The organism is Lamprobacter sp., assembly GCF_034860625.1.
Taxonomy (GTDB): domain Bacteria; phylum Pseudomonadota; class Gammaproteobacteria; order Chromatiales; family Chromatiaceae; genus Lamprobacter.
Genome location: NZ_JAYESN010000037.1, coordinates 1 through 42,712 on the forward strand (window position 1 = coordinate 1; position 42,712 = coordinate 42,712).

A 42,712-nucleotide genomic window follows, 5' to 3' on the forward strand; every position below is an offset into this window, starting at 1 on the left:
GGGTAGTCCCGGCGAGGTCAGTCGCAGCAGGGTTTGAGAGAGGCTGTTGAGCAGCCCGAGCTGGGCGACGCGCTGCTGGAATGGGATGAAATCCTCGAAGAAAGCACTGCTGCGCTCGCGATCGAGCACGGCATCGATAAAGGCTTCGAGCGTGGCCTCATAATCGGCGTCGGCATTGGTCCAGGCGGTGTGGACCTTGGCCTCCTTGACCGCCTTGCTCATATAAGCCTGGATGCGCTCGCGAAGCTGTTGCCAGCCTCGGTCGTCGGGTGTCTGCAAGGGCCAGACACCGAGCAAGGTCTGATAGAGCAGATACTCGGTGTTGGCATCGGGCCAGGTCACCGCATCCGCGCCGAGTGGGTCTCGGCCCTCGCCGCTGCGGCGAAAGCGTCGATTCAGTCGTGCCCAGCGCTCGACATGCTCTCGCCAGGCGAGCGGCAGCTCGGAGAGGACGTGCAGACGCGAGCGCAGATCCTCGGAGCGCTTGCTGTCGTGGGTCGATCCGGTCAACATCGCATGCGGCCATTGGGCCTGGCGTCGCTCGTTGGCGCGGTGGAAGCTTTCGAGCGAGAGCCCGAAGCGCTCAGGGTTGCCGCCGACCTCGTTCAGCGAGCTCAGACGGTGCCAGCGATAGAAGCTGGTGTCTTCGACGCCCTTGGCGGTGACCGGACTGCTGTACTGCTGGAGCTTCATCGCCAGGCGCAGCACGCGCTCCCGGTACGGCGCTGGCTTGCCGGCGGCGATGTCGGTCAGCAGCAGGTCGCGGACGAATTCAAACACCGACTGATCCGGCATCTGGCTGCGGCGCCGGGCCTCCGCGACCGCCTTCAGCACCTGATTGCGATCGGCGGTGGAGACGCCCTGATCGGTGATGTAGGTGCGATAGACCGGAAAGCAGGCGACGACCTCCATCAGTGCACTGCGCAGCGCATCGAGGGTGTAATCACGGGTATGTGGGTCCATCTCGGCGATGCGAGCGGCCTCGCTCGCGAGTACGTGCAGCTCGCTGGAGAGTAGGTTTTTCATCACTAGCCGCTTGGCCGCATAGGCCTCGTCGGCATACTGTTGTCTTCCTGAGTCTGATTCTGAGCCTGAGCCTGAGTCTGAGCTGGCACCGATGAAAGCTTGGTAGCAGCGATCAAGCTCGGTCTCGCCATCGCTGTCGACGAAGAGGGCATCGCAGAGCGTCGCGAAGTCGTAGCCGGTGGTGCCGTGCACGGGCCAGTCGTCGCGCAGCTGCTCGTCGCCGACCAGGATCTTCTCGGCCGCCAGATACAGCGGGCGATCGGCGTCTGAAGGCGGGCGCTGCGGCTGCAGGACCTCCGCCGCGCGCCGCTGCAGGCGGCGAAAGTAGGCGGCCGGATCAAACAGCCCGTCCGGATGGTCGATCCGCAGCCCCTGCACGCGGCCCTCGGCAATCAGCTGCAGCACCCGCTCATGGGAGGCCTCGAAGGCCTTTAGGTTCTCCATCCTCAGAGCGGCGAGATCGTTGATATCGAAGAAGCGCCGATAGTTGATCTCGTCGGCGGCGACGCGCCAGTGAGCGAGGCGGTAGGCTTGCGCCTCGAGCAGCGCATGCAGTCGCTCGCTGTCCGCCGGGTAGTTGTCGGCGCCGTTATAGACTTGCAGGCAGTCCTGGATGTAGCGCTGCAGGTCGGCGTTGTCCTGACACAGCTGGGCGAGGCGCTGTTTGTGCAGCTCCTTGTCGCGATAGCGCTCGCTGATCGCGGTTTCATCGCGCGCGCTACGCGGTGGCAGGTTGCCGAAGGCGGTGATGAGGCTCTCAAAGCTGGCCAGCTCTGGATCAACAGCTTCTTGATCAACAGTCCGATCAGCTGCCGGATCTCCCGGCTTGAGCCGCTCGCGTGCTGGATGATCTGGATTGAGCCGCTCGCGCAGTGATGCCAGACCCGGCGCGAGGATGCGCGGATACTCGCGCGGATCGATCGGAAAATGGTGCTCGTAGTACTCAACCCGGAAGGCACCGTCGGCGAAGACCAGCTTCAGCTCGCCTTGGTCGAGCAGGTCGCCGTAGTGATCGCCGAGCACCGGCACCAAGACCTTGTCGTGCAGCTCCTGCTTGAGCGGTCGCCAGTCGATGTCGAAGAAGCCGGCATGATCCGAGGCCGGGCCGTTCTCGAGCACGTCGAGCCACCAGGGATTCTCGCTGCCCATGATGCCGACATGATTGGGCACCAGGTCAAGGATCTGGCCCATGCCGTGCGCGGCCAAGGTCTCGCACAGGCGATCATAGTCCGCCTGGCTGCCAAGCTCGGGGTTGAGCTGGCTGTGGTCGACGACGTCATAGCCATGGGTGCTGCCGGGCCTGGCCTTGAGGTAGGGCGAGAAGTAGCAGTGGCTGATGCCGAGGTCAGCGAGGTAAGGCACGAGTTCGGTGGCGGCGGCGAAGCCAAAGTCCTTGTGCAGTTGTAGACGATAGGTGGCGCGAGGAATCGGCGCTTGCAGCGGTGTCTCGCTGTTCGATTTCGCGCCGGCTTGGTCGCTAGAAGGCTGCCCAGTGTTCGCCCGCCCATTCTGAGTCTGACCAACCTGAGTCTGAGCGGCATTGGTCTGCCCAGAGTGGGTCTGGTCAGCGTTGGGCTGCCCAGAGTGGATCTGGTCAGCGTTGTTCTGGTCAGCGTTGATCGGGCCAGATTGATTCTGGCAAGAGCGGGTCTGGCCATTGTCGGTCTGAGCGGAGCCTGATGCGGCGCCGGCTTGGGAATCGATCTCGGGCTGCTCCGAGGCGGTAAAACGGGTTGCTGAGCTGCCGCGCTCGGCGCGAACGGCCGCGAGCAGACCTTGGATCTCGGGTTGCTCCAGCCAGTGCTCGAGCTGCAGGGGTTGGCGACGGCGCCAGTTCGGATAGCGCTCGCCGCTGCCTGGCAGGTTGATCTGCTCGGTCTCGGCGAGCAGGTCCGCGGTTTGGATCAGTAACAGCCGCGAGGGCGTGCGTGCCAGATAGACATGGATCGCCCGCAAGTGCTCGGGGCCGAGACTGGGCACGTCCACCGGGTCCGCGCCCTCATGGTCGTTCAGCAGGCCCTGGTGCTTCAGCGCCAAAAACAGCCAGGTGCGGTCCTGGGTGCGCTGCAGCAGGCGCTTGTCATAGTCCTGCTGGCTTGGGAATAGCCCCAGCTCGCGCCTTTGCTCGAGATCGATGCCCTGCCAGAAGCCGGCCAGTGGCGGTAGATCATGGGTGCCGGCAGTGACCATGGCGTTCGGCTCGAAGGCCGGCGGCTCGAGAAAGCCACCGTCGTCGGCGCGCTCAAAGTAGAGCACGCGGGTGGAGAGGATGCCCCAGTCCGGGATCACCTTGCGGATACGCGCCGGCACCGTGCCCAGATCCTCGCCGATGATCAGGCAGCGGTTGCGCACACTCTCGAGCGCGAGCACGCCGAGCAGCTCATCCAGCCGGTAGCTGAGATAGGTCCCGGCGGTCGGCGGCGCACCGTCCGGGATCAGGAACAGCCGCATCAGGCCCATCACATGGTCGATGCGCAGGCCGCCCGCGGCGCGCATGTTGGCGCGCAGCTCGTCTGCGAACGGCGCGTAGCCGGCTGCGCGCAATGCCTTCGGATGCCAAGCTAAGACATTCCAGTTCTGACCTTTGGGGCTGAAATCATCCGGCGGTGCACCGACATGGGCGCCTTGGATATAGAGGCCCGGTAGGACCCAATGGTCGGCGCCATCTGGTGCGGCACCGACTGCAAGATCCAGCACCAGCCCCTGCGCCATGCCGAGCTCAGCGCAGCGGGCGCCGATTGACTCGAGCTGCATCTGCGCGAGCCATTGCAGCCAGGCGAAGAAGTCGACGCGCTCGGCGTGCTCGCGGGCGAACGCGGCGACCACATCGGAACCTGGGTCCTGGTAGGCTGCGGGCCACTGCTGATCGCGCAGCGGGCCTTGCTCCGCAGCCGCGAAATGCTCGCTCAGCGCTTGATAGATCGCGAAGCGCTGCAACGGCTCGCCCTGCTCATCGCGGAAGGCCTGGAATGCCGTCGCGCGGGGTCCTTTAGGGGCGGGTTGGTGTTGCCGAAACTGCTGGAATAGCAGTCTGAGCACCTTCAGCTTGGCGTCGGTGACTGCAGCCTGATCGACCATGGCCGCGCTGCGCAGCGCGCGCAGCAGCGCCTTGAACTCGTCGCCGTCGATCAGCTCCCGTGCCGCCGCACAGTCGCCCAGCTCGGCGACGGCTTCGACGTCGATGTGCAGTGGATTGAGAAACCGGCGGCTCGACGGGCCATAGGGATTACAGCGCTCGGGCTGGGTCAGGAAGAGCGCGTGCAGCGGGCTCAAGCCGACAGCACCAGCACCGGCTTCTGCCGCCGTCTCGACCAGTCGAGTGAGATCGGTGAAGTCACCGATGCCCCAGTTGTGCGCGGTGCGCAGCGCATGCAGCTGGGTGACGAGTCCCCAGTCACGATCCGCATCCCCTGCCTGGGCGCCTCGATCCTCTGCGTCAGGCTGCCAGCAGCGACGCGGGGCAACGATGACGCGCGTCTGCGCCAGAACCCGGTCGGCTGGCGAATCGATCCTCAGCTGGTGATAGCCGATCTCGGTTGGCGCCGGCACCGCGATGGTCCGGCGCTGCCAGCGGTGGCCATCGATCTCGCGCTGCTCGTCGATCGGCAGTCTGCTCAAAACGAGCTCAGCTTCGGCGGTGGCGCCTGATTCTCCCGTGAAGACAAGGCGCACCCTCGCCAGATCCGATTGCTCAGGCAGGCTCAGTGCGAGCATTGGCGCCTCATCGCCTTGTCGATGCACGATGACCGGCGCCACAACCTGTTGCCACTCCTGGTCGATCGTCCATGCGAGACTCCGCGCCTCTGTCGCCGGGTCGCCAACCTTGACGCCGAGCGCTTTTAACAGGGCGCGTCGAGTGCCGTCCTCGGCTTGATGCTGATGGCCTTCAACATCCTCATAGGTCGCGGCGATCCCGCACTGCGCGCAGAGACGCTCGAACTCCGGTGTTCTACTCATTGCTCAGCCCTCGGCGTCCTGGCTGTCTGCCCCGGCCTGTTGTCGATCGCGCGGACCCGGGTGCAGCGCCGGCTGCCCCGCTGCTGAGGTCAGGTGCCAAGCGACCGCCCAGGGCGGCAGCTGCTGTTGCGCGAGTGCGTCGCCGAGACCGGATGGCTCCAGGTACAGGGCGTCGCCCGCTGCCGGTAGCGGCAGCGCGTCATAGCGGCGCTCGGCGTCGCTGAGGTTCGCCGTCAGGGTCAAGACAGCGCCGTCATTGAGCCGCCATTGCACCTGGATGGCACGGCTGGCGAAGGTCTCAAAGCGGCGCTGCCCGAGATCGACTCCGGCCAGACGCGGCACGATCTCGTGCTGGCGCAGCCGCAGGAGCTGCTGATGGAAGAGCCACCACTCGCGGTGGCGGGAGTCACGCTCGAGCGCGTCCCAGTCGAGCCGGCAGCGCTCGAAGGTGGCCGGGTCGTTTGGGTCTGGGATGGCCTTGCGTGCCTGCGGATCAGCGAAGCGCTCGAAGCGCTGGAATTCGCGCCGCCGTCCCTCGGTGACGGAGTCGGCGAGGTCGTCGCCGAAGTCGCAGAAGAACAGGAACGGGATCTCGGTCATGAATTCCTGCCCCATGAACAGCAAGGGTGGCGACGGCGCCAGCAACATCACCGCGCTGAGCGCGCGCAGTGCCTCGGGAACGGCGAGCGTGGCGATGCGTTCGCCAAAGGCGCGATTGCCGATCTGATCATGATTCTGTAGCAGGTTGATGAAGGCGCTTGGTGGCAAGCCAGCGCTCGGCTCGCCGCGTCGGGCGCCGTCGCGGAATGGCGACGGATCGCCCTGATAGGCGAAGCCCTCGGCGAGACAGCGTGCCAGGTGACGCGCCGGCTCTTCGGCGAAGTCGACGTAGTAGCCATCTTGCTCGCCGGTGATCAGCACATGGGCGGCATGATGGAAATCGTCGTTCCATTGCGCCCGGTACCAGTAGGCCATGCCATTAGGGCGCCGGTTGAGATAGCGGGACTCGTTGCCGTCGTTCTCAAGCACCAGGTGCACCAGTCGTCGGTGCCCGAGCTGATCCTGAGCCGTCTCGGCCAGCTCGGTCAGGATATCTGGCTCGGAGTCGTCGGCGATCGCATGCACGGCATCCAGGCGTAGGCCGTCGAAACGATACTCCTCGAGCCAGTACAGCGCGTTGTGGATGAAGAAGTCACGCACATTGCGGTTGTCAGCGCCATCGAAGTTGATTGCCGCCCCCCAGGGGGTTTGGTGTCGCTCGTTGAAGAACTGTGGGGCGTAGAGGTGCAGGTAGTTGCCCTCGGGGCCGAAATGGTTGTAGACGACGTCGAGCAGGATCATCAGGCCTCGATCATGGGCGGCTTGCACCAGGGCCTTGAGGTTCTCGGGGCGGCCGTAGCTGGCGTCTGGCGCAAACGGCAGCACGCCGTCGTAGCCCCAGTTGCGCTGACCGGGAAATGCCGCCACCGGCATCAGCTCTACAACCGTGACGCCGAGATCAGCGAGCTGGTCCAGTCGCTTGGCCGCGCCAGCAAAGGTGCCCTCGGCCGAAAAGGTGCCGAGATGCAGTTCGTAGCAGACCGCTTCTTCCCACGGGCGTCCACGCCAGGGCTCGCCGTCCGGCCAGCGGAAATCATTGGGCTCGATGATCTCGCTCGGGCCGTGGACGTCGGCTGGCTGGAAGCGGGAGGCGGGGTCGGGCACGGTCTGCTGGCCTTCGACGCGCTCGCCGGCGATGCGGAAGGCGTAGCGCATCCCTGAGCGGGCATTCGCCGTCGTCAGCTCGAACCAGCCGTCGCCAGCGTTGTTCATGCCGAAGCTTTGCTTGTCATCACCATCGAAGAGTTGGAGCGCCACCTGATCGGCCGCCGGTGCCCAGAGGCGAAAGCAAACGCTGCCGTCGGACAGAGATTCCGCGCCGAAGGGCATCCGGTGTTTCGAGGTCGACATGGCGGGCTTCCTGTTTGGCTTTGAGGTATTGCTGAAGGTTCGCCTTAGCGCACTGCCGCCAAATGCATGCGCTATGCCAGTCCAATGGCATTCGCTTGACCCGGCGAATGTCGGTCGACTCCGATCACAGCTGACTCCAGCTACAGGGGCTTTTGATCCGCGCGCAGGTGTTGTTATCAGGTGCTGTTATCAGGTGCTGTTATCAGGCGCTGTGACTGGACTCAGTCTTGGTGCTACCGCCGAGGGGGTGGGCCGGGCACGCGTGCCATCCGACGATGCTCGGCATTGCTCCGCTGGCACTGATGCTGGTGGATTTGCCCCATAGTCTGGTTGCCATGAACCAGGCGAGACGGCTGCGATGGGCTGCCGTGACGATTCGGGTTGCGGTGGCTTTGGGCTCCACCGTGGGCGGGGTGCATCAATGGGTCTGCGGGCTGCAGCCGGATGCTGGCGGATGGATTAGTCCTGGTCAGATCTCGGCAACAGGGAGCAAGCGTTTGCTTGGCTGGTCCAACCATTGCAAAGGCTGTCGGTATGACCCTCAGCCGAGCCCATTGAGTCCTGCGTCAACGCCTGCGGCCAAAACGCAGGGTCAACGCAGAGGCCGACCCGCATCCTTATGCCTGACCTTCCCGATCTCGAGACCGTCGCCGCTGATCCGCTCTGGTACAAAGACGCGATCATCTACCAGACGCACGTCAAGGCCTTCTTCGATACCGATGGCGATGGCACCGGCGATTTCCGTGGTCTCACCGAAAAGCTCGATTACGTCCAGGCGCTCGGCGTCAACGCGATCTGGCTGCTGCCGTTCTATCCGTCGCCGATGCGCGATGATGGATATGACATCAGCGACTATCGCAATGTCCACCCGGCCTATGGCAGCAAACGCGACGTCCGTCGTTTCATCAGCGCCGCGCACCGCCGTGGCATTCGGGTGATCGTTGAGCTGATCATCAATCACACCTCCGATCAGCATCCCTGGTTCCAGGCCGCGCGCCGGGCACCGAAGGGCTCCAACAAGCGCAATTTCTACGTCTGGAGCGACGACGACAGCCGCTTCTCCGAGACCCGCATCATCTTCACCGACAGCGAGGCCTCGAACTGGACCTGGGACCCGGTGGCAGAACAGTACTACTGGCACCGGTTCTTCTCGCATCAACCCGATCTGAACCACAACAACCCGCAGGTGGTGAAGGCGATGATCCGGGTGATGCGGGCCTGGCTCGACCTGGGCGTCGACGGCCTGCGCCTCGATGCGATCCCGTACCTCTGCGTGCGCGATGGCACCAGCAACGAGAACCTGCCCGAGACCCATGCGGTCATCAAGCAGATGCGCGCGGTGGTCGACGCCCATTATGAGAACCGGATGTTCCTGGCCGAGGCCAATCAATGGCCCGAGGATGTGCGCGATTACTTCGGCGATAGCGACGAGTGCCACGTCGCCTACCACTTCCCATTGATGCCGCGCATGTACATGGCGCTGGCCCAGGAGGATCGGCATCCGATCGTCGAGATCATGGAGCAGACCCCCGACATCCCGGCCGATTGTCAGTGGGCGCTGTTCCTGCGCAATCACGACGAGCTGACCCTGGAGATGGTCAGCGACCGCGAGCGCGATTACATGTACCAGACCTATGCGACGGACCCGCGCATGCGCGTCAATGTCGGCATCCGTCGACGGCTTGCACCGCTGCTCGACAACAATCCGACCAAGATCCGGCTGATGTTCAGCCTGCTCTTGTCGATGCCGGGCTCGCCGATCCTCTACTATGGCGACGAGCTCGGCATGGGCGACAACATCTATCTCGGCGACCGCAACGCGGTGCGCACCCCCATGCAGTGGACGCCTGACCGCAACGCCGGCTTCTCCCGCGCTGATCCGGAGCGCCTCTATCTGCCGCCGATCATGGATGCGGTCTATGGCTATCAGTCGGTCAATGCCGAGGCCCAGTCCCGCTCAGCCTCATCATTGCTGAACTGGATGCGCCGCATCATCGAGGTGCGCAAGGCGCATCGGGTCTTCGGGCGCGGCAGTATCGAGTTCCTGCATCCGGGCAACCGTAAGGTGCTCGCCTATGTGCGTGAATCGACCGCTACCGACCCGATTCCGGACGACGCAAGAGACAAGCACGAGATCCTCCTCTGCGTCGTCAATCTGAGCCGCGGGGCCCAGCCAGTCGAGCTGGATCTGGCGCGGTTTCAAGGGCGCGTGCCGATCGAGCTGCTCGGTCGCACGCCGTTTCCGCCGATCGGCGAGCTGCCCTATCTGCTCACCCTCGCGGGCCACGGCTTCTATTGGTTTCTGCTCTCGGATGAGGCCGATGCCCCCTCATGGCATGACGAACGGTTGCCGGCGCCGCGGCTGGCGACGCTGGTGTTGCCGGAAGGGTGGAAGAGCCTGAGCCCGGAGCGGGCAAAACGGCCGGAACCGGCGCGGCGGGCGCTGCGCCTGCTGGAGGAGCGGGTGCTTCCTGGTTATCTCGACAACCGTTTTCAGATTGTGCTGGGGGACGAGTTGGGGAGTCTGCTGGGGGGTGCGCCACTATCTGCCGTGCAGCTCAGCGCCATTGAGATCTGGCGCGACTGGCTCCTGACCCTGATCAGCGTCGAGCTCGCCGATGGCACCCAAGCGCAGTTGCTCTTGCCACTCTGGCTGCCGTGGCAAGAAGATGGCGCCGAGCTCAATGCAGCGCCACCGGCAGCGACGACGCTTGCGCGAGCGCGCCGCCATGCGACCCCGGGTCAGCTCTGCGATGCGCTTGCGGACCCGCGCTTCGTGCACGCCATGATTGAGCTGATCGGCAGCGGCGCGCGGATGGTCTTGGGTGAGGGTCTGCTTTCGGCGCAGCCCACCGATGCCTTCCGGCGCTTGACCGCCGATTGTGCCGGGGCTGAGGTTCGCGTCCCGCCGGAGGATCGCGGTCACAGTGCCGCCCTCGGCGATCAATTGATGCTCAAGCTGTTGCCTTGTGCTCCTCGGACACCAACTAGCGCGTCCACCAGCGCATCAAGTGAAGCATCAACCGCAGCATCCGCCAGGATCTCAGCCGAGTCAGCAGGAAGCGCACCGACCGGCGAGGAGGCGACTGCGGTCGAACCTGCGCTTGACCCCAACATCCAGATTCGGCACTACCTGCAGGAGTTTGCCGGCTTCGCCAATACCCCAGCGCTGGCAGGCTGGCTCAGCTATGAGAGCGATCAGCAGCAAGGCCGCTGCACCTTGGCGGTTCTCGAAGAGTACATCCACAACCAGGGCAATCTGCGGACCTTCACCCTCGAGCTGCTGTCCCGGCTCTGCGATGCCTATGGCGAGCACATCGAAGGCTGGCAGGCCGATGCGGCCCACCTCAGCTACGAGACCCTGATCGACAACCTTGGACGCCGCCTTGCCGAGCTTCATCGGGCGCTGGCTCGAGAAGACGCCGGCGCTGCCTTCGCACCGGAGTGGATCGACGCAGAAGATCAGGCGACCTTGGTCGCTTCGCTCGCCGAAGACGTGGGGCGAACCCTGGCACAGCTCGAACGCTCACGCGATGCATTGCCCGAGGAAGCACGACCGTTGGCAACGGCACTGCTTGCGCAACGCGCTGATTTGCTGCGGTCGATGTCCGGTGCCGGTGGTTGCGATGCATTGCGCATCCGGGTTCATGGCGATCTAGCGCTAAGCCGGATGCTGGTGGTCGAGAACGACATCGTCTTCATCGATTTTGGTGGCGACTGGAAGCACGTCGCGAAAGCGAAGCCAGACAAGCAGAGCCCGCTGGCCGATGTGGCCCGGGTCCTGAGGTCGTTTCACGAAGTTGCCGACGAGGCGGTGCAGGCGGTCTGTATCGACCCGTCGAGCGCTGTCCAGCGCCGGCCTGTGGTCGATGCGATCGTCGATTGGCGTGGTCGGATCTGCCGTCGATTCCTGAGCGCATATCGGGAAGCGCTCGCGCCAACGGGCGGGGCACTGAGCTGCCCGGCATCCTCGCCGCAGGAGGCTGTGCTCACTCGAGTGTTAGCGTTGTATGGAGCCTCAACCCGGCTGCGGGATGTGCTGGCGCGCGCCCGGGAGCTGGAGCCGGAGGGCACAGTTGACCTGTCTGCCGAGCTGGGAGCGGCCATGCGCGTGCTCTCAAGCCTCGCGGAGCAGGAGGCGTGGTAGCAGCCGGCCTTATCTTTTTAAGACGTAATAATTTTGTTATTAGTCTTAGGTGGATAGTTGGGGTCAAGTCTGTTGAGACGAGCGCCGGCAAAGTGTTACTTCGGTTGCGTTCCAGAGGTCAGTCAGGGTCATTTGGATCTTGCAGGGTCGGCCTGGACGATCTAAAGTTCCAAGGATGTAGAACGTCCTACAAAGGTAATCCTGTGCAAGAAGTCGTCTCCATCCGTGAAGCCAATCAGCATCTTTCGCGTTATCTAGATCGTGTTGAGGAGGGCACCGAGATCATCATCACCCGGCGTGGCAAACCGATTGCCCGCATGATGCCCATCGAGGCTCAACGGCACCTTTCTGATGGCCAGCGCGCCGCCCGCGAGCGTCTGCGCGAACGGATGCATCATGGCTATGCGCTCGGCGGTCTTCGGGTCGAACGGGAAACGCTCCACGAGCGCGATCGAGGCGATCAGTCTGATCGATGAAGCTCCAACGCTTCAGTGTCGACACCAACATCCTGATCTACAGCATCGACAAGGAGGCCGGCACGCGGCATCAGCAGGCGTTGGAGATTATGGATCGACTGCCCGACACGGATTGCGTCCTCACCCTGCAAGCGCTCGCCGAGTTCTTCCACGCGGTGACGCGCAAGCACAAGATGCCGGCGGAAGAAGCCTCCGCTATGGTGCAGGACTGGATGGAGCTCTTCCCGGTCACCGTCGCTGATGCTCGTACCTTGACCGGAGCCATCCGCCTGAAAGAAGAGGAACGCTTTTCCTTCTGGGACGCCATGCTGGTCGAAGCGGCCAAGGCCTCAGGCGTAACCCGGCTTCTTTCGGAAGATATGCAAGATGGTCGCGTCGTCGGTGGGCTACGCTTGGAGAATCCATTCAAGGAAGACTTCGACCTGGGTCTTGACTGACCTGGGCTCTGGAATCAGGCGGAGGATCAGCATGAGAGACCTTGGACGCTTGATGCCGCCTCAGCTGGCGGTATTTTGCCACCCAGGGGGGACGTCGTCCCGAGCCTGGGTGTCCTCGGTCTCGCGTGCGCCGGGCTTGTTGACGATCTGAACACTGTTCGCCTGCGGGCCAGCATCGCCCATCTCGGGCTCGAAGCGCACCTCGGTGCCGACCGCGAGACGAGTGAAGTTGTCGTGGAGCACGCTGTTGCGATGGAAATAGTGCTCCTCACCGTATGGCGTGCGCAGAAAGCCGTAACTCTCATCAGGAAACAGGCGGACGATGAGCCCGCGCGGCTCATCGTTGGCCGGTCTGAGCGCATCGCGGCGCCGCGTCCCGCCGGCCGATTGGAGGCGTCGCTCCATGGCCGAGAAGGCGGCCTCGATGACGGTGCGGAGATTCGACTCCTGCTCGACGACCGCCGGCTCCTCATTGACCACCAAGCGCCGGTTGCGCGGCAGATGCACCTATCTTCTCCAAACGGTGATCGAATTCAGTCATTCGGTCCTTTACCTCGTCGAAGGTCAGCGGTGAGTGACGGTCGCCCAATCAAGCAGCAAGACCGATGCCAGAACGCTGGCGTGTCTGTTTTGTCTTTGCGTCTGACAGGGTGGTGCACCTGACCCTGGTTTGGTGGCAATCCACCACCGCTGCGGACATGCGGTGGGCCTGCCGGTGATCAAGCGATGGTTGGAGCAGCGGGCTCGGCAATGATCGCCCGGCAATGGCACTGGAACTGCTTGTTTCAGTTGGAAAGTCATGGCTGGAGGACACGATGCCGAGAACAGCGATCGATCTAGACTGCAAGGTTGAGTATCTGTCGGTCCTCGATGAGGATGGCAACCTCGATGAGGCGCTGGCGCCGGAGGTCTCCGACGAGCAGCTCGCGCGGATGCACCGGGTGATGCTCCTGGCGCGACGGTTCGACGAACGGATGCTAAACCTGCAGCGCCAGGGGCGGATTGGCACCTTCGCCCCGGTCTCCGGCCAAGAGGCGGCGCAAGTGGGGACGGTGGCAGCGCTGCGCGAGGACGATTGGGTCGTCCCGTCGTTTCGTGAATTCGCCGCATCGATCTGGCGCGGCACGCCACTGAAGGCGTTGCTGCTCTACAACGCCGGCTACAATGAGGGTGCGGCGATCGCCGAGGATGCCCACGACCTGCCGATCGCGATCCCAGTCGCCACGCAGATTCCGCATGCGGTCGGGCTCGGCTATGCCGCCCGTTACCGCGGCACCGACGCCGTCGCGCTGGTGTTCTTCGGCGATGGAGCGACCTCCGAAGGCGACTTCCACGAGGCGCTGAACTTCGCTAGCGTCCTCAAGACCCCGACCCTGTTCGTCTGCCAGAACAACCAGTGGGCCATCTCGATCCCGCGCGAGGACCAGACCCACTCCAAGACCCTGGCGCAAAAGGCGCTTGCCTATGGGATGCCCGGTCTCCAGGTCGACGGCAACGATCTGCTGGCGGTGCTGGCGGCGGCCCGGGAGGCTGTCGAGCGGGCGCGCAACGGCGGCGGGCCAACGTTGATCGAATGCGTCACCTACCGCCTCTCGCTGCACACCACCGCCGATGATCCGTCGCGCTACCGCAGCGAGGAGGAGGTCCAGGAGTGGGAACGGCGCGAGCCGTTGCCGCGCATCCAGCGCTATCTCAAGGAGCGCGGCATCCTCGACGAGGACGGACTGGAGGCACTGGAGAACGAGATTAGCGAGCAGATCGATGAGGCCTGGAGTGACACCGAGCAGGCAATGGAAGCGCTCGATGAGCCGCTCGACATCTTCGCGCACAACTACGCCGAGCTCCCTCCGATACTGCGCGAGCAGCGCGAGGAGATGGCGAGCCGACTCGGGGAGGGTTGACCGATGGCGAAGCTGACCATGGCGCAGGCGCTCAACCAGGCGTTGCGCGAGGCGATGGACGAGGATGACGCCGTGCTGGTGCTGGGTGAGGATGTCGGCGTCGACGGCGGCGTGTTTCGCATCACCGAGGGACTGCTCGATCGCTTCGGCGCCGAACGTGCGATCGATACCCCGCTGGCCGAATCGGCCATCGTTGGCGTCTCGATCGGGATGGCCGCCTATGGGCTGCGCCCGGTCTGCGAGATCCAATTCTCCGGCTTCAGCTATCTGGCCATGCAACAGCTCGAGGCGCATGCGGCGCGGTTGCGCTGGCGTTCGCGCGGTCGCTTCAGCGCGTCGCTGGTGCTGCGCATGCCCTATGGCGGCGGCGTGCGCGCCCTTGAGCATCACTCCGAGAGCAAGGAGGTCTACTACACCCATACGCCGGGATTAAAGGTGGTTGCGCCCTCAGGGCCGCGTAACGCCAGAGCGCTGCTGCGTGCTGCGATCCGCGACCCTGATCCGGTCGTGTTCCTTGAGCCCAAGCGCATCTATCGGGCGTTCCGCGAGGAGGTCCCCGATGACGACGAGCCGATGGCGCTCGGCGAATCACAAACGGTGCGTGATGGCGATGATCTAACGCTGATCAGCTGGGGCGCCATGCTGCAGCCGACGCTGAAGGCCGCCGAACAGCTTGCCGAGGAGGACATCGAGGCCGAGGTGATCGACCTGCTAACCCTATCGCCGCTTGACGATACGCGTCTCTCGGCCTCAGCGCGGCACACCGGCCGGGTGGTCATCGTCCACGAGGCACACCGCAGCTACGGCCCCGGCGCTGAGCTTGTGGCACGGCTGGTGGAGAAGGCCTTTTGGTATCTGGAGGCGCCGATCGCGCGGGTGACCGGCTATGACACCCAAGTGCCGTTCTTCGCGCGTGAGACCGACTATCTACCGGATGTCGCGCGCATCGTCGCGAGTGCACATCAGGTGCTCGAGGCTTGAGGGGTAGGGCTTGAGGGGTAGGGCATGAGTAGAGAATTGCGACTGCAGGACCCGGGTGAAGGCATCCACGAGGCGGAGATCGTCGAGATCAACGTCGCCGTGGGCGACCAGGTCGAGGAAGGCGAGACGGTGCTTGCCGCCGAGACCGATAAGGCGACCACCGAGATCCCCTCGCCCTACACCGGCACCGTCGAGCGTATCGCGGTCGAAACCGGCGATCAGGTTCGGGTCGGTGACCTGTTGATGATCATTTCCGGGGACGACGGCGACGGCGATAGCAACGGCGACCACGGCGATAGCGGTGATAGCGGCGATGACGGCGATGACGGCGACGCCGCGGCACCGAAAGGAGAGGCCGAGCACCCGGTCTCCGCCGAGCCCAGCGCCGATCAGTCAGAGACGAATAAGCCAGAGGCCAATAAGCCCAGTGCCAAGGAGCCCAGGACCGAGAAGCCCGGGGCCGATGAACAGACCGCTGAAACAGAGCAGCCTCAAGCAGAGGCCGGACGGTCTGCGACTGGCGGTGACGACGGGCAGCGGGACCAGGAGAGCCGCGACAGACCGGCGCCGGCCGCGCCATCCACCCGTAGGATCGCCCGCGAGCTCGACGTCGATCTTGCGGCGGTCGAAGGCAGTGGCCCCGGCGGTCGAGTGCTGGCTGAGGATGTGCGCGCGTTTGCCGAGCGCCCCGAGCCGCAGGCGGGTGGCGAAGCGGGGTCCACTAGCGAAAGCAAGCCGCAACGACAGCAAGAGGAACCGTCGGCGGAGGCGACGCGAGAGGAGTCGCGAGAGAACCCGTCAGCAGAGCCTCAAGACGGGCCGCAAGACGAGTCGCCAAAAGAGCCTAAGGCAGGTCGCAAGCCGGCTGGAGAGGGCGGATACGCGCTACCGGATTTTTCCCGCTGGGGCGAGACCGAGCGGATCGCGCTGCGCTCGATTCGCCGCACCACGGCACGCGAGATGGCGCGCTCCTGGGCGCAGATCCCGCATGTGATGCATTACGACACGGCCGACATCACGGCGCTGGAGCAGTTTCGCCAGGCCCACACCGCCGAGGTCGAAGACGCGGGCGGCAAACTGACGCTCACGGTGCTGGTATTGAAGGCCCTGGTCGGCGCGCTGAAGGCGTATCCGCTCTTCAATGCCAGCCTCGATGAAGACGATGGCAACATCGTCATCAAGCGCTACTACAACATCGGCGTCGCCGTCGACAGCGGACAGGGTCTGCTGGTGCCAGTGTTGCGCGATGTCGAGCGCAAAAGCGTCATCGAGCTCGCCGTCGAGCTGGTGCGCCTCAGCAAGCGCGCTCGTGAGGCCAAGGCCGAGCGCGACGAGCTGCAAGGCGGCAGCTTCACGCTGACCAATGTTGGCGGCATCGGCGGGACGCTGTTCACGCCGATCATCCGCCATCCGGAGGTCGCCATCCTCGGGCTCGGGCGGGCCTCGCTGCAACCGGTTGCCGAGGGTGATCCCGCCGAGCCGACGCTGAGTGCCCAGCTCCGCCTACCGCTGTGCCTCGGGTTCGATCATCGGGTCAACGACGGTGCCGACGCCGCTCGCTTCGTGAACGAGATCATTGCCGCACTGCAGGACCCCGAACGTCTGCTGCTGACGGCCTGAGCAATCGCAGGCTGGGTGTTGTGATGGAGCTGTTGTGATGGAGGTGTCGAGATGGTGATGGGCGATCTGCCGGTCGAGACCCAGGTGCTGGTGCTAGGCGCTGGGCCAGGCGGGTATGCGGCGGCATTCCGGGCCGCCGATCTCGGGCTGGAGGTCACGCTGGTGACCGATGAGCCGATGCTTGGCGGTGTCTGCCTGCAGCGGGGTTGTATCCCGTCCAAGGCGTTGTTGCAGGCCGCCGAGACCGCGCTGATCGCAGCCGAGGCCGAGGCGATGGGACTCAGCGTCGGCGAGCCGCAGTGGGATCTCGAGCGGTTGCGTGGCTGGAAGGATGGCATCGTCGAGCGTCTGACCAAGGGCCTTGCTGGCCTTTGCGAGGCGCGCGGCATCGAGCGCATCCAGGGCCGGGGGCGTTTCGCCGGGCCGCGGCGGCTGCTGCTCTCGGCGTCGGAGTACTCGAGCATCGATTTCGAGTATGCAATCATCGCCACCGGCTCGCAGCCACTGGCGCCTCCGGGACTGGAGACGAGCCAGGAAGGGCGGATGATGGACTCGAGCGGCGCCCTGGCGTTGGCCGACATCCCCGAGCGGCTGCTGGTGGTCGGCGGCGGCTACGTTGGGCTCGAGCTTGGCAGCGTCTACGCTGCGCTAGGTTCGCGGGTTAGTCTGGTCGAACAGACCGGTCAACTCCTGCCGGGCATCGATCCGGAACTGGTCGGGCCGTTACACAAGCAGCTCAAGGAGCGGTTTGAGTCCATCGCGCTGGAGACGCGTGTGCGGGCGGCCGAGGAGCGACAAGACCAGGTGGACGTCAGGCTCGAGGACGCCGACGGCTCGCGCGAGCAGTCGTTCGATCGCGTATTGGTCGCGATCGGGCGCCGCCCGAACACCGGCGACCTCGGACTCGATGAGGTCGGGGTCGAGACCGACGACCAAGGCTTTATCAAGGTCGACACCGAACGGCGCACCAACGCCGATCGGATCTTCGCCGTTGGCGATGCCGCGGGCGGCCAGCAGCTCGCGCATGAAGCCATGCACGAGGGCAGGGTGGCGGCCGAGGTGATCGGCGGGCGGCCGGCTGCCTTCGACGCCCGGGCCATCCCGGCGGTGATCTACACCGATCCGCAGATCGCCTGGTGCGGCCTGACCGAGGCTGAGGCCGAGGAGCAGGCGCGCAAGGTCAGCGTCACCCGCTTTCCCTGGCAGGGCTCGGGCCGGGCGCTGAGCCTGAGCGCCGAGTCCGGTCTGACCAAGCTCATCATCGATCCGAAGAGCGGCCTGGTGCTTGGCGCCGGCGTTGTTGGACGCGGCGCCGAGGGACTGATCGCCGAGGCCGCGCTAGCCATTGAGATGGGCGCGCTCGCCGAGGATCTGGCGCGCACCATCCATCCTCATCCAACGCTCTCGGAGACGCTCGGCGAGGCCGCCGAGCTGTTCTCCGGGAGCAGTCTTCATTGGTTGGCTGGCGGCAGCGGACGCTGAGGCCTCACTAGTCGCGTTGGCTCTGGACTTTAACCTGTGTGAAGCCTGGATGGCTCGAAATGACCCGGATTCCCTCGCCCGCGTAGCACAGCGCATCAGCGAATCTGATCACCGGGGCCGCTTTCAGTGATTCGATCTCTGCTGCAGGCGGGATAGGCGGCTTGGCGAGAGCGCTGGGGAGTCATTGAGCAGATGGCACGCTTTGTGCTTTGACTTTGACCGAAGGCGCCACAGCTCGAGCATCCTGTTAGATGTGCGTTTAGATATGCGTTCCTGGAAAACCGTTTCTCTTGTTGTTATCGGCCCCGTGCGGGCCGCCGCCCTCGGCGCGCTGCTGCTTGAGCTCGGCGCGGATGCGCGCGTATGGGTGAGAAGGCTGGAAATGGCTTGGCCACGCCAATTTGGCCGCCATGAAGCGTTAAACATCAAGAGACCAAGATGAGGAGACAGACCATGGCAGACATCCGAAAAGTCATCGACAACCCTGACACTTCAAGCCCACGGCAAATCGACCGCGAGATCGAACTCGAAGACTGGAGCCCTGATGAGGGGCGCCGTACCGCGGAGTCGCTCGGCATCGAGATGAGCGACGAGCATTGGCAGGTGATCGAGACGTTGCGCGCCTATTATCTCGAGCATGGCATGCCGGAGAGTGGACGAGATCTCTCCGATCGACTCGATGCTGAATTTACCGAGCAGGGCGGGCGCCGTCATCTACGCCGACTGTTTCCGGAGGGGCCTGTGCTGCAGGGGCTCAAGATCGCCGGTTTGCCCATCCCGCCATATACCGAGGATGGGGGCTTTGGCGTCGCCCGTTGACGGGTTGACTTTGCCACGGGCTGCGCTCCTCTGCGCGAGCCCGAGCCCAAGTTATGCCCAGCTTTACCGTCCCACAAGCGGAGATTCGCGTCGATCTCCTCAGGCCTCGGACCTGCTCAATCTGCAAGTGATGCCGAACTGAATCGTTGACGGCTGCGCTGGTCCGCAGCTTGCTATTCCAATCAACATCAGTCAACAGACGGACAGATGATGATGAATGCGATACAGCTTCCCTTTGCCGATCGTACCGAGGCCGGGCGTTAGCGAGCCGGGGCAGTGCCTTCCTCGCCCGCGGCAGCGCCTTGATGACAGGGGGCGAAGAAGCTGTCGCGGAGCGCTTCGCGGCACTTGAGTCCGGTGCCAGTGATCGCGTCAGGGTTTACCTGTTGCGCCCGCTGCTCAGCGGCCATGTCGACCAGTTGACGTGCGGCGCTGCATTTGGTGGCATCAGCGCAGGCGTTGTCGCGACCGCAAGCCTGTTCAACCAGGACCTGGCAGTGACGGCTGTCGCCGCCCTCCGGAAATGTTGCCGCGCCCTGCTCCTCAGCTGGCGGGGGCATCGGCGTCGCCTGGCGACGCTCAAGCATCTCGGTGGTCGGCACGACTCGGCCGTCGCGCACGTGCAGCTCAGTACCGTCGTTAAGACGATAGACGCCATCCCAAAGCTGGGTCCGGTAGCCGGGTCCTTGGGTCATCGGCCGGTTGGTCCGTGGGTCGACCCAAACTTCGGCGCCGCTCTGAAGGTTGCCGCGCCAGGGCTCACCACTTGGTGTTCGCATCGCTTCGCCGGGCTCGGCAGGATCAACCGGTGCCTGAGCTGCGACGTCGGTGGTTGCCACTGCGGCGATGAGGAGCAGCAGCAGGGCGTTGAGCTGTTCGCGTGGGCATCGGGACTTTACATCGGTTATCGCAGTGTTCATGGGTCTTAGCTCTAGGTTAAGGCTTTAGGGAGGGCTATGGCGACGGCGAGTGTCAGCTTTCGGCAGGGTCAATGTCATTGCGAAGCCCAGTACGAAGAAGACGACGATGACACCCATACCAACGCGCTGGCTGCCGGTCAGCCAGGTGACCCAACCGACCAGGAAGGGTCCGGCGAACGCGGTCGCTTTGCCCGATAGGGCGAACAAACCAAACAGCTCGGCGCGCAGCTCGGCCGGAGCGACGCGCCCGAGATAGGAACGGGCAGCGAAGGGTGAGTTTGGCGAGAATAATGCATGGATGATGCCAAACCCCCTCTAAATCTGTAAGTCCAGTCCTCAGGAGCGACGCCCTATGGATACCACTTCGATCGGGCCGGCATTGCTGTTGACACTGCTTGCCGGCCTCGCCACTGCGATTGGCAGTGCGATCGCCTTCTTTGCCCCTCGCGCGGACACCCGCTTCCTTGGGGTCGCGCTCGGCTTCTCGGCCGGAGTGATGATCTACGTCTCGTTCGTTGAGCTGCTGCCGTCGGGCGTGGATGCGCTCGAGACGATCAGCGGCGCGCCTCAAACCACTGCCGTTGTTGCCTTGTTCGTGGGCATGCTCCTGGTTGCCGTCATCGACCGCGCGGTTCCGGCCGGCTACAACCCGCATGAGATGCGCGCCCCTGACGGCGCGCCAAGCGAGGGGGCTTCCGGCAGTGCGGGAGCCGGCACCAAGGGGAACGAGGCGGTCGGCGCCGAGCCGCTGATGAACGTTGGTCTGCTCACCGCGGCGGTCATCACGCTGCACAACCTGCCCGAAGGGTTGGCGACCTTGCTGACCTCGATGCAGGATATCCATCTCGGGATACCGGTCGCGCTGGCGGTGGGTATCCACAATATCCCGGAAGGGATCGCGGTCTCAGTGCCGGTCTACTACGCAACCGGCAGCCGCTGGCAGGCGTTCGGCTGGTCCGCGCTCTCGGGGCTGTCTGAGCCGCTCGGCGCGCTGCTCGGTCTGCTGTTGCTGTCGGGGTTCTGGTCTCAGGCCCTGCTCGGTCTCTCGCTGGCGGCGGTTGCCGGAATCATGATCTTCATCTCCTTCGACGTCCTGCTGCCATCAGCCGAGACCTATGGTGAGCATCATCCAACGGTCTACGCGCTGGTCGCTGGCATGGGGTTGATGGCGCTCAGCCTGCTGCTACTCTAAGCGCTGCGCGCCGGCCTGAAGCTCCGTAGTCATCCGGATGCCGCGATTGACCAAGCCGCAGTAAAGTCTCCTGCGGGCGTCGCAGATTTGTCCCTGTGCTGGACGCCAGGGGCATGAGCAGACAGGGCTATTTGCACTTAGGGTCATGCAGCACTAACGATGCTTGGCCTCGGTCGAGCGGACAGCGGAGGACAGCGCATGAAGTCAGTACCAACGGCGCGCATTGCGATCGGCAACCTGCAAGCCGAGACCGGACTTGCCTTCCAGATGGTTTATCTGGCCGACTCTGGCCACAAGCAGGGTGAGATGCTGGACTCGCTTCGAGGTCAGGTGGCGATGAGCCAGGTGCTGGCTGACGACGAGGGCTATGCGTTGGCTGTTATCCCCCGCACCTGGACGATTGACCTAGCGGCGCTGCGCCAGGAGTTTGGCCGTCCGTTCCGCATCGTCGACGAACCCGTCCCAGGGGGCTCGCTCTTGCGTGGCATCTCTCTCTCCAATACATGCCAGGGCGAAATCGATGTGATTCTGGAGCAATCGCTGGCTTGCCTGCCCAGCGTCTACCTCGAGACTGGTCATCCACACATGTTGATCCACCTCGACGGCGAATCCTTCCGGCGACTGTTCTATGGCTCTTGGTGTGGCTGCATTAGCCATGCGACTGAGACTGTCCGTCCGAGATCTGGCAGCGGTGAACTGCTCACTGCCGGTGCGCCTCGGTATGCTCGGTCTTGAAGCAGGCGCGACTCGGCGCGAGTAAGCGCTATCAAGTGCGGCCAGCCGTGCGCATTCAAGGCGGCTTCGGTTGATTCAAGCTGGCCCCGCCGACCCTGAGCGCGCTTTCCGTTCAGTAGATTGCGCATCAGCAGATGGGCGATGGCATGCGCCCTGCTAAGAGCGAGGGTGCTGAGGCCTCCGTCAACGCCGCCTCGGCAGATCCCGCAACCTGTCACAACCAGATGAAGGAGCCAGCCATGTCTGTCGCCAAGATCATTGAGATCACCGCCGAGTCAACCGAAAGCTTCGAAAGAGCGATTAGCACTGGGATCGAAGAGGCGAGCAAGCGCCTCAAGAACATCGAAGTCACCACCCGCATCTGATTGATGCCGCTGACCGCGAGATGCAGCAGGACCGACGCCAGGAATAGAAGCGCCGCGGTGACCGCCGTGATGAGAATAATCGGCTGGCTCCAGTTCGGGTGCCAAGTGTGCAATACCCCAGCGGCGAGGGTGAAGCTGATCAAGATGAAGATGATCAGCAGACTCCAGTCGAGTGTGACCTCGATACCGGCAATTGAAGATTGAGTATCACCCTGACATGAAGCACCAAGCGCTCCGGCAAATGCTCCAAGCCCTGCGTGACGAACTGCTCGCCCTCGATGGTGATGCGGGCCGGCGCCGCGACGCGCCCTGGCTCTCCCTTTGGGAGCGTCTCCTGCGCCGTATCGACGGCCTCATGGGCCACCTTGAGCGGGAGGACGAACCCCTGCTTGTGGTCGTCGCCGGGGGCACGGGCGCCGGCAAGTCGACCCTGGCCAATACCTTGGCCGGCAGCGCCGTGGCCACGACCAGCGCGCGCCGGCCGACCACCGAGGTGCCGACGGTGATCGGCCGCCCGGCAGAGCTCGACAGCGTCCTGCGCCGGGGCGTGCTGGCCGCCGAGGCGCAACGTGCCAGCCTGCACACCGCGCCGCTGGAGAGCGTCCCGGCCGGTCTGGTGATCGTCGACGCCCTCGACGTCGACAGCGTCGAGACCGCCAACCGCGACATCACCGAGCGGCTGCTGGAGGTCGCCGATGTCTGGGTCTGGCTGGCTACCGCAAGGACCTACGCCGACGAAGCCGGCATGGCCTATCTGCGCCAGGCCGCGCGGCTGGATGTCTTTACCCTAGTCGTGCTCACTCAGGCCAGCGAGGCCGAGGCGGCGGAGATCTTGCCGGACCTGAACGAGAAGCTCGCAGCGCTCGCGCATCGGGCGGTGGAGACCGCGCATCTGCCAACCGCCGAGATCGACGACGAGCGCCTGCCCGACGCCGTCGCCGCGCCGGTGCTCGAGCGCATCCGCGCCCTGGCGCCGCCAGAGCAGCGTGCCGCGCACCGCGAGCGCACCGTCCTCGGCGCCTTGCGCTACCTGCCAACGGAGATCGATGCCCTGCTCGAGGCCATCGCGACCGAACAGACCGCGGTCCGGCGGCTCGCCAAGGCGGTCGATGCCGGCTATGCCGACCTCGACGGACAGCTACTGGGCGAGCTCCAAGCCGGCGAGCCCTTGCGTCATGAGATCCTGCGCCGTTGGAACGAGCTGGTGGGCAGCGGCTGGCTGCAGCGTCAGCTCAACGCCGCGGCGGACCAGCTGTCGCGGCGCTGGCTGCGCTGGCTACCCTGGTCCGGGCGCGGCGGCCAACGCGTTGCCGAGGAGGCGGAGGAGCACGCCCGCAAGCGCATTGCCACGGCCCTGCGCCGGGTGCTCGACAGTGCCGCAGCCGAGGTGGAGAGCGCGTGGCAGCAGGATCAGGCGGGACGCGCGCTGTTCGCCCGCCACGACCAGCCCCGCTCGGCCGGTCGTGTGGCCAGGCGCGAGGCTGCCGAGCGCTTGGTGGCGGACTGGGAGCGGCAGGTTGCGGAGCATGTGGACACCATCGGCCGCTCCCGGCTGCGGTGGGCCCGGCGTGCCGCCACCGGCGTCAACGCCACCCTGACCACGGCGGTGCTGATGCTGTTCACCCTTGGCGGCGGTTTTGGCTTGACCGGCACCGAGGTGGTGGTCACCGCGGCCGGCTCGACGACAACCCAGACCCTACTCGCGCGGCTCCTCGGCGAGCGCAACGTCGAGCAGCTGCTCAAGGACATCCGCGAGGATCTCCAGCACCGGGTGGAGGGCCTCGCCGAGGAGGATGCGCGGGCCTATCGGGACCTGCTTGCCGCCGCCGCTCCGCCACCGGACGCGGTGGCCGCGCTCCAGCACCGGCGCGCTGCGCTGGCGGAGCGCGACTGATGCCCTCGACGCAGCAGCAAGGCGCAACCAGGGCGCCAGCGCTCGGGCAGGAGACGTCCGCGGCCGTGCTCGAACCCTTGGAGACGCTGGAGGCCCTGGGCGCCGGACGGCTGCCGTCGGCGTTGATCGACGAGATGACCGCACTGCGCGAGCGCGCGCGGCAGCGCCTGGCCCACTCGCGCGACCATGTCGTGGTCGCCGTCGCGGGCGGCACCGGCAGCGGCAAATCCTCCCTGGTCAATGCCCTCGTCGGGCAGACACTGTCCACGACCGGGATGCGCCGGCCCACCACCGAGCGCGCGCAGGCGGTGCCGATCGGCGATGCCAGCGGCGCCGAGCCACTGCTCGACTGGCTGCAGGTCGAGGAGCGCCATCCGCTGCCCGCCGAGGGAATGCTGGCACCGCTGCGGGGCGCGGTGCTGCTGGATCTGCCCGACGTGGACTCCACGGTCCGGGAGCATGCGCAGGTGGCGGAGCGACTGATCGAGCGCTGCGATCTGCTGCTCTGGGTGATGGACCCGCTCAAGTACGCCCAGGCCCTGACGCACAAACGCTATTTCGCCCGCCTGGCCCATCACGCAGGGGTGCTGCTGGTGGTGCTGAACCATATCGACCGGCTCGATGAGGCGGATCGAGAAACGGATCTCGCCCATCTGCGCGATCTCCTTGCCGAGCAGGACCTGGCCGCAGCACAGCTCCTGCCGACGGCGGCGACCACCGGCGAGGGCATTGCCGAGCTGCGCCGGCGGATCAGCGATGCAGTCCGCGAGCGGCGGGCCCCGCAGGAGCGCGTCCGCGCCGATGTGGCGGCCCTGATGGAGCGGAGCGCGGCGCAGCTACCGCCGCCGGAGGCGCTGGTGCTGGACACCGACGCCTTGGCCAGTCACCAACGCGAGGCCGTGAACGAGGCCGCGTTGCTCACGAGTGCTGACAGCACCTATCGCCGTGCTGCGGGACAGGCCACCGGCTCGCCGCTGCGGGGGTTGCTCGGCCGTGCCCTTGCCCGCCGATTTGGGCGTTCGACTGAGGAGCCTCGGCAAGGCCAGGAGCCGCCGCGTCCCTCGGTGGCCGAGCCGCAGGTTCGCGAGGGTCTGCTTGAAGCGGTCTCCGTGGCGGCGGACCAGCTGCCCGAACCGGCGGCCGGCCGAGTGCGCCAACAGGCGGCCTCGGCGGCGGCAGCGCTGACCGAGGATCTGCGGCAGCGGCTGGCGGAGCTGCCGCTCGAGCCGTCGCTGCGGCGCTGGTGGAGCGGGGTGAGGCGGTTGCGCCTGGCGGCGGAGATGGTTGCAGCGTTCGGCTTCGTCTGGCTTGCCGGCCGCGGCCTGCCGGAGTGGCTCGGGCTGCCGCCGGTGCTGACGCCGTCGCTGCTTGGCGAGATCACTTGGCCGTTCGCGCTACTCGCCGGTGGCGTCCTTGCCAGCGTGGCGCTCGCGAGCGCCGTGCGGCCGCTGATCAGCGTGGGGGCAAGGCATCACGTCCATGCCTTGCGGCAGGCGGTGCGCCAGAATGCCGCAGCCACCGACGTGGCGCCGCTGGCCGAGCTGCGACAAGCGTTGGCAGACTGTCGGCAGCTCAGCGAGCACGCCCATCAGGGCGCGGCCGCCGCCGGCGATACCCCTGAATAGAGACAGCCGATGCCGATGTGGGGATCGGGGCCTGGTGCAGCTGGTTGATATGCCCTTTTGCCTGGGGCATAAGGCCCTATCCACGCGCCAGCCGGCGCGATCCTGAAGGATGACCTCTCGGCAGGCGTGACCAACAAGGTCGGACTGAGCACTTGATCAAGACGGACGGGCCAAAGAAACCGCAATTGGGGCAATGCCCCGGAGCGCTAACGATGCGAAGAACCCAACCTGATTCGGTTTGAGCAGACTGCTGCGGTGGAGCTGCTGCCGGCGGTCGAAATCGAGGCGATGCCCGCGACCTATCCCTTTGCGCTGTAGCGGCCCCTGGCCGATGGCTGTGTTTTTCGAGCCCGACCTTCTCTGCGTCACGGGGGTAGCAGGCCGGCGTCACGTCGCCGGCGGGATCTGCTGTTTGCCGGCGGGGCAGGGACGATCTCGTTTATCCGTCAGCCAATAGGATTGATCAAATGCGCGGAATCGAGCAAATCCCCTGGCTGTACGACCTGTCGATGACGCTGATGCCGGGTGTGAAGCGCTGGCGGCGATCGCTAGCCCGACTGGCGCACGGCCGGGTGTTGGAGTTGGGCTGCAGCATCGGGCAGATGCTGCCGCTCTACCTCAAGGAGGCGTTTAATCCTCGCTCAGGTGCGGATGCGCCATCTTTGCCGGCTTCAGCAGCCGGTCGAGTTCGTCCGCGTTGACGACGCCGAGGGTTAGCGCCGCCTCGCGCAGGGTCATGTCATGGTCCAGCGCATAATGGGCCACCTCGGATGCCTTGTCGTAACCGATGACGGGGCTGAGCGCCGTCACCAGCATCAGCGAGCGCTCGACAAAGCTCGCGATCCGCGTCGCGTTGGGCTCGCTCCCCTCGACGAGAAAGACGCGAAAGTTGCGGCAACCATCGGTGAGCAGCCGCGCGGACTGGATGACATTGAAGATCATCAGCGGCTTGTAGGCGTTCATCTCCAAGTGACCGCCACCGCCACCGATGCCGACCGCCACGTCGTTGCCCATGACTTGCGCTGCGATCATGGTCAACGCCTCGCACTGCGTTGGATTGACCTTGCCGGGCATGATTGATGAGCCAGGCTCATTAGCGGGGATATGCAGTTCCGCAAGACCACAACGCGGTCCGGAGGCCAGGAGCCGGATATCGTTCGCGATCTTGAACAGGGCCACGGCCAGGGTCTTGAAGGCGCCATGCAGCTGGACGAGGGCGTCGTGCGCGCCCTGTACCGTGAATTTGTTCGCGACGGTGACGAACGGCAGACCCGTCAGCTGCGCAATCGCGGCGGCGACCTCGACGTCGAAATCGGGGGCGGCATTGATGCCGGTGCCAACCGCAGTGCCGCCGAGGGCAAGACGGTAGACGCTGGCGAGTGCCTGCTCGATCCAGCCGACGGCCTCGTCCAGCATGCCCGCATAGCCCGAGAATTCTTGACCCAGGGTCAGCGGCGTCGCATCCTGCAAATGCGTGCGGCCGATCTTGATAATGGCCTCCCAGTCCTCGGCCTTGGCATCCAACGCGTCTCGCAGGGCGCGCACCGACGGCAGCAGATCCTGGACCGTCGCTGTCGCCGCAGCGATGCACATCGCCGAAGGAAAGGTATCGTTCGACGACTGCGATAGGTTGACCTGATCATTGGGATGCACGGGCTCCTTAGCGCCGAGTGCTGTGCCGACCAACTGACAGCATCGATTCGAGATTACCTCGTTGAGGTTCATGTTGAGCTGGGTGCCGCTACCGCTCACCCAGACAGGCAGTGGGAATTGATCCTGATGCTGTCCGCTCAGGATCTCGTCGCACACCTGCACGATGAAACGATGCTGGCGGTCGCTGAGCCGCGCGCCGGCGTGATTGACCTCGGCTGCGGCCTTCTTCAGCGTGGCATAGGCCATGATCAGTGGCAGGGGCATCAGGTCGTTCCCGGCTCTGAAGTGTTCCAACGCGCGCTGCGTCTGTGCGCCCCAAAGCTTGTCGGCGGGAACCCTGATCTCCCCGAGGCTGTCGGTTTCGCTGCGGGTCTCGATCATGTGGAATGTTGCACGACCTGAATCGTCTTTTAGCGAGTGAGCCAGCCGGCGACTCAGCGCTCGGCCCCGCGCTGCGGGGTCAGGATCTCGTCGCGGACCTCACGGAGACCGGGGACGTACCAGACGTCCAGGCCCATCAGACGTCCTTGCTCGATGCGAGCCGGCCCGGAATCCTCATACGGCTTGGCCAGATTTCTTTGCCAGACCGCTTCGCAAGCTATGGGCCAGCAAGACACAAGCTTGCTCCTAGAAATCATCGGTGGTGCCGGCAATGTCATGCCAGGCATGGCCGCCGCAGGCCGGCAGGGCGGCGGACCCGCAGAGCAAGCCGCAAACTCTGTGCCCGGATGCGACGCTCACAAGCATCGGGCCGGCACGAAGGCCGGCACCGACTAGGAATCCATCTTGCACGACAGCAAACCCTAGCGTCGCGAGTCGCGGTTCGGCGGACGTTGCACTAACGCGCGCCCCGTCGGGAGATCCGAGCCATGCGACTGGGCGCGAGAAGCTGGCGATGTGCGGACCGGGGCCTGGTGCAGCTGGTTGAGATGCCCCTTTGCCTGGGGCATAAAGACCCGAGACCAGGTTGACCTCTTGACTGCTTGCAGAACGACGGAGAAGACGAGCGATGAGTAGGGCCGGGTGTTATCGTTAATCCGTTAGCCAATAGGATCGTTAAAATGCGCGGAATCGAGCAAATTCCCTGGTTGTACGACCTGTTGATCGTGCTGATGCCGGGTATGCAGCGCTGGCGGCGGTCGCTGGCCCAACTGGCGCGCGGCCGGGTGCTGGAGGTGGGTTGCGGCACTGGGCAGATGCTGCCGCTCTACCCAGACGGCGTCGAACTGTATGGGCTCGATCCCAACGCGGATGCCCTGCCTCGCGCCCAGCGGCGCGCGCCCGAGGCCGGGCTCTTGTGCGCCTCGGCCGAGCAGCTGCCGTTCCCCGACGCGCGCTTCGATACCGTCGTGTCGAGCCTGGTGTTCTGCAGCGTCTCCGACCCTGGGCGCGGCCTGGCCGAGATCCGTCGGGTGCTGAAACCGCAAGGGCGCCTGCTGATGCTGGAACACGTCCAGGCCCAAAACCGAATCTGGCGCTGGCTGCTCAACACTCTCCAGCCTCCCTGGACGCTCGTGACCGGCGGTTGTCACCCGAATCGGGATACCGAAAAAAAGGTCGAAGATGCCGGCTTCCGCATCGAAGAGGCGCACTACAAGGCGAGTGGGGTCATGCGCCACTTTGTCGCCACACCCGAGCTCACGGCTCCGGGCACAGGTGATTGAGGGCCAGGTGCAGCAGGGGAAGGTGAATCGAGACCAAACTTTGAAGCTTCTCGCCGAGCACAAGGCAATTCTAGCTCGACGGTTCGGCGTCGTCGAATTGGCGCTTTTCGGGTCAACCGTTCGGGGGCGATGAGCGAGTGGATAGCGACATCGATATCCTCGTGTCTTTCGATGGTCCGTCGACCTCGCAGCGTTACTTTGGCTTGCAGTTCTATCTCGAAGCCCTTCTCGAGCGCCCGGTTGATTTGGTCACTCGCAAGGCATTGCGCCAAGAGTTGGCTTCTTACGTCGAGCGCGAGGCGGTTCGTGTCTGAACCCACCAAAAGCAAGCGAGAGTGGGTCTTCTACCTGGATGACATGGTCTCGTTTGGAGAGAAGATATTCGTCTATTCACAGGGGCTAGATCAACAGGAATTTGTAAGCAATTCGGTCATTTACGATGCCACGCTCCGCAACCTTGAGCTGATTGGCGAGGCCGCGACGCATATTCCCGATTATGTGCGCTCGGCCAATCCTCAAATTCCTTGGCGTCTCATCATTGCGACAAGAAATTGATTGATCCACGGTTATCTGGGAATCGATGATGACACCGTCTGGAGCATCATCCAAGATGATCTGCCGGCACTACTGAAGTCCTTGCGTAGTATGCGCGAGAATCTAGCCTCGCCAGGCCCATGATCCCGCGGCGCATGGAACGCGATCAAATCGATTCTGCTGGTCCAGTACTCCGCGGCTTTCGGCTGCAAATCCTCTGCACCCTATCGCGGTTGATCGAGCCGCAGACAGCCCTCTCGGGACAGCACATTTGGCCGGAAGGAATTGAAGATGTTGCGATCCTTGAAGTGGATGGAAGCCCGCGCGAAGCGGTTCAGGTTAACGGGTATGGAGCGAACCCCCGACTTTCCGATCTGAAGCTGACGCTCAAGCGGGCGGTGAAGATTGCGCGTCGGTGTTCAGCCACAGACGCAGGGTGCCCAGCACCAGGATGGCCCACTGCGTCATCCCAGGACGCCCGGTCTCAGCGCTGACCGGCCCCTCGCCATCAGGGCGCTGCGCCAAGACCTCGCTGAGGATGGCGAAGACCCGCTCGCGCAGCTCAGCGGTGGTGTAGATGTGCTGCAGGCCCCGCAGCAGACGCAGGATGTCATCGCGCGAGCGCGCGTCGATCACAATCGCGCCAATGTCCTGTTCACCGAGTTGCAATTGCGGCTTGATGTCTTCGCGCATGACAATAAGGCAATGAGGAAGTTTTTGCGGTTTAATTCCAGTCCAATTCGGGGGCGGCCGATCCAGGCGCGTGCTGATAAGGAAAATCAAGTGGTTAGGGAGATCGCCTCGTCAGCCTCCGCCTCAGTGGCCTCAGCAGGGCCGCCAACTTCGACCATGGGGTCAGAGTCTAACGCATTGTCTCGAAAGACCAAATCAACTTCTCGGTCAGGCACTATATAAACCCTTGCGCTGTCGCTGATGCTTTTGCTTCGCTTTTTATCTTTCGCCATGCTTGATAAGGACGTGGCGTACCTTCTGCATCCGTGGTTGAATAACAACAACTAAAGAGTTGGCACCAGGCCTCCTTGTCATTTGACCAGTCGCCCACCAATTTTCCGGTATTTATCCAACGTTCCACTGTTTTTTCGAAGATAAAGCGATTGTAGGCCCTTACGACATTGTCGCAGACAAGTAATAGATCTTGAAATCCAATTAGTGATAAGCAGAGCTCGTGAAGTTCGCGAAGTGCCAATCCGAGTTCTCGCGCATTGCGGTCCCCAAGGTGTCCACGAGAATGCACAATAGCATGACGTATTTGGCAAATTTTGCCGAACTCCGCTATAGCCGACGCCACGGACGAACCATTATTCCAGGTGAGGCCAAGAAATTTTTGAGTGGCCTGAGATATCGTCTTCGGATCGGCAAAACTAGTGTTCTCCATCAAACCAAAACCAAGATGTTCTAGTCCGCAATAATCCACGGCTCCCAATGAAAGCACTTGATTAGAAGAAGTGCTTCGAGAAAATGGACAGATTCTAACCAATCTTGCCAGTATATCACGAAAAAAATACTCTGTAGATGAGATAACACCAAGCAGAAGAGCCTGTAGCAGCGTAGGATCTGGAGTGGTGGCGGTCGGCAGCGAATTAGCTAAAAGGGTACTTCTATGATCATAGTAATCGTCGATCGGACTGCGCCTCGATATGACTTTTCGCCGAGTCAAAGCACGAAAGTCAATCGTGACTGTTTGCTCCGACTTATTTGTCCGTGGAAACTGCATCTACGCTATACGCTAATGTATTCTTCAGCGTATGTCCTTATACGCGCCTGCCAGACCGGTCCTATATATGGGACATCGATAAGCTGATTCTCATCATCGGCAAGAACGTCTTGGACTGTCCTCAATGTAGTATGGTTCTTGATCCCATTGATCTTTGTCTCGGTCAGGGGAAGCATTTCTATAGACGATTGCAACAGTTCCTTGTATATGGATGCTCGAGAAAGCTCGTTGCCGCACTTAATGCAATAACGTTGCTCTTCGCTAACCCGAGCAGCGCCACATTTTTCGCATGGAGGAAGATCTAACTTACAGCGCTCTCTGTATTCCGAGCCTAGCAGGCTTTGGGGACTCCGCCGGACGAAGGCGTGCGGATCACGCTTCGAGAGAGCTGCCACCAAATCGGAGAGTGCATATGTCTTACCTAGACTTAGTGAGTTTGCTGTAATCAAGAAGGAATAATGCAAAGCAAACCGTTCAAAGACGCCTTTTTCTCCTCGCGAAACTGAATCTATTTCGCGAAAAATTCCTGCATATTCAAGAAATTTTGTTAGTCTTTCCAGTTCTGCAGTCAGTGGGCTCTGGATTGCTACTACGACAGCCTTTGAGTGCAAATCCCGCCCCACATTATAGTCCTGAATTGCAGTTCTTGTCGCTTCTATTAGCTCGCTGCCTACGTCTATGAAGTGTCGAAAGCGTGGGAGTTTTTCAGCAAGAGATCGGAAAATCCGATTAGTGGCGTCTGCGTGTTCCGCAATCGCTTGCAAGGTGCGTGCGCGTGTAGGAATCCTGGGTTCTCCTTCATCTACTCTCAGGACCTGAGCAATCATATTAAGAAAACCTCGTGGAATCCCGAATGAAGCGAATGCCAGCAAATTCAGTGTATCAGGGCGTTCGAGCAAAGTGTTGGCGAGGTCTGGAGGCAATCTCTTTAATACCAGATTATGCATTAGCGGTAAATAGCCATGATTATCTGGACGATGCCAGGCCTCGACCAGCTCTGCTTCGTGGCCAACATGGAAATAGGGGGAGTAGCTGGTAACGCCGGGGTAAACTGCTGCTTTCGGCGAGATTCTTCTAGTCCTCAATTGCCGGAAAATCTCAAAAAATTCGCGTTGCTGATCTGGTGAGAACGCGTGAGCAGCGTCATCGAGTAGCAGGACTGTTCTGCGTGATGCGATGCTGTTCGACGCAGATTCTAGCAGATCAATTAGCCCGGAGGGGGCCAATAGCATTTGCAGGTCGTCCGGCTCAATGCCGACTTCAAGGGACTGAATGAATTTTCGGCCAGCATAGGCGTATCTTGTTAGATCTTCTGGCTCAACTAGTTCGAGTTGTTTGAATGTGTCACAGGCAGCCACTGCAATTTTAAGCAAAACCCACTGGCGAAAAATAGTGAGTGCATTTGCGCGGTGGTGGAAAAGCGGCTCTAGTGCAAGCGATTTTGCGTAATTAACGTATACTGGTAAAGCAGCGCGATTCTCCAAAAGGCTAAAATAGGCGCGACGCAAGAAGGTCGACTTTCCTGACCCTCGCGGACCTGTTAGGAGCTTTGCCCCAGGACCGGTTAGTTTCGATAGAATTGTACGGTCTCCGCTCGTTGTCGCGGTCCACTTGGCAAGTTCATCACGCGAGAGATTCTCGGCGCGCTCCTCGAAGACGTTTAGAAAGGGTTCCGTTTGCATGGGGGGCTTTGACCTGGGCAGGCGAGGGTGGCATTCTCACGATATTGTATACGCTTGCAGTCATTGACCGCGATTGGGCGCCCGTGGCCAGAGGATCATGCTTTCGATGTCCGCTTCTGTTATGGGCCTGCCGCTTATCTGGCAGTTCGGCTCAACGCTGCTAAGAACCCCTTGATCCGCGCATGACGATGCTGGCTACCTACTGCGAGCGCGCTGGCACCGCTGGGCTCCTCGCCGAGCCGATCAACCTGATCACGAATACGGCCTTCGTCATCGCCGCTGTCTTTGCCGCGCGGCGGCTTGTTGCCAAGCCCGATCTTGGGCTGCGCAACAGTTGGGATCTCGGCCTGCTGATCCTGTTGCTCGGGGCGATCGGCATCGGGAGTGCACTCTGGCACAGCTTCGCCACCGTTTGGGCGGTGCTTGCCGACGTGATCCCGATCACGCTCTTCATCAACCTCTACCTGCTCAGCTTCGGCTGGCGGGTGCTCCGGCTGCGGCCGCTCGCGCTGGCGGGGCTCTGGCTCGGCTATCAGGTGCTCAGCGTCGGTCTGGTTGCGCTCACTGGCCCCGAGCTGCTCAATGGCTCCGTCGGCTATCTGCCGGCGCTTGCGTTCCTGGTCGGGTTTTGGTGGGTCCTGCGCCGCCGGGCTGATCCGCTCGCTCCGACGCTTCTGGCTGCCTGCCTCCTGTTCATAGGCTCGCTGACCTTCCGCACCCTCGACATGGCGCTCTGCGGGCTGATGCCACTCGGCCTGCACTTCCTCTGGCATCTGCTCAACGCGCTGCTGCTCTACCTGCTGCTCCGCGGTTTGATCGGCGCACACCGAGCCTGATCCAATCTCACAGGCTGAGCAATCGGCGCCACGACTGGTCAGCCAAGTGGTTAAGGATGTCTGCCACATGGTTGCGGGTGGCCCTATCAGGAACGGCGGGAGGGTGTCGCCTGGGCCGGGAACAGCCCCGGTAGCCAGCACTCCGCCAAGTGTGCGGGAAAGGCCAGGTGCAAGGGGGCACGCGAGCTCGCCGAGCGGATCGCGCCCTCGTTAATGAGGGCAGCAACGACCCGGCGCGACTGGCGCTCGCTCGCATCGAGCAGTCCGGGAACCTCCGCCCGATTGAGCGTGCCCTGGAACAAGAGCACCTCCAACAGGCGATCGGCCCGCGGCGGCAGCCGGCCCGCTTGATGCGCCTCGTTGGCCCAGCGCAGGACACGCTCGCGCAAGCGCCGCGGCTCGACGAGGCCTTCCATAAACTGGACCTGATCCAGACAGGCCTCGAGAAAGAATGCGCTGAACGCGACGAGCGCAGCCTGACTCAAGGCACCGCGGCCATCCAAGTCATTGCGCCGGGGGGCATCGCAGGCGGCCAGATGGCCCTTGTAAGCATCGACCTGGCGCGCCAGTCCGCGCGCAACAGACCAGACGCCACCGGTCGCGAGCACCTCGACGAACAGCGCATGTGAATGCAGGCGGGCGACCCGCCCATTGCCGTCGAGGAAGGGATGTATCCACAGCAATCGATGGTGTGCCGCGGCGGCGGCCAACAAGCGTTCCATCGTCCCGAGGGGCGCATAATGCCGGCCATAAGCGCCGAGCAACCGCGCAATGGCCCCAGGGCTCGGCGGCATGTGGCGTCCAACGCAGACATCGCGCGAGCGCAGAGCGCCCGGAATGACGCGCTCACGCGCGCCTGTGTTCGAATGATCGATCCACAGCAGGCGCTCCGGCAGCTCGGCTGCGAAGCGTTCGTGGATCGCGCAGAGTGCCTCCCGGCTGAACAGGCGACCCTGCAAGCCGCCGGCATCGATCCAAGCCTGCACGGCGATATGGGCGCGCGCTTCAAGCTGCAGATCGCGTTGCTCGGCCAGCTCACTGAGCTCATCACGCAGCGCCCGCTCGATGTCGACCGGATGGGTCGCATGCCCCTCGATGAGATTGCTGTAATAGCAGTTCATTGCCCGCACGAGCTCCGCTAGGGCTGAGGCGATGCCTTGCGGCAGGCTGTGTTGGAATCCGGACGAGCGCGCGACGAGTGTCACAACCTGGTCGCTGAGCGCGGCGCGCTCGGGCGCCGTCTGCCCGATCGTTAGCGGCATCATCACCGCTTCGGTTTCGCCCCGGTCAACGGGGGAGACCGCTTTTGTGGCCGGTTTCGTCTCCTGCATCCATCAATTCTATCAGGTATTTGTATACGACTGGCTCAATGAAACGGCCGGTTTTGTGGCCGCCAATTGGCTGCGTGTTGGCACGGTCGCGCCGAGATCGGTGAGATAATCGGTCTAGATGGCTGCGCTCCGGGGCGATCAGCCAGCCCGAGCGGGTATGACCTGTCGATGACGCAGATGCCGGGTGTGCAGCGCTGGCGATGATCGTTGGCCCGAGCGTGCGGCCCTAGACGCACAAAGCGGTTGCATTTCCTATCCGTTAGTTGCTAAGCAGTCGCGGCTTCCTGCCGCCCAGCCAGCCGCCTAGCCCCGCGCCGAGCGATCAGCCAGGCACCGAGATAGCAGCCGATGCCGGCCAGCAGCGTCACCGGCTGACCGGCCTGGACCGAGAGCAGCGTCGCCGTCGATGCCGCCAGCACCGAGGCAAAGCCATTGATCGCCCAGCTCCAGGGCTGCCAGCTGCGCGTGCCGACCAGGTGCTGCAGCGCCCAGGGAAACGGCCGGCCCATGGCCCAGGTCATCGGCAACAGCAACGCAACCAGCAGCGTGATGCGCGCCGACAGCGGCAGCGCTAGCAAGGGCTGGCCGGGCCACCACAGCGCCAGCACCGCGATGGCACCGCCGATCGCCAAGGCGCCGAAGATCGGCCGCAAGGCGTCGGCCCCGCGGCGCCGCGTCGGCATCGCGCTGCCGATGCCGGCGCCGATCATGAACACGGCGAAGACCAATGCCGCGGCCAGCACCGGCAGCTCGATGAACGCGATCGTGCGCTGGAGCAGCGCGAGCTCGATCAGCATGAAGCCGAACCCCAACAGGCCGAAATAGCCGATGACCTCAGTACGCCTGAAGGCCGCCGAGGCCGGCGGCATGCGTCCCAGCGGTGCCAGGATCAGCAGCGCACCCGCCAGGGTCGCGACGACCAGCGTCACCGCCGACATGACCAGCGTCCAGTCCAGGTAGCTGGCCGCCCGCACGCCAAGCATCTCGAACAAGCGCGGGATGGTCGACCACTGCATCGCGTGCCAGAAGTACGGCCGAGCCATCCCCACCGCGCCGGTTTCAAACCAGCGCGCCTGCTCGGGCAGGGCGGTCTCGCCGAACACCGCCTGGGCGGCCTCGAAAAAGATCGGCGTGTCGAGCAGGTGGTAGCGATTGACGTCCTGCGCGCCAAGACCGCGATGCCAGACCCGATCGAAGCTCCAGCGCTCGGCGAAGGTGCGGATCAGATCCAGGTCCGCGTCGCTCAGCGGTTGCGGCGAGACCAGGATAAGCAGCGCCTGCATGCCGCGTAGCGCGGCGACCTGGTCGCCCGGCTCAGCGACGCCCTGCGAGCGCAGACTCGCGGCAATGGTCGCCAGCATGCGCGGCCCCTGCCGCGGCGGGTAATCGACCTTCAGCGGAATCGCCAGCAGGCCGTTGTCGCCGAGTTGGGCGAGTGCCCTGCGCAGACCCTGGCGCGTGAGCACATAGTCTTCGGTGGCCGCGTCGGAGCCGTCGAACGCGCGATCCAGCGCGATGACGGCGAATGTATCGCGGTTCCTGGTCAGGAAGCGGTAAGGGCTGTCCTGGATGGCGTCGACAGTCAGGCCGCGCGCGATGGCCAGCGCCGGCAGGCGGCGATCGGGCTCGACCCAGCTCAATGGCCGGCCAACCGCGTGCGAGGGCGTCGCCCAGCTGCCGCTGCCGAGCACCGCGACCCGGCCGTCGGGGCGCAACTGCAATGGCAACGCGGCCAGCGAGGCCTCCGACGGGTCCGGTGCCTGTTGATAATCGCGCTCGATTGGCACCAGCCCGTCGCTACCGACGATGGCCGCATCCGAGGCCGCGACGCGGCCGGTCCAGTTCAGGCTCAGGCCCGGCGCCGAGCGCAGGCTGGAGGAGCGCACAACAGTCAGTCTTCCCGCCAGCCCCGGGCGCTGCTCGAGCCTCTCGGCATCCGGCAGCGCCAGCACGCGCGAGAGCGCCTTGAAGTCGGAGATTGCCGGCTCGAGCGGGCTCATGGTCAGCCAGGACGCCGGGATCAGCAGCAGCGCGGCCGAGATGATCCCGATCCGAATGCGGCGCAGCGCCGAGAACAGGACGCAGAAGACCAGCAGCAGCGCCGCGACCAGCGCCAGCGCCGCCTCGGGCATCATCGCGACCAGCAGCAGCGTGGCGAACAGGGTGCCGATGCCAGAGCCGCCCAGGTTAGCGGCATACAGCCAGCCGGCGTGGGTCGGCCAGCGCGCGAAGACCTGCCCGAGCGCGAGGCCAGCGCCGAAGAACGGGATGAAGGCGGCGAAGTCGATCGCCAGCAGGCGCGAAAGCTCCGCGGCGTCCCAGACCGCCATGATCGGGCGCAGCGAGACCCAGGCGTGCAACAGCAGCACCAGCAGGAAACCGCTTGCCGCGATCAGCAGCGAGAGGACCAGCCAGCGGTCGCCGAAGCGACCGGCGCGCTCGCCGATGACGCTGAGCAGCGTGCCCGAGGCACCGAACCCGAGCAGCGCCAGCGCGATGGCCAGCCCGGCGAAGTGGTGCCAGTGGCTGAACTCAAACAGCCGCAGTAGCAGGATCTCGAATGCCAGTACCGAGCCGGCGAGGGCGCCGACGGTGAGCAAGTGCAGCGGTTTGGGTGCCGTGTCGGACAACTCAGCGCTCCCCGTTTTGTTCACCGTTGCGCTCGCCGGTCAGCGGCACGAAGGCCACCGACATCAGATTGCGTGTCTGGGTCTGGCCTTCGTCTGTCTTGGTCACCAGCAGCAGATTCTGGGTCCAACCGGCGCGGCCGACTGGGATCACCATGCGCTGGCCGGGCTTGAGCTGCTCGATCAGCGTTGGCGGCACGTGCTGCGCGGCCGCCGTGACGATGATCGCGTCGTAGGGCGCCAGCTCCTCATAGCCATAGTAGCCGTCGCCCTGGATCGCGGTGATGTTGTCGTAGCCAAGACGCTCGAGCAGATCGGCGGCTTGCTCGGCCAGCGGCTGGATGATCTCGATGGTCACCACGTCCACGCCCATGGCGCCGAGAATCGCGGCCTGGTAGCCCGAGCCGGTGCCGATCTCGAGCACGCGATCGCCTGGGGCCAGTTGCAGCGTCTCGGTCATGAATCCGACGATGTAGGGCTGCGAGATGGTCTGGCCGTGGCCGATCGGCAAGGGGCTGTCCGCGTAGGCCCTGTCGCGGAGGTCCGGTGGCACGAATGCATGTCGTGGCACCGAGCGCATCGCCGCCAGCACCGCCTCGTCGGCGACACCGCGCTGCTCGATCTGGCGCTCGACCATCCGCTGGCGCTCCTCTTCGCGCGCCGCGTCGAAGGTCGGACGTCCCTCGGGGCCAGGCTCGACGGCGCGCAACAGGACATTGGTGTCGGGCGGGTTTGTCTTCGGTGCGTTATCGTCCGACTGGGCCAGTGCCAGGGACGAGAACGCGAACAAAACCGAGAATAAAAGCATTGAAAGGAGCCTGTCTTTCATGGCTTGCCTCGCGCGGTTGTGAGGTTCGATGCGAGCCATCGCAGTCGCGATCGCGTCTCCCTGTTCCTGCCCCGCCTCCTTGCGACCGTGCCAGGTGGCCTTGTGCTCGGAGTGCTTGCGGCGCGGTTGCCCAGCATACTCGATGAGCTCATGGTTCGGTTTTCCTCTGCTCGTTCATCCCGGGTTGTACGCAATCGGCCTCAGTGTCAACGCTAGCACCTTGCGTGCCATGGGGTGTCGTGAGTCTGCTCTCAGATGTCGAGCGATTCCCAACCTCTGCCGGGTGGCTCGGGGCGTGGAGATGGTGCTGTTCGAGAACGTGCACATCTTCAACTGCCGCTCCGAGGAGCGCTCGGCGTTCCGTATCCCGCTGCGGGCCAATCTGCTGCTGATCGGCACGGTGATTGCCGCCCAGGCGGTGCACATCCTGGCGATGTACCTGCCGGGGCTGAGCGATGTGCTGGAGGTCGCCCCGGTACCGCTGTGGGAGTGGGCAGCGCTGCTTGGCATCGCCGTCTCGCTCCTCTTGGTGATGGAGCTATTCAAGGCGCTGCGCGTGCGGCGTCAACGTTCCGATCTGTCAAATGCCCCGGCAGCCGGGGCATAAGGACAGACGATTGGGCCTTTACGGAGCCTCAACCATGAAAATCTATGTCTTCGATGTCGAGAACTGGGAAGCTGGAGCCTTCGATCGTCTAGACGGTGAGCATGAGATCCAGTTCACGAGCGAGCCCCTGCGGTCAGCGAACGCCTCGCGCTATGCCGATGCCGAGGCGGTGAGCACCTTCATCTATTCGTCGATCGACCGAGACGTCTTGGCCGAGCTCCCAAAGCTCAAGGTGATTGCGTCGCGCTCCACCGGCGTTGATTACATCGACATCAACCGCTGCCGTGAGCGCGGCGTCACCGTGACCAATGTGCCGGACTATGGCAAGACCACGGTTGCCGAGCATGTCTTCGCGCTCTTGCTGACGCTGAGCCACCGCATGGAAGAGGCGGTTCAGCGCACCCGTCGCGGTGACTTCAATGCGCGTGGTCTGCAAGGGTTCGACCTGAGAGGAAAGACGATCGGAGTGGTCGGTACCGGTGACATCGGGCGTGCCGTGATCGACATTGCTCGCGGCTTCGGCATGGAGGTGCTGGCTTTCGATGTCAAGCCTGATTCGCGAGCAGCCCGCCAGCAAGGGTTCACCTATGTCGCGCTAGACGAACTGCTTGCAGGTTCGGACGTAATCACGCTGCATGTGCCCGGCAACGAGAAGACCCGCAACATGATCTCGAGCGAGCAGTTCGACCGCATGCACGATGGCGCGATTCTGATCAACACGGCGCGTGGCAGCATCGTTGACCACCGTGCGCTGGCGCGTGCCTTGGTGGAGGGCAAGATCGCCGCAGCCGGCCTGGATGTGCTGCCGGAGGAGCCGGTGGTGCGGGAGGAGGCGGAGCTGCTGCGCTCCGTCTACGAAAGCCGTCACGATCTCAACAATCTGCTTGCCGGGCAGGTGTTGATTCACCTGCGTAATGTCGTGGTCACACCGCATAGCGCCTTCAATACCCGCGAGGCGGTTGAGCGCATCCTGGAGACGACGGTCGACAACCTAGCCGCCTATGCCGACGGCCGGCCGCGCAATATCGCGGCATGAACAGAGATGGGCCGTTGGTGCAGGACGTCCTGCGCGCCCGGGCAACCAGGGCATGGGCTTCAGCGACCGGCCTGAGTGCACCGGCGGATCAGTCCGCTGGACCTGATCGACCGGAGCGACCGGCTCATCCATCAGCTGGTGCATAACAGCCATCAGTTGGGGGAAATGAACAAGCCATTGGCGCGATGCGAAGTCTAAGCCTCGAGCCCGGCTGCTGATCAAGCTGCTGATCAAGCCAGGGCCTGCGGCTGCCAACCGATCTGAAAAACAGGCCGCATTGGGCACGTGCATTGCGTAACCGAGCAGAGACCGCTAACCCGCGGCTATCCTGGTGCTCGATCGATTGATCGATCGGCACTGGAACGCGTTGGCACAGGCGTCTGGCCGCGCCACACTGACTTGCTGCTTCGGAGTTGATCTGCGATGCCCGATGCACAGCCCGTTTTCTCTCGCGAACAGCTCGATGCCGTGCTGTTCGACCTCGACGGCGTCATCACCCGAACCGCCGAGATCCATGCGGAGGCCTGGAAGCGCCTGTTTGATGCCTATCTGAACGAGCGTCCGGCAGCGGCCGGCGAGGATCACAGTCCGTTCGATGAAACGCGCGACTATCGTCGCTACGTCGACGGCCGACCGCGGGTCAAGGGCGTCAAGCACTTCCTCTTGGCCCGCGGCATCGATCTCCCTGACGGCGAGCCTAATGACCCACCTGAACGCGAGACCCTCTACGGACTCGGCGACATCTGCGGACCCCAGCTGCGGTTGGAGCTACCGGAAGGTATCGATGCGCTCAATGACCTGGACCGCGCGGCGACTGATCTTGACGAACGTCTTGAGAACGTCGACGGCGTGCGTATCGAGCGCAAGCGCTTCGCGGTCACCGTCCATGTCCGTCAGGTCAGCGATGCCGATCTGCCGCAGGTGCAGGAGGCCGTCGATCAAGCCCGGCGCCGCGCCGACGGTCTGCGCAAGACCGGCGGCAAACGCGTCGTCGAGCTGCGCCCGGATGTTGATTGGGATAAGGGACGAGCGGTGCGCTGGCTGCTCTCTGAGCTGAAGCTCGACGGCCCCGACGTCCTGCCGCTCTACCTTGGCGACGACGAGACCGATGAGGACGCCTTCCGCGCACTGCGCCAGATGGGCGGCATCGGCATCCTGGTCGCGGAAGACGCCCGCCCGAGTGCCGCCGACTATCGACTACGCACACCAGACGAGGTTGAGGCGCTGCTGCGCCATCTGACGGAGATCGCTGACGGAGATCGAGCGCCATGAGTGATTGGATGGCTGAGCAGGCGAGTGGCTGGCACTGGAGCTACCATGACTATCAGCCCGAACAGGAACCGCTGCGCGAGGCCCTGTGCACGCTCGGCAACGGCTCTTTCGCGACCCGCGGCGCAGCCCCCGAGTCGACAGCCGATGACACCCATTATCCCGGTACCTATCTGGCCGGCGGCTATAACCGCGCCAAGAGCGAGGTCAAAGGCCGGGTGATCGAGAACGAGGATCTGGTCAACCTGCCCAACTGGCTGCCCCTGAGACTGCGTTTCGCCGACGGCGACTGGTTCGATCTCGATCAGGTCGAGCTGCTCGATTATCGCCAGACACTGGCGATGCGCGATGGCATCCTGCTGCGCGAGATGCGCGTGCGCGAACCCGGCGGCCGCGAGACGCAGCTGCGCCAGCGGCGTCTGGTGCACATGAAGGACCAACACCTGGCCGCTCTCGAAACTGAGCTGACCGCCTGCAACTGGTCCGGCTCGGTGGAGGTGGTCAGCGCCCTCGACGGTGGCGTGATCAACGACGGTGTTGAGCGCTACCGGGGTCTGGAGAACTCGCACCTCGAACCCTTGGAATCGGAGTCCATCGACGACGATGGCATCTACCTAAAGGTGCGCACGCGCCAATCGCGCTTGGAGATCGCACTGGCGGCCCGCACCCGCGCCTATCGTGGCGCTTATGGTAGCGATCATGCTGGCGCTCATGGCGGCACTCATGGAACAACTCATAGCGGCGATCAAAGAATCGCCCTCGATGCCCATGTCGAACGTGAGCCAGATCAGATCACCCAGCGCTTCCAGCTGCAGTTGGAGCCCAATCAGCCCGTCACGATCGAGAAGTTGATCGCCCTCTTCAGCTCGAGCGATACAGCGATCACCGAATGCGGCCAGGAGGCGCGTGCGGCCATCGGCCCACTGCCTCGATTCCAGACCCTGCACGAAAACAACGCGGCTCATGGGGCGAATTGTGTGAAGCTCTCGTCTGACGGGGGTCTAGCCTTTATCAATCAGACGCTTATGCTGGTTGGCTATCGGTCTACCACACGTTTGGCCCCATGAGCCGACCGCTATGAGATCTGCGGGGTCGCCGGGCCGGACGAATTCCATACCGGCTATCCCGACCGCGAGGAGCCGGGGCTCGACAACCACGCCTACACCAACCTGACCGCGACCTGGGTGCTCTGGCGCGCCCTCGAGCTGCCGCACTACCTGCCTCAAGAGCGCTGGTCGGAGCTCACCGAACAATTGCACATCTCGGACGATGAGCTGCAGCACTGGGATAGGGTCCGAGACGGTCTCACTCAGCGCCGGCGAAACCCATGAGATCAAACGGCGGTGCCGGACCGTTGTTCGTGGAGTCACCCTGATGATAAA

32 protein-coding genes and 3 pseudogenes are annotated in these 42,712 nt (G+C 63.9%); 22 read left to right on the forward strand and 13 right to left on the reverse strand.

Annotated features, from left to right (window positions below; all coding sequences use genetic code 11):
* Both treY and treZ read right to left on the reverse strand, forming a co-directional pair.
* Window positions 1–4,983, reverse strand: a 4,983-nt coding sequence (gene treY / locus VBE63_RS11550; RefSeq protein ID WP_323683176.1) for a malto-oligosyltrehalose synthase, incomplete at its 3' end; no start/stop codon positions are given.
* A gap of 3 nt (window positions 4,984–4,986) precedes the next feature.
* The gene (gene treZ / locus VBE63_RS11555; RefSeq protein WP_323683177.1) at window positions 4,987–6,933 is read right to left on the reverse strand and encodes a malto-oligosyltrehalose trehalohydrolase; all 1,947 of its coding nucleotides are present in this window, start codon (window positions 6,931–6,933) and stop codon (window positions 4,987–4,989) included.
* 619 nt (window positions 6,934–7,552) lie between these two features.
* Here treZ and treS point away from each other — a divergent pair.
* The 3 genes from treS (at window position 7,553) to VBE63_RS11570 (ending at window position 11,993) form a co-directional block, all read left to right on the forward strand.
* Window positions 7,553–11,080: a maltose alpha-D-glucosyltransferase gene (gene treS / locus VBE63_RS11560; protein ID WP_323683178.1), complete on the forward strand. Its 3,528-nt coding sequence runs from the start codon at window positions 7,553–7,555 to the stop codon at window positions 11,078–11,080.
* Window positions 11,081–11,283: 203 nt separating this feature from the next.
* The gene (locus VBE63_RS11565; protein ID WP_323683179.1) at window positions 11,284–11,556 is read left to right on the forward strand and encodes a type II toxin-antitoxin system prevent-host-death family antitoxin; all 273 of its coding nucleotides are present in this window, start codon (window positions 11,284–11,286) and stop codon (window positions 11,554–11,556) included.
* Window positions 11,553–11,993 carry a PIN domain-containing protein gene (locus tag VBE63_RS11570; protein ID WP_323683180.1) on the forward strand — a complete coding sequence of 147 codons (441 nt, stop codon included), beginning with the start codon at window positions 11,553–11,555 and terminating at the stop codon, window positions 11,991–11,993. Before VBE63_RS11565 ends, VBE63_RS11570 begins: the two co-directional genes overlap by 4 nt.
* A gap of 60 nt (window positions 11,994–12,053) precedes the next feature.
* Here VBE63_RS11570 and VBE63_RS11575 read toward each other — a convergent pair whose 3' ends face one another.
* Complete coding sequence (locus VBE63_RS11575; RefSeq protein WP_323683181.1) at window positions 12,054–12,500, reverse strand: cold-shock protein; 447 nt, start codon at window positions 12,498–12,500, stop codon at window positions 12,054–12,056.
* 308 nt (window positions 12,501–12,808) lie between these two features.
* Here VBE63_RS11575 and pdhA point away from each other — a divergent pair, with 308 nt between their 5' ends.
* The 5 genes from pdhA to VBE63_RS11600 all read left to right on the forward strand — a co-directional run bounded on the left by pdhA (window position 12,809) and on the right by VBE63_RS11600 (window position 18,796).
* On the forward strand, window positions 12,809–13,894 hold the full coding sequence (gene pdhA, locus VBE63_RS11580; RefSeq protein WP_323683182.1) for a pyruvate dehydrogenase (acetyl-transferring) E1 component subunit alpha: 1,086 nt from the start codon (window positions 12,809–12,811) through the stop codon (window positions 13,892–13,894).
* A gap of 3 nt (window positions 13,895–13,897) precedes the next feature.
* A complete protein-coding gene (locus tag VBE63_RS11585) occupies window positions 13,898–14,875 on the forward strand; it encodes an alpha-ketoacid dehydrogenase subunit beta (RefSeq protein ID WP_323683183.1) in 978 nt (325 codons plus the stop codon).
* Between the two features lie 24 nt (window positions 14,876–14,899).
* Window positions 14,900–16,495, forward strand: coding sequence for a 2-oxo acid dehydrogenase subunit E2 (locus VBE63_RS11590; protein ID WP_323683184.1), 1,596 nt, complete (start codon window positions 14,900–14,902; stop codon window positions 16,493–16,495).
* 51 nt (window positions 16,496–16,546) lie between these two features.
* The gene (gene lpdA, locus VBE63_RS11595) at window positions 16,547–17,977 is read left to right on the forward strand and encodes a dihydrolipoyl dehydrogenase (protein WP_323683185.1); all 1,431 of its coding nucleotides are present in this window, start codon (window positions 16,547–16,549) and stop codon (window positions 17,975–17,977) included.
* A gap of 453 nt (window positions 17,978–18,430) precedes the next feature.
* Window positions 18,431–18,796, forward strand: a complete 366-nt coding sequence (locus tag VBE63_RS11600; protein ID WP_323683186.1) for a TusE/DsrC/DsvC family sulfur relay protein — start codon at window positions 18,431–18,433, stop codon at window positions 18,794–18,796.
* Between the two features lie 260 nt (window positions 18,797–19,056).
* On the opposite strand, the gene VBE63_RS11605 is transcribed toward VBE63_RS11600, so the two are convergent.
* Window positions 19,057–19,716 carry a hypothetical protein gene (locus VBE63_RS11605; protein WP_323683187.1) on the reverse strand — a complete coding sequence of 220 codons (660 nt, stop codon included), beginning with the start codon at window positions 19,714–19,716 and terminating at the stop codon, window positions 19,057–19,059.
* A 24-nt stretch (window positions 19,717–19,740) separates the two neighbouring features.
* Window positions 19,741–20,019 (reverse strand): MFS transporter, encoded by a 279-nt coding sequence (locus tag VBE63_RS11610; RefSeq protein ID WP_323683206.1) that lies wholly within the window; start codon window positions 20,017–20,019, stop codon window positions 19,741–19,743.
* A gap of 49 nt (window positions 20,020–20,068) precedes the next feature.
* Between VBE63_RS11610 and zupT the strand changes: the two genes are divergently transcribed.
* The 5 genes from zupT (at window position 20,069) to VBE63_RS11635 (ending at window position 25,527) form a co-directional block, all read left to right on the forward strand.
* A complete protein-coding gene (zupT, locus tag VBE63_RS11615) occupies window positions 20,069–20,908 on the forward strand; it encodes a zinc transporter ZupT (protein WP_323683188.1) in 840 nt (279 codons plus the stop codon).
* Window positions 20,909–21,106: 198 nt separating this feature from the next.
* Window positions 21,107–21,643 (forward strand): hypothetical protein, encoded by a 537-nt coding sequence (locus VBE63_RS11620; RefSeq protein ID WP_323683189.1) that lies wholly within the window; start codon window positions 21,107–21,109, stop codon window positions 21,641–21,643.
* A gap of 239 nt (window positions 21,644–21,882) precedes the next feature.
* Window positions 21,883–22,008, forward strand: a complete 126-nt coding sequence (locus VBE63_RS11625; RefSeq protein ID WP_323683190.1) for a dodecin domain-containing protein — start codon at window positions 21,883–21,885, stop codon at window positions 22,006–22,008.
* 193 nt (window positions 22,009–22,201) lie between these two features.
* On the forward strand, window positions 22,202–23,902 hold the full coding sequence (locus tag VBE63_RS11630) for a hypothetical protein (protein ID WP_323683191.1): 1,701 nt from the start codon (window positions 22,202–22,204) through the stop codon (window positions 23,900–23,902).
* Window positions 23,903–23,967: 65 nt separating this feature from the next.
* Window positions 23,968–25,527, forward strand: coding sequence for a GTPase family protein (locus VBE63_RS11635; RefSeq protein ID WP_323683192.1), 1,560 nt, complete (start codon window positions 23,968–23,970; stop codon window positions 25,525–25,527).
* A gap of 630 nt (window positions 25,528–26,157) precedes the next feature.
* Here the strand turns inward: VBE63_RS11635 and fumC are convergent.
* Together fumC and VBE63_RS11650 are read right to left on the reverse strand one after the other, a co-directional pair.
* Window positions 26,158–27,561, reverse strand: coding sequence for a class II fumarate hydratase (fumC, locus tag VBE63_RS11645; RefSeq protein WP_416274540.1), 1,404 nt, complete (start codon window positions 27,559–27,561; stop codon window positions 26,158–26,160).
* 53 nt (window positions 27,562–27,614) lie between these two features.
* On the reverse strand, window positions 27,615–27,797 hold the full coding sequence (locus VBE63_RS11650; protein WP_323683193.1) for a hypothetical protein: 183 nt from the start codon (window positions 27,795–27,797) through the stop codon (window positions 27,615–27,617).
* 444 nt (window positions 27,798–28,241) lie between these two features.
* Here VBE63_RS11650 and VBE63_RS11655 point away from each other — a divergent pair, with 444 nt between their 5' ends.
* The 3 genes and pseudogenes from VBE63_RS11655 to VBE63_RS11665 all read left to right on the forward strand — a co-directional run bounded on the left by VBE63_RS11655 (window position 28,242) and on the right by VBE63_RS11665 (window position 29,522).
* Window positions 28,242–28,844: a class I SAM-dependent methyltransferase gene (locus VBE63_RS11655; RefSeq protein WP_323683194.1), complete on the forward strand. Its 603-nt coding sequence runs from the start codon at window positions 28,242–28,244 to the stop codon at window positions 28,842–28,844.
* Window positions 28,845–28,866: 22 nt separating this feature from the next.
* Window positions 28,867–29,158, forward strand: a pseudogene (locus VBE63_RS31360) (nucleotidyltransferase family protein).
* A gap of 43 nt (window positions 29,159–29,201) precedes the next feature.
* Window positions 29,202–29,522, forward strand: a pseudogene (locus tag VBE63_RS11665) (DUF86 domain-containing protein).
* Between the two features lie 267 nt (window positions 29,523–29,789).
* On the opposite strand, the pseudogene VBE63_RS11670 reads toward VBE63_RS11665, so the two are convergent.
* The 3 genes and pseudogenes from VBE63_RS11670 to VBE63_RS11680 all read right to left on the reverse strand — a co-directional run.
* Window positions 29,790–30,071: pseudogene (locus VBE63_RS11670) on the reverse strand (ISNCY family transposase); the annotation flags it as partial.
* A 214-nt stretch (window positions 30,072–30,285) separates the two neighbouring features.
* Window positions 30,286–31,113, reverse strand: coding sequence for a hypothetical protein (locus tag VBE63_RS11675; RefSeq protein WP_323683196.1), 828 nt, complete (start codon window positions 31,111–31,113; stop codon window positions 30,286–30,288).
* Window positions 31,114–31,118: 5 nt separating this feature from the next.
* The gene (locus VBE63_RS11680; RefSeq protein ID WP_323683197.1) at window positions 31,119–32,621 is read right to left on the reverse strand and encodes a hypothetical protein; all 1,503 of its coding nucleotides are present in this window, start codon (window positions 32,619–32,621) and stop codon (window positions 31,119–31,121) included.
* Between the two features lie 356 nt (window positions 32,622–32,977).
* On the opposite strand from VBE63_RS11680, the gene VBE63_RS11685 reads away from it, so the two are divergent.
* On the forward strand, window positions 32,978–33,631 hold the full coding sequence (locus VBE63_RS11685) for a ceramidase domain-containing protein (protein WP_323683198.1): 654 nt from the start codon (window positions 32,978–32,980) through the stop codon (window positions 33,629–33,631).
* Between the two features lie 86 nt (window positions 33,632–33,717).
* On the opposite strand, the gene VBE63_RS11690 is transcribed toward VBE63_RS11685, so the two are convergent.
* From VBE63_RS11690 to VBE63_RS11700, 3 genes are all read right to left on the reverse strand, one after another.
* Window positions 33,718–34,896, reverse strand: a complete 1,179-nt coding sequence (locus VBE63_RS11690; protein ID WP_323683199.1) for a Fic family protein — start codon at window positions 34,894–34,896, stop codon at window positions 33,718–33,720.
* Between the two features lie 332 nt (window positions 34,897–35,228).
* Window positions 35,229–37,562: a hypothetical protein gene (locus VBE63_RS11695; protein ID WP_323683200.1), complete on the reverse strand. Its 2,334-nt coding sequence runs from the start codon at window positions 37,560–37,562 to the stop codon at window positions 35,229–35,231.
* A 31-nt stretch (window positions 37,563–37,593) separates the two neighbouring features.
* Complete coding sequence (locus VBE63_RS11700; RefSeq protein ID WP_323683201.1) at window positions 37,594–38,397, reverse strand: protein-L-isoaspartate(D-aspartate) O-methyltransferase; 804 nt, start codon at window positions 38,395–38,397, stop codon at window positions 37,594–37,596.
* A gap of 322 nt (window positions 38,398–38,719) precedes the next feature.
* Here VBE63_RS11700 and VBE63_RS11705 point away from each other — a divergent pair, with 322 nt between their 5' ends.
* The 5 genes from VBE63_RS11705 to VBE63_RS11725 all read left to right on the forward strand — a co-directional run bounded on the left by VBE63_RS11705 (window position 38,720) and on the right by VBE63_RS11725 (window position 42,661).
* Window positions 38,720–39,025, forward strand: coding sequence for a cation-translocating P-type ATPase C-terminal domain-containing protein (locus VBE63_RS11705; protein WP_323683202.1), 306 nt, complete (start codon window positions 38,720–38,722; stop codon window positions 39,023–39,025).
* A gap of 34 nt (window positions 39,026–39,059) precedes the next feature.
* A complete protein-coding gene (locus tag VBE63_RS11710) occupies window positions 39,060–40,061 on the forward strand; it encodes a hydroxyacid dehydrogenase (RefSeq protein WP_323683203.1) in 1,002 nt (333 codons plus the stop codon).
* Window positions 40,062–40,484: 423 nt separating this feature from the next.
* Complete coding sequence (gene otsB / locus VBE63_RS11715) at window positions 40,485–41,333, forward strand: trehalose-phosphatase (RefSeq protein WP_323683204.1); 849 nt, start codon at window positions 40,485–40,487, stop codon at window positions 41,331–41,333.
* Entirely contained in the window at window positions 41,330–42,397 is a 1,068-nt protein-coding gene (locus tag VBE63_RS11720) for a hypothetical protein (protein ID WP_323683205.1), read from the forward strand. The genes otsB and VBE63_RS11720 overlap by 4 nt, the downstream gene beginning before the upstream one ends.
* A 15-nt stretch (window positions 42,398–42,412) precedes the next feature.
* A complete protein-coding gene (locus VBE63_RS11725) occupies window positions 42,413–42,661 on the forward strand; it encodes a hypothetical protein (RefSeq protein WP_323683208.1) in 249 nt (82 codons plus the stop codon).
* Window positions 42,662–42,712 lie beyond the last annotated feature (51 nt).

Coding starts and splice junctions, on each gene's coding strand:
- treZ (WP_323683177.1), bottom strand. CDS start 6,933: ATGTCGACCTCGAAACACCGGATGCCCTTCGGCGCGGAATCTCTGTCC.
- treS (WP_323683178.1), top strand. CDS start 7,553: ATGCCTGACCTTCCCGATCTCGAGACCGTCGCCGCTGATCCGCTCTGG.
- VBE63_RS11570 (WP_323683180.1), top strand. CDS start 11,553: ATGAAGCTCCAACGCTTCAGTGTCGACACCAACATCCTGATCTACAGC.
- pdhA (WP_323683182.1), top strand. CDS start 12,809: ATGCCGAGAACAGCGATCGATCTAGACTGCAAGGTTGAGTATCTGTCG.
- VBE63_RS11585 (WP_323683183.1), top strand. CDS start 13,898: ATGGCGAAGCTGACCATGGCGCAGGCGCTCAACCAGGCGTTGCGCGAG.
- VBE63_RS11590 (WP_323683184.1), top strand. CDS start 14,900: ATGAGTAGAGAATTGCGACTGCAGGACCCGGGTGAAGGCATCCACGAG.
- lpdA (WP_323683185.1), top strand. CDS start 16,547: ATGGTGATGGGCGATCTGCCGGTCGAGACCCAGGTGCTGGTGCTAGGC.
- VBE63_RS11600 (WP_323683186.1), top strand. CDS start 18,431: ATGGCAGACATCCGAAAAGTCATCGACAACCCTGACACTTCAAGCCCA.
- VBE63_RS11605 (WP_323683187.1), bottom strand. CDS start 19,716: ATGAACACTGCGATAACCGATGTAAAGTCCCGATGCCCACGCGAACAG.
- zupT (WP_323683188.1), top strand. CDS start 20,069: ATGGATACCACTTCGATCGGGCCGGCATTGCTGTTGACACTGCTTGCC.
- VBE63_RS11620 (WP_323683189.1), top strand. CDS start 21,107: ATGAAGTCAGTACCAACGGCGCGCATTGCGATCGGCAACCTGCAAGCC.
- VBE63_RS11625 (WP_323683190.1), top strand. CDS start 21,883: ATGTCTGTCGCCAAGATCATTGAGATCACCGCCGAGTCAACCGAAAGC.
- fumC (WP_416274540.1), bottom strand. CDS start 27,561: ATGATCGAGACCCGCAGCGAAACCGACAGCCTCGGGGAGATCAGGGTT.
- VBE63_RS11655 (WP_323683194.1), top strand. CDS start 28,242: ATGCGCGGAATCGAGCAAATTCCCTGGTTGTACGACCTGTTGATCGTG.
- VBE63_RS11675 (WP_323683196.1), bottom strand. CDS start 31,113: ATGCAGTTTCCACGGACAAATAAGTCGGAGCAAACAGTCACGATTGAC.
- VBE63_RS11685 (WP_323683198.1), top strand. CDS start 32,978: ATGACGATGCTGGCTACCTACTGCGAGCGCGCTGGCACCGCTGGGCTC.
- VBE63_RS11690 (WP_323683199.1), bottom strand. CDS start 34,896: ATGATGCCGCTAACGATCGGGCAGACGGCGCCCGAGCGCGCCGCGCTC.
- VBE63_RS11700 (WP_323683201.1), bottom strand. CDS start 38,397: ATGCTTTTATTCTCGGTTTTGTTCGCGTTCTCGTCCCTGGCACTGGCC.
- VBE63_RS11705 (WP_323683202.1), top strand. CDS start 38,720: ATGGTGCTGTTCGAGAACGTGCACATCTTCAACTGCCGCTCCGAGGAG.
- VBE63_RS11710 (WP_323683203.1), top strand. CDS start 39,060: ATGAAAATCTATGTCTTCGATGTCGAGAACTGGGAAGCTGGAGCCTTC.
- otsB (WP_323683204.1), top strand. CDS start 40,485: ATGCCCGATGCACAGCCCGTTTTCTCTCGCGAACAGCTCGATGCCGTG.
- VBE63_RS11720 (WP_323683205.1), top strand. CDS start 41,330: ATGAGTGATTGGATGGCTGAGCAGGCGAGTGGCTGGCACTGGAGCTAC.